This window comes from Cloacibacterium normanense (assembly GCF_002943105.1).
Lineage (GTDB): Bacteria > Bacteroidota > Bacteroidia > Flavobacteriales > Weeksellaceae > Cloacibacterium.
The window spans coordinates 57,492-115,162 of sequence record NZ_PTPZ01000003.1 but is presented as its reverse complement, the minus strand read 5'-3'; the positions used below and the strand labels follow the sequence as shown (position 1 = coordinate 115,162).

Genomic DNA, 57,671 nt, shown 5'->3' with positions numbered 1-57,671 from the left:
GGAATAGACGATGTTCTAGACGAGATGAGACATATTCTCATTCACGAACTAGATTACAACAGAGAAGCTCAAAATCTGATTGCTCTGGGCAAAAATTTAGAAAAATTTGAGCATATTGTGATTCCTCAACCTGTTTTAGACTACTCTAGTTCTAAAATTTTGACAATGGATTTCGTGGAAGGTCAAAAAATTACTTCTGTACATGGAATTCAAAAAACAGAAATCGATTTTTCGGTGCTCATTGATGAATTGGTAGAATCTTATCTTCAACAAATTATTTTTGATGGTTTTGCACATGCAGATCCACATCCAGGAAATGTACACCTGACCAAAGACCGAAAAATTGCCTTAATGGATTTAGGAATGGTGGCGAAATTCAGTCCAAATTTGCAGGAACAAATTTTGAAATTGCTCATTGCCATCAGCAAATACAATGGCGAAGAAGTTTCTAAAGTGCTTATAGAAATCAGTCAAGATGATAAAAACGCAGATATTATTGGTTTCAAAAAAGAAATCAACCGAATTGTGCTGGATTCTCAGAACAGAAATGCCGCAGAAATGCAAACGGGAAAAATGCTCATCAGAATGAATAAAATTGCCGCAGAAAAAGGAATAAGAATTGCGGTAGAACTAAATATTCTTGGAAAAATTTTATTGAATTTAGACCAAATTGTAGCGGTTCTCGCTCCTCAATATGATTTGGCTGAAAATATGAAGCAGATTTTGGAGAAAATGATGGTCAAAAAAATGGCTCACGAAGCCAAACCCGAAAATTTCTTTGCTCAATTGATAGAAACCAAAAAATTAGCCGAAAATCTTCCGGAAAGACTCAATAAAATCACCGAAAACTTAGCTCAGAATCAGTTTGAGCTCAAAATAGATGCACTTGACGAAGAACGATTTACAGATGCCTTCCAAAAAGTAGCCAATAGAATTTCCATCGCACTTATTATTGCTGCATTAATCATTGGCTCATCTCTATTGATGAGAGTTCCTAATTTTCAAATTTTTGGAATTTCGATAGCGATGTTTTTCTTCATCATTGCTTCGGTTTTCGGATTATGGCTCGCTTATAAAATGGTCATAAAAGACGAAGATTTTAAAAGGAAAAAATAATCACCAAAAAAACAAGTCGCAAAATAAAAAGTTTTCCGCTGTCATAAAAAATGACCGCGGTTTTTGTTTGTTATCAAATAATTAACAGGAATTTTAAGGATAAATCAAGAAATTTCAGTAAATTTGATAGAAGCTTAAATGTTTATTATGAAAGTTTTTTATCAAATAGTACAATCTTTAAAAAACTTCATCGTAGAGATAGGCGAAATGAGCTATTTCAGCATAAGATTTTTAAAAGAATTTTATAAAAAACCTTATGAATTTCAAGAATTCCTGAAACAATGTTACAGCATTGGTAACCGCTCACTTTTTCTAGTTTCTGTTACGGGATTTATCATCGGTTTGGTTTTCACTTTACAAACCCGCCCTACTTTAATGGAATTTGGTGCTGTTTCTTGGATGCCTTCCATGGTGAGTATTTCCATTATTAGAGAAATCGGGCCCATTATTACTGGGCTGATTTGTGCAGGAAAAATAGGCTCTGGAATAGGTGCGGAAATAGGTTCTATGCGTGTAACCGAACAAATAGACGCTATGGAAGTTTCGGGAACCAATCCTTTTAAATATTTGGTAGTGACTAGAATTCTTGCGACGACTGCTATGTTGCCGATTTTGGTTTTTTACAGTGATTTCATCGCAATTTTCGGGTCTTATTTGGTAGAAAATTTAAAAGGTGATGTTTCTTTTTTACAATATTTTAATCAAGTTTTTGACAATATAGAATTTAGTGATTTGCTTCCTGCAACCATCAAGACTTTTTTCTTTGGTTTTGCCATAGGAATGGTAGGTTGTTTCAAAGGATACCAATGTAAATCAGGAACACGAGGTGTAGGAATTGCCGCCAATTCTGCGGTAGTTTACTCCTCAATGTTATTGTTTGTTATCGATTTTATCGCTGTATTGATTACCAATATTTTTATAGAATAAAATGAATCCTAATGCTGCACATGAACCGATAATCAAAATTGAAAATCTCTATAAAAAATATGGAGACAATGTAGTTTTGGACGGATTTAACCTAAATCTTTATCAAGGAGAAAATTTGGTGATTATGGGAAAATCTGGCTCCGGTAAATCGGTAATGATAAAATGTTTAATTGGTTTAGAAATTCCAGACAGTGGAACGATAGAAATTATGAGCCAAAAATTAGAGCATCTTTCTCTAAAAGCTTTAGATGAAATAAGAGCAGACATTGGATTTTTATTTCAAGGAAGTGCGCTTTATGATTCTATGACGGTGAGAGAAAATCTAGAATTTCCGCTCAGAAGACATATTTCAAAGTTTGGAAATGTAAAAGACACTTTGCCTTTGGTAGAAGAAGCGCTGCAAAATGTGGGACTCAAAAATGTAATTGATTTAATGCCGAATGAACTTTCTGGTGGTATGAAAAGAAGAGTTGCATTGGCAAGAACGCTTATTCTGAAACCAAAAATCATCATTTATGATGAACCAACCACTGGTTTAGACCCGATTACTTCTAAAGAAATTATCTTGCTCATGAAATCGGTGCAAGAAAAATATAGAACCTCGTCTATCATCATCACGCATGATGTAGACTGTGCTAGAGTTATTGCTAATAGAATGATTTTACTGATTGACGGAAAAAATTATGCAGAAGGAACATTTGCCGAACTTTCCACTTCACAAGACCCAAAAGTAAAAGCATTTTTTAAATAAGTTTTTAAAAAACATGGAAAAATCAGTTGCTCAAAAATTAAGACTCGGAATATTTGTTATCCTCGGAACCATTATTTTTATTATGGCTGTTTATTTTATTGGAAACAGACAGCAATTTTTTGGAAAAACCGAAACCTTAAAAGCACATTTCGAAAATGTAAATGGCTTACAAGAAGGAAACAATGTCCGTTTTTCTGGAATTAATGTGGGCTATGTTAAGAGGATAGAAATCATCAACGATACGCTCATTAATGTAGAAATGAATATCGACAAAAGTGCGATGAAATTCATCAAAAAAAATGCAGTGGCAAGTATTGCTTCTGATGGTTTGGTAGGAAATATGATTGTCAACATCACACCGAATTCTGAAAAAGCGGCACTTGCAAAATCTGGTGACATTTTAAAAGCAGAAAAAAGACTGACTACTGAAGATTTACTCAAAACACTTAACAAAACCAATAACAATGCTGAACAAATTACGGCTAATATTCTAGAAGTTTCTGAAAAAATCAATAACGGAACAGGAACGCTCAGTATGTTGCTGAATGACAAAACGCTAAGTCAAGATGTGAAATATGGAGTTTCTGACCTTAAAAACAGCATTGCCAACATTAAGAAAACCAGCTACGAAACCACGAGAACCATTAATGAAGTGAATAAAATTCTTGCAGGAATTAATGACAAAGAAAACATTGTTGCGGTGCTTAAAGATTCTGCTGTGGCCAATAAAATGCGAAGAGCGCTTACTCACCTAGATGAATCTTCTCAAAATATCAATCAAACCGTAGAAAATCTAAACGAAACCATCAGCAATGCTAAAAATGGAAAAGGCGCCATTAATTACCTTTCTAACGATGCCAATTTGGTGAAAAATATAGATTCTACGATGAATAATCTGAACCAGGCAAGTGTTTTACTGAACCAAAATCTGGAAGCGCTGAAACATAATATTTTCTTCAGAGGTTATTTTAAAAAATTGGAAAACGAGAAACAAAAAGCTCAGAAAAACCAAAAATAATCACTCGCTGAAAACTTCTTTTAAAATTTTAGAAACTTCCTTGGCTTTAGTCACTGGGAAAAGGTGCGTTCCGCCTTTTATGACATAATTGGGTTTAGAATTTTTTACTGGAAAAACAATGTCTTTATCTGCTAAAATTTGGATAACGTTTTTATCCTCTTCATGTTTCCATTCTAAGATTTTATTGATACTCCATTTCAGATAAGTAGGATTTTGCACCTTGAAATATTGCCAAAGTTTAGGATTATTCGGGTCAAATAATTTTCTGAAAAAGGCATAAGATTTTATCGTTTTTTCGGAGAAATAACTTTCGGGAAGTTTCGCAAAAATTCTAGAGCTTTTTGCCAAATGAAAGGTGATAGACATTTCTTTATCAGACTTTATACTTCCCAGAATCACTACTTTTTCTGCAGGTTTCAATTTGTGAATTTCTTGCACCATAATTCCTCCAAAAGAATAACCCAATAGACAGAATTTTTCTCTCACATCTACTTTTTCGGCCATTCTATTGACATAGTTTTCAAAACTTTCGTTGTAATTAGGAATTAACCAATCTATGTAGATAATTTCGGTAAACTTTTTAGGAAACTGAATGTACTCAAAAATACTTCCATCTGCTCCCAATCCACTGATGACATATAATTTCATACGATTATTAGGTTAGTAATTCTGTATAAATTTACAGATTAAAAACAAAAAATCCTAAAGAAATTTTCTTTAGGATTCTCTAAAAACACAATTGAAAAAAACTATTTCGCTGTTAATTTAACAACCAAATCTATATCGTCTTTTACTACTACATCTTGCATAGTAGATTTATAAGCTATGTCCCATTTTTGTCTATCGATAGTAAATTTATCAGATTCTAAAGTTACTACACCGTTTTTCACAGAAATTTTAGCAGGGAAAGAAACTGCGTTTGTTTTTCCTTTAGCTGTAAGATTTCCTGTAACGATGCTTTTACCATTAGCTCCTTTTTTCACAGAAGTGATTTTGAAAGTAGCAGTAGGATATTTATCAACCTCGAAGAAGTCGCCATTTTTAAGGTGACCGTTTAATTTTTGTTGATATTCACCTTGTAAATCAGTAGCGTTAATAGAAGTCATATCTAATACAAAAGTACCACCAACTAGAGCGTTTTTCTTTAAAACTACAGTTCCGTTTTTCACGTTTACAGTTCCATCGTGAGAAGAAGCTTCAGTTTTAGCGATTTTATAACCCCACCAGTGAACGTCAGAAGAAACTACTTTTTTAGCTTGTCCAAAAGCTAGTCCTGATACTAGTACTAATGATAATGCAATTTTTTTAATCATAATCTTTTTATTTTTTTAATGAGACAAAAGTAGTCTTATTTCTGATACGAAGTCATTGATGTATGTTAAGAAATTTCAATTTCTATATTTAATTTCTTCTATCAATAAAAAACTTCGCTTGAATGGCTCAAGCGAAGTCTAACATAAAAACTTAAAAATTATGAAAATAGTTATAAAATTGAGGCTTTAAAGAAAGCCGTCTACATTTTATAAGTTATTATCTTTCATTTCATAAAGTTACAGTTTTTATCTGAAATATTCAAATAATAAACATCTGAGTTTTATCACTAAAAAACTCCCGAAAGTTAAAATAACATCTCGAGAGCTAAAAAATTAAATAATTGAGAAAACTGATTTATGTTGAAACTATAGTGTTATAGCGTAGATTTTACTTGCGGTTTAGATTTCTTGTTCAGAAATTTATTCATCAAATAATTAATCGCAATCGGAGCTACATAAGCTAAAATCGCAGTGAATATTTTTGATCTTACATTTTTCATAATTTTGTTTTTATATTTTGTGATTGTTGCTTTTTGTTGATACAAAGATTCTACAAATCCTTGAAAAATATTTTATAGAATTTCCATAAATATTTACAGAATTTCAAAAAAAAACCGACTTTATAAAAAGTCGGTTTGTTATTTTATATGTCAAAAGACTAGCTTAATCCAGTAATAACGCCATCTTTGTCTATATTCATTCCTTCTGCTGCTGGAATACTTGGCAAACCAGGCATTCTCATCATATCTCCTAAAATTGGGATAATGAATCCTGCTCCTGCTGCAAATTCAAATTCACGAACAGTCACTTTGAAACCAGTTGGCCTTCCTATTTTTTTCTCATCATCCGATAAAGATTTTTGAGTTTTTGCCATACAAATCGGTAACTTATCCAGTCCAAGTTCATAAATGGATTTTAGTTGATTTTTAGCTTTCTGAGAAAATACAGCGCTGTCTGCTCCATAAACTTCTTTGGCAATTGTTTCGATTTTGTGTTCCACAGAATCTTCTACACTGTATAAAGGTTTAAAATTATTACCGCAGTTAAAAGCACAACTCTCTACTTCTTCTGCAAGTGCTTTCATGCCTTCTCCACCCATCGTAAATTCATCTGCGAGAATAGCTTTCACTCCTAGTTTTTCGCATTCTGCTTTTACAAAATTGATTTCTTCTTCGGAATCTGTAGCAAAATGATTAATCGCTACAATTGGTTTTAATTGCCATTTAAAGCCGTTTTCAATATGTTTTTTAAGGTTTTCAATGCCTTTTTCTACTGCTGCAAGATTCGGTTTTTCGTATTCGCCCTTTTTAGCACCACCGTGATATCTTAAAGCTCTGATGGTAGCCACTAAAACATAAGCATCTGGTTTTAAATTTCCATAATATCCTTTGATGTGCATAAATTTTTCTGCGCCCAAATCTGCTCCGAAACCTGCTTCTGTTACCACAAAATCTGCTAAAGAAAGTCCCATTTTAGTTGCGATAATCGTATTGGTTCCTTGCGCAATATTCGCGAAAGGACCACCATGAAGAATCGCTGGATTTCCTTCTAAAGTTTGTACTAAATTCGGACGAATAGCGTCTTTTAATAAAATCGCCATTGCTCCTTGAGCATTTAAATCTCTGGCGTAAATTGGTTTTTTATCAAAAGTATAGCCTACGAAAATATTTCCTAATCTGTTTTTTAAATCTTCGAAATCTTTAGAAAGACAAAGAATCGCCATTACTTCTGAAGCCGGCGTAATATTGAAACCTTCTTCACGCGTAATTCCGTTATTAGAACCGCCCAAACCTACTACAATATGACGAAGACTTCGGTCATTCATATCCATTACACGCTTCCAAACGATGGTTCTAGGGTCTATATTTAGGCTTCTTTTTTTATCTTGAAGATTATTATCAATGAGCGCAGAAAGTAAATTATTGGCTTTTTCTACCGCCGAAAAATCTCCTGTAAAATGCAGATTAATATCTACCATCGGAATAACTTGTGCGTAACCACCACCTGCTGCTCCACCTTTTATTCCGAAAACCGGGCCTAAACTTGGCTCACGTAAAACTGCGATGGCTTTTTTCCCGATTTTATTCAATCCGTCACACAAACCAACAGAAACAGTGGTTTTACCTTCACCAGCTGGAGTAGGATTAATGGCGGAAACCAAAATCAGTTTAGATTTCTTGATATTTTCTTCGTTGATGTATTTCAAAGGGATTTTCGCTTTGTATTTCCCGTAATACTCTAAATCTTCTCGGTCTATACCGATTTTATCTGCAATTTCTCTAATATGTTTAATATCTGCCGATTGCGCTATTTCTAAGTCTGTAGGAAAGCTCATATTTTTTAATTTGTTTATTCTCAAAAATACAAGAATTTGACTAAACCATGAAAATTTTACGCTTGAGATTTATCAGCCACCAAAAAATGAGAATATTTTTTAGGTTTTGAGAGATTTAACTAAATAATATCAATACAATCTAAATAAAAATGACAATCTATGAATACACTCCGAAAAATATTTTTAGATTTTTCTAAAAAATTCCTCAAAAAATCATACAAAAGTGTAATTGAATCACAAAAAGGATACCCCTATTTTTGAACATCTAAAAAGTAAAAACATGAGAACTATAAAACTACGATTTAAAAAATTTCTCCATAGACTTTTAGAATATTATAGCGTGAAGGAGACGTGAGAAAGCCACCATTTTTTGGAGGTTTATTCTTCATAATTTTTATATGCAATCCTTAGTTTATGAATTATTTTCCTCTTTAACTTAGTGGGTTGAATAATTTTAATAGATTCTCCAAACCCTAATATTACTCTTTCTAATTCAAAATTAATTTGAACAGAAATTTTAAAAACCGTTCCATCTTCTAACTCTTCAATTATTTCTTGAGAATGATGAAAAGGTTTTGTTTTTACATATGGAGCATTATTTTTATCAATCCAAAAAATCACATTCATGGGTCTATTCCTTTGAGAAACAGTAACACCAATTACTTCCTTAAAGAAATGGTCTCCATCAATATTTTTATCAATATACTCAGCATTAATTTTCTCAATACTAATAACTCTATCTAAAGCTAAAGTAAGATAAGTCATTTCGTCCCATGTAATTAAAAACCATCTGTTATTATATTCTTTCAAAAGTTGAGGATGAATGATATAGTAATTTGTCTCTCTAGCTTTGAAAGATTTATATTCGATTTTTAAAACATTTTTATTGAGGATAGCATCGTATAAAGTATCTATAAATTCCAAGCCTTTTAATCTCTCATTTTTGTCTAAATGAATAATGGCTTTTTGTTTTGATGCATAAACAGAATCTTCTAATTTTTGAATTACACCATTCATTTCCTTAAAAATAGAGAAATCTTTAAATTGTTTTAAAATTTGTACCGCATCATTCATTACTTTAATATCATTCTCATTTACTGGAATATTCTTTATGCTAAAATCAGGCTCAGAATAACGATAAAATTTTTTTTGAAAAACTTCAATAGGTGCATTATAACCCAGCTTTTCACTACGCATGTTCTGAATATCTAACTGAACTGTTCTTTTACTCACTAAGTCATATTTCCCCTCGTATTCATATAAAGCATCAGAACAAGCGTCAATTAAATCTTCTAAAGTCCAGAGTTTAGTTCTATTTCTTAAGCAATTATCAATGGTTTTGTAACGAATTAAAGCGTTTTTGTTTGATGACATTTTAAAATTTTGAATAAAATTAAAAAATATTTTCAACTACGCAAATAGAATGCGCAATTGTATTTTTACTTTGCATCATCAAATTAGAAAAACAAATGAAAATTACAGGACAATATTTAATTGATTTAGGTTACAGACCAGCAAAATGGTTTTCTGAAGCATTGCAATATATCAATGATAAAGATTTATCCGAAGTTGAAATTTCTGAATATTTAGAGCAGTTTCAATCACCAGAACCTATTCCTCTTAAAGAAACACCAGCCGAATTCATCATCAATATAAAAGCAGAAAATGATGACGAAATAGAAAATGTAGGAAAAGTAATAGAAACAATGTCTGAAATGCTGAAAACTCCCACCATGATTGGCGGAGCTTTAATGCCAGATGCTTGTCCTACCGGTGAAAAAGGAATTATTCCTGTAGGTGGGGTTGCAATTGCTAAAAATGCGATTCATCCAGGAATGCACAGTGCAGATATTTGTTGTTCTGTAATGTTGACAGATTTTGGAAAAATAGATCCAAAATTAGTTTTAGATGCAGGACATAAACACACTCATTTTGGTATAGGTGGAAGAGCAAGAGGAAATCAATTTTCTATGCCAATGGAATTGGTAGAAGAATTTAGAAATAATGCTTTTTTAAATGACGAAAAATTAATCAGTACAGCAAGAGAACATCTAGGAACTCAAGGTGATGGCAATCATTTTATGTTTGTAGGAATTTCAAAAAATACTGGAAATACAATGCTTATTACGCATCACGGTTCTAGAGCACCTGGAGCATTTTTGTACGACAAAGGAATGAAGACTGCTGAAAGATTTAGAAGAGAATTATCTCCCGAAACCTTGAAAGTAAATGCTTGGATTCCTTTCGAAACAGAAGAAGGACAAAGTTATTGGGAAGCACTCCAAATTATTAGAAAATGGACAAAATGCAACCACGAAAGTATTCACGAAGCCATTTTAAAAGAATTAAAAATCGAAAAAAAAGATAGATTTTGGAATGAACACAACTTTGTATTCAGAGATGGTGATTTATTTTACCATGCTAAAGGCGCAACTCCATTAGACGAAAAATTTTTGCCGGATATTACAGGTCCTAGATTAATCCCTCTGAATATGGCAGAACCTGTATTGATTGTTTCTGGAGCGACTAACGACAGAAATTTAGGATTTGCGCCTCATGGAGCAGGGAGAAATTTCAGCAGAAGTGCCCATAAAAGAACTTTGGAGCATAAAACAAATGAAGAAGTTTTTGCTGAAGAAACCAAAGGTTTAGACGTAAGATTTTTCTCCAATGAAATCGACATTTCTGAATTACCAAGTGCTTACAAAAATGCACAGAATGTAAGGAAACAAATGGAAGAATTTGGCTTGGGAGAAGTCATTGATGAAGTTTTACCTTATGGCTGTATCATGGCAGGAGATTGGAAGAAAAATGCACCTTGGAAAAAGAAGAAAATTAGAAAATAAAATTTTTTAAAAAAATTAAGATTAATATTGGCGCAGTAGCTCAGATGGTAGAGCAACGAATCACTTTTCGCTTTTGGCAAAAAAAGTTCCTAAATAAGTGTGTCACAGGTTCGAGTCCTGTCTGCGTCTTTTTAAACTGATAAAAAAGTTCCTATATTTGTAACTGTTAAATACTATACTTTTCATCAGTTTAAAAAATAAATAAAGGCAAAAGGAGTTCCTATTTGACTTTCCACATTTACTCCCCGCTTTTTTATAAATATAGGTAAAAGGAGTTCCTATACATTTTAAAATTTACTCCTCACTTATTTTAAATATTTAAACAATGAAAACATTAAAATTATTTTATACAGTTCTCGCAAAAGAATCCGGTGAAAAACCTTTTATTTCTGATGATGGTTTTGTAATTGACTCAAATGCAATCTGGGCAAAAAAAGAAATCATAAAGTACTTTTCTAAAGAAAAATTAAGCGGAAAAGATCTAAATGCTACCTTTCATAAATCTTGGAAAATCATAAAATACAGCACTAGAAACCAATTGTTTGTTGAGCAAGTTTTGCATTATATTTCTACATATGGAAGTAATTTTCAAGATGAAATTTATATTCCAAATGAAATTTTGAATATTCCTGATGCAAAGCTTTCTTTCAAAGTAATCAAAGGTATTTCTAAAGAAGAAATGATTGAAAAATGCTTGAATTTACTCAATTCAGGAATCGCACTACAAGAAGAAACAATAGATGATGTATTTTCAATTTTAATAGACGAACTTGATTATAAATTCACTGGAAACGAGAACATTAAGAATAAGGAAGCCATTGCAAAAATTGCAGATTTATTCCATATCTATCCTGAAAATCCAGTAGAATTTTTCAGATATATCATTTATAAAAGTGCGCAAACTACTTTATTAATTAAAAATGATGAAGTGATTTCGGCAATAAAAGAAAGCAAATTCAATCCTTCTCAAGCATTTAAAGATTTTGGATTAGAAAAAATGGCTGAAATTTTCAACCGATTCAAACCACTTTTTTTGGCTTTCAAAAATAAATGTCCAAAAACCATTAATGCGATTTCAAAATTATCAAAAAAACATCATAAACCTTTGGTTTCTAATCCATTGAACGATGCTACCAATCAAATTCTTACCGAAAATGATTTGCATTGGTTAGAAAACGCAACTCCATTTGCTTTGTTCAAGGCTTTATCTGCTTGTTATAATAGAATGAACGGTCAAGATACATTTGCCTACAGAATTAGAAACGGAAAATCTTGGGTACAAAAAGATGTGGTGAAAAATGTAAATAAAAAAAATTACGATTTTATTCTACAATTTCTAAAATCTAAATTCGATTTTACAAATCTGAAAATTTACATTCCAGAAGAGGTGAAATATGCATTGCCTACTTCCGAAAAAATGTTTGTAGGAAATATCCCAACAGGAAGCAGATTTTATGGCAAAAAATTAGCAATTGGTATTTATTGGGAAGATTCTTGGGGAGCACATGATTTGGATTTATCGGGTCTAAATATTGGTGGGAAAATTGGCTGGAATTCATCCTACAAGCAAGATGAAGGAAACTTAATGTATTCTGGTGATATGACTTCGGCTCCAAATGGTGCAGTAGAATATTTGTATGCAAATAAAGGTTTGAACTACCCGACTTTAATTTTAAATAGTATTTACAGTGGAGATTCAAACTGTGATTACAAAATTATTGTAGGTAAAGGCGAAAAAATTTCTAAAGAATATATGATGAATCCTAATGCAGTTTTTGCTGAAATAAAATGCAAATCCGTGCAAAGACAAACCGTTCTTGGAATGCTTTTGCCAAAAAACGACAAACAATGTTTTGTTTTGTTGAATTTCGGAGCAGGACAATCCCGAGTTTCTGGAACCAGCAAACTTTCTACTTTGGCTACCACTGCTTTGTATCAACAGTGGAACAGACCTCTCACTTTTAATAAATTAGTAAGTGAATTGGGAGCTCATTTGGTTTACTATAAAGATGGAGTAGATTATGATTTTTCTTTAGAAAATTTAGAAAAAGATAGTTTTATAAAGCTGTTCCAAAGAAACTAATAAAAACACGAAAAACATCTACAACAAAGGCAAACTCAGAGGTTTTGAATATGGGAAAATAACGCCATATTTGAAGAAATTGGGCAATAAAAAACTCCCGAATTAATTCGGGAGTTTCTATTTTTATGCTTGTTCTGTTGGTTGTTCTCCTTCTGGTTTTGGAGCCTCTCCTTCAGTTCTAGGCTTTTGTTCTGGTCTTGGTGGTCTTGGTAAAAGAACTTTTCTAGAAAGTCTCATTTTTTTACGATCATCATAACCCATAAATTTCACTTCTACTTCATCTCCTTCAGCATAAGGAACTTTATCTAATCTCTTCCATTCGATTTCTGAGATGTGTAGTAAACCTTCGGTTCCTTTAGCAATCGCTACGAAAGCACCAAAATCCATTACTTTTACTACTTTACCTTTATAAACAGTACCTACAACTGGCACGAAAGTAATTTCATTAATTCTAGCAATTGCAGCATTGATTTTCTCACGGTCAGTTCCAGAGATTTCAATTCTACCAATTTCGCCCATTTCTTCAATAGAGATTACAGTATCTGTATCTTTTTGAAGCTGTTGGATAATTTTACCACCAGGTCCAATTACCGCACCGATGAAATCTTTAGAAATTTCTAAAATTTCCATTTTCGGAGCGTGAGGTTTCACATCTGCTCTTGGTTTATCGATGGTTTTAAGGATTTCTCCTAGAATATGCAATCTACCTTCTCTTGCTTGATTCAATGCAGTTTCCATGATATCCATGGTTAAACCTTGGATTTTGATATCCATTTGACAAGCGGTAATTCCGTCTGCAGAACCTGTTACTTTGAAGTCCATATCACCCAAGTGATCTTCGTCTCCTAAAATATCAGAAAGTACAGTGAATTTACCAGATTTTGGGTCAGTAATTAATCCCATAGCAATACCAGAAACTGGTTTTGTAATTTGTACACCCGCATCCATTAACGCAAGAGTTCCTGCACAAACCGTAGCCATAGAAGAAGAACCGTTAGATTCTAAAATATCTGAAACTACTCTGATGGTATAAGGATTTTCGTGAGGAATCATTCCTGCTAAAGCTCTTTGAGCTAAGTTTCCGTGACCAACTTCTCTTCTTGAAGTTCCTCTTAGAGGTCTTGCTTCACCTGTTGAGAATGGTGGGAAATTATAATGTAAGAAGAATTTTTCATCATAATTGATGGCAACAGAATCTACCATGTTGGCATCTTTCACAGAACCTAAAGTTACCGCTGTAAGAGACTGAGTTTCACCTCTGGTAAAGATTGCAGAACCATGAGCTCCTGGTAAATAATCGATTTCTGACCAAATCGGACGGATAGTTTTAGGATCTCTACCGTCTAATCTGATTCCTTCGTTTAGAATCATTTGACGCATTGCTTCTTTTTCTACATCATGGTAGTAAATTTTAGCAAATGGTTCTACATCTGCTCTTTCTTCTTCTGAATATTGAGAAAGGAATTCTTCTAAAACTGCAGCAAATTTTTCGTGTCTTTCTTCTTTTGCAGAAGGAGTTTTTGCTACGTTGTAAACTTTATCATAACATTCTGCCCAAACTTTCTCACGAATTTCTTCGTTGTGCGTTTCGTGGCAGTATTCTCTTTTGGTTTGAGATGCAGGAATTCTGGCTGCTAATCTTTCTTGTGCTTCGATTTGAACTTTAATTTCTTCGTGAGCGTATTTAATCGCTTCTAGCATTTCTGCTTCAGAAATTTCTTTCATTTCACCTTCTACCATTACGATAGAATCTTTGGTAGCACCTACCATAATATCTAAATCTGCTTTTTTAAGATTTTCGATACTTGGGTTGATAGAAAGTTGCCCATCAATTCTTACTACTCTTACTTCAGACATTGGCCCGTTAAAAGGAATATCTGTAATCGCAATAGCAGCTGAAGCAGCTAAACCAGCTAAAGCTTCTGGCATTACTTCTTTGTCGTAAGAAATGAGGGAAATCATTACTTGAACTTCTGCGTGGAAATCTTCTGGGAAAAGCGGACGAAGAACTCTGTCTACTAATCTCATGGTAAGAACTTCATCATCAGAAGGTTTGGTTTCTCTTCTAAAGAAATTTCCTGGGATTTTACCACCCGCGTAGAATTTTTCTCTGTAATCTACTGTAAGAGGTAAGAAATCTACCCCTGGATTTGCGTCTTTATTGGCTACAACTGTTGCAAGGAGCATCGTTCCGCCACATTTTACTACTACAGAACCATTAGCTTGTTTTGCTAATCTTCCTGTTTCAATGGAGACTTCTCTCCCGTCTTTAAATTGAAATTTTTCAATAATTGCTTCTGGAGCATTCATAAAATTTACTGTCTTGTGCAATCCGTATTGATTGCGTTACTATTTAAACTTTTTAAATTTTCGATGGCAAAGATACGGAATTTTGTTTGATTAGGTTTTAAAAGGTTTTGAAATATTGAGTTCATTGCCATATACATTAAAGTAGAAAATTTCATTAAAATTAGTTAGATTTTTAGAATTTCAAGAATTGTTTATATCATTTTTATAAATAATTTTTTGAGGGAAATAATACTATACATTTGCCTTAATATTAACACTAAAAACAAAACATTATGGGAATTTTATGGACATTAATTATTGGAGCTATAGCAGGATGGCTTGGAGCACAAATTTTTAAAGGTGGAAGCCTTGGCTTAGTGGGAAACATGATTGTAGGTATCATTGGAGGTGCAATTGGCTATTGGCTTTTAGGAACTGTATTAGGGACTGCATTAATTGGTCAGATTCTTACAGGAGCAGTAGGTTCAATAGTTTTACTTGCTATAATCAATTTATTTACCAGAGGTAGAGCGTAAACTCACTCTAATTAACAAAAAAAGCAACTCAAAATTGAGTTGCTTCTAAAATTTTCTTGTATCTGATTATTTTCTGATTCCTAGTTCAGCAATAATTGCTCTATAACGAGAAATTTCAGTTTTCTTAAGATAATCTAACAATCTTTTTCTTTTACCTACTAATTTCACTAGAGATTTCTCAGTAGCATAATCTTTGTGGTTTTTCTTTAAGTGACCAGACAAATGGTTAATTCTGAATGTGAATAAAGCGATTTGTCCTTCTGCAGAACCTGTGTTTGCAGCGTTTCCTCCGTGTTTAGCGAAGATTTCTGATTTTTTTTCTGATGTTAAGTACATGCCAATATTATTTAATGATTATTATGTAACGAGGTGCAAAAGTACAACTTTATTTTTAAACCGAAAAATTTATTCTTAGATTCTAAAGACATTCCCGTAATAATGTTAACAAATTCTTAAATTTTATAAATAACTTACTGAAATTCTGCGTAAATTTGCATAATCTTTTTGATATGAAAAAAATTCTATTCTGTGGTTTAGCGGCAAGCCTTATCATCATAAGTTGCAAAAATTTAGGAAGCACCTTGGTGAAGCTTAACCATTCTATTAAGCTAAAGCATGTAGATAGAATTGTCTATTTCGACCCAGAAGTTTATCCTAATTTCGAAGAAATAAAAGAACCCACCAATAATGTTATTTACAGTGCTGTTTCTGACGAATTGAAAAATTACGGCAATTATAAAATCATGCACATCAATAATGCTAATATTAAATATGACAGCGTAGATGTGAATATGATTAAAGAATCTTGCATAAATAATGGAGCAGAAATAGCCATCGTTCCGAAGGTAAAATATTTTAAAGTTGGCCTTGGAAAATACGTTTTTTCTAATCAAGTCATTGTGAGCATGAAAATGTACAATAATGACGGCCAACTGGTGATAGAAAATTCTTTTGATACTTACAAAGGAAGCGGTAGATTACTCGGCAGTGCAGAAAATTCTATAAAAATAGGCACCGCAAATGTCATCAAAAACATGATTACTGAACTAAGAAGCAGGAATATGACTACTCCTGCTTCTGAATAATTTCTATTTATAGAATTTTATAAAATCTTTGCCAATTCCGCACATAACCATTCTAGCAATTCTCTATCCTCATCTGTAAAAGGGTCTTTTTTGTGAGAATCTATATCTATTTGACCAATATTTACACCATCTTTAATGATAGGAACTACAATTTCTGCTTTGGTTTCTAGCGAACAAGCCAAATAATTATCTTGTTCCCAAACATCTGGCACTACAAAAGTCTCGTTTGACACAGCAACTTGCCCACAAATTCCCTTTCCAAAAGGAATAACAGTATGATCTGTAACTGCACCAACATAAGGTCCTAAAACCAATTCTTCTTTATCGCCGTTTTTAAAATAAAAACCAGTCCAATTAAAATAATCAAACTCTTGGTCTAGAAGATGACAAATTTTTTCTAATTTTTCGGTAGTATTGTGACTTGGGCTTTCAATAATAGATGAAAGTCTTTTTTTAATTTCCATATTTTTTAAATTTTTAATATTCTTCGAATGTAATATCTTCTTTGAAACCGAACATTCCTCTTTCTTTAATCATTGCTGCTACTCCATCTGGCAATTGCTCTTCCCAACCTGATTCACTATTCGAAATTTTCTGCAAAATTTCTCTAGAATAAATTTCAGAATGCTCTGGATTATAATCCTTAATATCTACAATTCTTCTGTTATGTTTAAAATATTTATACAATTCTTTAAGATTGTCATTCACTTTTAAGTTTTCTGATGTGAGCAATTCGTGTGTTTTAGGATCTTTATAAGGATACAGATATACTCTCATATCTTTTTTGAAGAACTTACCGAATGCTTCTAAAATTCCACCAGAAAGATGCTTGTAATAATCTTCATCAAAAACCATCAATAAATTATTAACGCCCATCGCAATTCCGGTATACCTTACATTATAAGAAGTGAAATAATCTACTAATCTATAATATTCTGAGAAATTAGAAATCATCACGGTATAACCCAATTTCGCTAAAACATCTACTCTATCTAAGAAATCTCTTTCATCTAAGTTTCCGGAAGCTTTGAGATTAGAAACTGTAATTTCGAAAAGAATAACGGTACCTTCTGGTTTTCCTCCTGTTTCATTGAGGAACATTTTAAGGCCGTTTTCGAACATATCTACATTCACCAAAGTTACTGGTCTGAAACTTCCTCTTACCGCAAAAACATCTTTTCTATACAATAAATCCGCTGGAAGCATATTCTTCCCTTCAGAATTGAAGATTACCGCTTCAGTCATAGAATTTTTAATCAACTGAAGACTCATCAATCGATTATCAACATAAGGAAAAGCAGGCCCTTGAAAATCAATCATGTCAATTTCAATTTTATCCACCGAAATATCATCATACAAACTTTTGATTAATCTTCTAGGATTGTCATACAAATGAAATGCTCCATAAACTAAGTTTACCCCAAGATTTCCTAGCGTTTCTTGCTGAAGTGTAGCATCATTTTCTTTAAATTTTACATGCAATACAATTTCGCTGTACTCTTGACCAGGTTGCGCCTGAAACATGATTCCTACCCAACCGTGACCTAAAAAGGTTTTTTGATAATTAATGGTAGTAACCGTATTTGCAAAAGAGAAAAATTTACGATGAGCATTTTCTTCGTTATCTAAACGCTCTTGGATAAGACCTACTTCATGACGAAGCATTTTTTTCAGTCTATTTTGGGTTACATATCTATTTTTGTCTTCTTTACCATAAATAGCATCACTGTAATCCTTATCATAAGCAGACATTGCTTTTGCAATCGTTTGAGAAGCAGCTCCCGCTCTAAAGAAATGACGAACCGTCTCTTGTCCCGCACCAATTTCTGCAAAAGTACCATATATATTAGGATCTAAATTGATGGCTAAAGCCTTTTGCTTGGGAGTAAGATATTGCTTAATTACAGACATGAATAAAATTTTGCGTAAATTTACCAAAATCTCACAAAAACCCAAAAATGAAGTTGAAATTTCTAGGAACTGGTACTTCACAAGGCATTCCCGTGATTGGATCTACTCATCCTGTTTGTTTATCTACTAATCCTAAAGACAAAAGACTAAGGTCATCTGTCATGATTACGGATGATGAAGGGAAAAAGATTCTCATTGATTGTGGTCCAGATTTTCGTCAACAAATGCTCACTAATCAAGAAAGCAATGTAGACGCCTTATTAATTACACATGAACATAATGACCATATTATAGGATTGGATGATTTACGCCCCATTATTTTCCAAAAAAGAAAAGATATTTCTATTTACTGCTTATCCAGAGTAGGAAAAGAAATTCAAAATAGATTTAAGTATGCTTTTACAGAAGATAAATATCCAGGCGCTCCGAGTTTTGAAATCACAGAAATAGGAAATGAACCATTTATCATAGAAAATACCGAAATCACACCTATTCAAGTTACACATTATAAACTTCCGATTTTAGGTTATAAGTTCAAAAACCTCGCTTATATTACAGATGCAAGTTTCATTTCAGATGAAGAGCAAAAAAAATTGAAAAATCTAGACGTTCTTATTATTAACTGTTTAAGAAAAGACGAACCGCATGTTGCACATTATATATTACCAGAAATTCTAGAATTGGTAGAAAAACTACAACCAAAAACTACATATCTTACTCATATCAGTAATAGATTTGGTTTCCATGACGAGATAGAAGCGATGACACCAGAGAATGTGCATCCTGCGTATGACGGACTAGAAATAGAGTTTTAAGAAAATATTTTCTTAAAATTTTCTTTTTTTACATTAAAATTATTTTATATTTGCACCACCAATTTTTAATGCCCAGTTGGCGGAATTGGTAGACGCGCTAGACTCAAACTCTAGTATCGAAAGATGTGCCGGTTCGATTCCGGCACTGGGTACAAAAAGAGAACTCTTTAACAGAGTTCTCTTTTTTTTTGGCAATAATTCATTATTTATTGGTAATTTTCAAATAATCCTTAAGGGTCCTTTAGTTTCTTTATAAATTTAACATTCAACAATCCTTAATAGCATGACAACAATCAGTTTTACAGCTAATTTTATTATGAAATTCATAAGAATATCAGCTAATTGACAAATATCATGTAAATATTTTAGAAAATTTTAGGAATTATTTAAAATTTAAACATATCTTTGTATTGTTAAAATTCAATAATTCATAATAAAATTTTAAAAAAATAAAAATATGAAAAATTTAGCTAAAACAATTAATCGCGTTTTTATCTTACTTTCCCTTTTAGCAGTAGCTGTATTTTATGCACAAAGCGTTACTGGAAAATCTTTTAAAGTTGCAGTAAACGGAACTTCTCCAATGCACGATTGGACAATGACTTCTACATCTGCAGTATTCACTGGTACTGTAAATGGTAATGCTATTACTAATGTAAAATTTGTAATGGCTAGCAAAAACCTAAAAAGTGAAAAAGGTAAAATGATGGACAACAAAGCTTACAAAGCTTTAAAAGCAGATGCTAATCCTAACATTACTTTCACTGCTGCTTCTTTACCTGTAGGAAAAAGCAACGTAGCTGGTAAATTAACAATCGCAGGTGTTACTAAAAACGTTAACATTACTGTAAACGTAGAAAAAAATGGTAATTCTTATAAAATTACTGGGTCTGAAAGCTTAAAAATGTCTGAATACGGTATGGAAACTCCAGGTTTCTTAGGTGTAACTACAGGTGACGCTGTTACAGTAAACGTAAATATCGTAGCGAACTAATAATAAATATGAATAACAATTAAATAAAAAAAGTATGAAAACTTTATGGATTAAAGCCGCTGTTCTTTCAACTGTATTAACAAGCACAGCATTTTATGCGCAAGAATCTGATATGAGAGATTATCTTGCACCAGAAAAAACTACAAGAAACGTATTCGAAGACCCTAAAGTAGAAGCTCCTGAATACAATGGAGTAAAAGTAAGCATTGGTGGTGATTTCGCATTACAATTCCAATCTCTAGACCACAGCACAAAAGGAACTACCGCTGCTCCTCTTGTAACTATGGGATCTGACTTTAACTTACCAACTGCTAACTTAGACGTTAATGCTTATTTAGCTAAAGGTGTTAAAATGCACTTAAGAACTTATCTTTCTGCAAGACACCACAACGAAGCTTGGGTAAAAGGTGGTTACATTCAAATTGATAACTTAGATTTCATTTCTGAAGGATTCTTAAGTGGTCTTATGAAAAATACTAGAGTTAAAATCGGTATGGATGAATTAAACTACGGTGATTCTCACTTCAGAAGAACTGATAACGCTGAAGCGATTAACAACCCATTCGTAGAAAATAACATTATGGACTCTTTCACCACTCAAGCTTTCGGTGAAGTTTACTACTACTCTAATGGATTTATGGGTATGGTAGGTTTATCTAACGGTAAATTAAACCAAACTGCTGTAAAAGGAACTAACGATAACGCTCCTTCTATCTATGCAAAACTTGCTTATGACAAACAACTTAGCGAAGATTTAAGATTCAGACTTTCTGGTTCAGTAATCAAAACTAACGGTCTAAATACAAACGGTAAATTATTCGCAGACGACAGAGGTGGTTCTAGATACTACTACGTATTATTAACTACTGCTGATGCAATGGGAACTTCTAATCAATCAACTGGTAGATTTAACCCTGGTTTCCAAGAATTAACTGCTTTCCAAATTAACCCATTCGTTAAATATCAAGGTTTAGAATTCTTCGGTACTTACGAACATGTTTCTGGTAACAAAATTGTAAACGCGACTACTAAGAGAGATTCTGATGGTTCTTACAACCAAATAGTAGCTGAATTACTTTACAGATTCGGTGGAAAAGAACAATTCTATGTAGGTACAAAATATAACACTGTAAGTGGTAAAGATTATGACAGTGCTGCTGAAAGAAAAATCGATCGTTTCAACTTAGCTGGTGGTTGGTTCATGACTAAAAACATTATGGCTAAATTAGAATACGTAAACCAAACTTACGATAAGAGTGCAGCTTGGGGTACAACTTCAGCACTTTATGGAGGTAAATTCAATGGTGTAGTTTTCGAAGCTACAATTGGATTCTAATCTAAAATCGAAATATTGAAGAAAGAAAGGGGGCATCTATTGCCCCTTTTTTAATGATAAAAATCAAAAATTTCACACTATAATTTTTCGTAATTTTATAGTATAAAAACAACTTAAAAATTATAAAAATGAAAACGCTATCTACAGTGCTTAAAACAGCGGTTTTGTTATTATCTCTCAACGTATCAGCACAAGAAAAAACTTCTTTCGTAAGCATTAATGGCACTACCAATGTCAATACTTTTAAATGTGTAAATAACAGTTTCCATCAGCTTGTTCCATTATCACTTAACCATTCTAGTGATAACAAATTTGCAGAAACTTCTATCAATCTTATCGTAAAAGATTTCGATTGTAAAAACAGAATCATGACGAATGACTTCAGAGATATTATTCACGCAGAAAAATATCCTTTCCTAAACATCACTTTTTTATCTTTAGACAAAAAAGATCACAATACTTACAAAGCTTTTGTACAAGTAAAAATGATGAATAAAGTCAAAAAATATTTTGTAGACCTCACGCTTAAAGATTCTGTTTTGGTTGGAAACAAAACCCTTCGTTTTAGCGAGTTTGACATTGTTCCACCTAAGAAATTTGGCGGAATGGTAAGTGTAAAAGACGACTTAAACTTAGCGGTAAGTCTGAAAGTGAAACCCTAAATATTAATTTTTCTTAACATAAATGCATGAAAATGATTTATTTGTTAATTTTAGAATACACAAATCATTTTCATTATGCACAAAAAACAAACACCACAGAAAAAATTTAAAGTAAGAATTAAATTTCCGCCAAAAAGAATTCAGAAAAATTATAAGAATTGATTTTTTGACTGAGAAACGCTCTCTTCAAAAAATCAATTTTCTTTTATAAACGATTCTAAAATATTGGATTTAATGCTGATAATGCTGAAATATTCCTTTATCAGAAGCCGTCCAAAATGCTGCTTTTTGCCCCGAAATTTTCAGAGCTTCATTCGTCCAAGTATTGCAGGTAAATAAGAAACTATAACTGCCTTTTGCTTCATAAAAGGAATCATTTTTACCGTACACCGCTTTCGTTTTGATGTTGATGTAATTTCCTTCAGCATTTTTATCCATAGCATCATCTATAAACTTAATCAACCTTTGATATTGCGCTGAAGTCATCTCTAATTTCTTACAATCCTCTCCTAGTTTCATTTCTTTATAAAAAGTAGTATGAATCGCACTATTTCCCAACCAAAAAGCTGCTTTGAAAGCCGTAGAAAATTTTAAATCTGCCCAAGTTGGCGTATCCAGATAAAATCCTTTATCTCCCCAACCAATTGCGATGTATCTCAAAGTAGAATCTTTGGCAACCGTATCTTCGTAAGGAAATTTCTGACTCCAGTCTATTTCTTTTGACTTCACTGGGAAAACCAAATCGGTATGAACTCCATTGGTCAAAATATATGCTTCTACATTTTTGGGTTCATTGGTTTTTTCCGCAGGAATTTCTATAAAAGGCAATAAATAAGCACACAGTAAATATATAGCCACCAATCCAATAATAGAAACAACGGTTTTCAATAAAATTTTAAAGAATTTCTTCATGATCTTTTTTTCTCAAAGATAAAGGTAAGCGAAAAATTAAAATTGTAAATGCTCCGAAAAAGCTTTGTAAAATATCAATTCTAATTTTACAAAACTCACAAAGAATGATCATTCAATAAGTTAATATTACGCATCAATCCAGAAAACTTAGTTCTTTTGACCGCAGATTTTTTAAAAATTTCAGAAAAGAGTTCTTGAGTAAGTTCCTTCCATTCGTTTTTTCTAAAATTCAATTTCTGGAAATTAGGTGCAAATTTCTCTTGTAATGTAGGTGCAGAAAATCGGTTCCACGGACAAACGTCTTGGCAAACATCACAGCCAAACATCCAATCATCCATTTTTCCGTTAAAATAATCTGGAATTTCGTTTTTCAATTCAATCGTAGCATAAGAAATACACTTGCTTCCATCTACAATTCTATCCGAAACAATGGCTTGAGTGGGACAAGCATCTATACACGCTCTACAACTCCCACAATGATCTGTTACCGCCAAATCATACTCTAGCTCTAAATCACAAATAATTTCGGCTAAAAAATAGAAAGAACCGTGCTTTTTGGTAATGAGATTCGCATTTTTTCCTACCCAACCTAAACCAGATTTTCTAGCCCAAGCTTTTTCTAAAACAGGAGCAGAATCTACAAAAACCCTGAAACCAAACTCACCAATTTCTTCCTGCAGTTCAGTCACCATTTCTTTTAAAATATCTTTAATGACTTCATGATAATCTTCTCCGTAAGCATATTTAGAAATTTTGAAATTATTGATTTCATCTATTTTTACTTTAGGAAAATAATTATAAGAAAGCGAAATGACAGATTTTGCACCATCTACCAAAAGTGTAGGATTCAACCTTTTGTCGAAATGATTTTCCATGTATTTCATTTCGCCGTGATAGCCTTTATTAAGCCAAGTTTCAAGACGCGGCGCTTCTTCTTCTAGAAAATCTGCTTTAGAAATTCCACAAGATTGAAACCCGAATTTTTCGGCTTTTTGCTTAATCAGTTGAGAATAATTCATTAATTTTTAACGCAAAGGCGCAAATATATTTTTTTTATTTTTACGTTTTTTAAGACGCAAAGTTTTAACAAACTTCGTTTGTTTTATTTTGGAAAATCAATGATTTTCTAGTGACTTAAAAAGATTTTATTTTTATAAATTCTTCTATCGACTTTGCGATTTTATTCAATGATTTTGGTATAATTTTTAGTCTGTAACATAAATTACAGTGCGAAGTTAAGTTTTTTTCTATTTTTGCCCTGTAAAATGAATGAATAATAATTAAAAAAATAAAAATGACTTTTGAAGAAATTTTAAATTCAGGTGAATATCACTTAATCGACGTAAGACAACCAGAAGAATTACAGATGGACGGCGCAATAGAAGGCGCTGTAAATATACCTTTAGCAACTGTTCCTTTAAGATTAGACGAAATCAAGGAAATGAAAGGCCCAAAAATCATTTTCTGTAGAAGTGGAGGGAGAAGCGGACAAGCTTGCCAATTTCTAGCTCAGAATGGCTTAGAGAACATCTATAACGGCGGCGGTTTTATGCAATTACATGCTGCATTAGAGCATTATAAAAAATAATAAATCAGAGTTTTCATATTTTTTTGTACAACCAGCGCTCCCAAATTGGGAGCGCTGGTTTTGTTTTGACGAACGCTTTTAGGGTTTAAAACCCTGAAAGCGTTTTTTTTGTTTCTACCAAAATTTTAAAATTTAGAAAAATCCGCCTCCTCAAACTCTTTTAATAATTTTTGAAAAACTTGTTCTACCGTTAAAATCTCATCTATTAAAGCAGAAGATTGTCCAATTTCCAATTCGCCTTCTTCTAAATCTCCTTCGAACATTCCACGTTTTGCTCTTCGCTTCCCGAGTTTGTCCTGCAAAGCTTCAATATCTTTTCCTTCTTTGTAAATTTCTTCCAGTTCATAGAAAAATTTATTCTTTACGAGACGAACTGGCGCCAATTCTTTTAAAGTCAATTGCGTATCTCCTTCCTGAGTTTCTACAATTTTTTGCTTCCAATTTTCATGAGCGCTTGCTTCTACGGTTGCGGCAAATCTAGAACCAATTTGAACTCCATCAGCTCCCAAAATCATCGCAGCTTTCATTTGGCTTCCTACCGCAATTCCTCCTGCTGCAATCAGTGGAATTTCTATATTTCTACGAACATTCGGAATGAGAGAAAGTGTAGTAGTTTCTTCTCTTCCGTTATGTCCACCCGCTTCAAATCCTTCTGCTACAACTGCGTCTACTCCTGCTTCTTGGCATTTTTTTGCAAATTTTACAGAAGATACTACATGCGCAACTTTTCTTCCTTCTTTTTTTAGAATTTCAGTATACGTTTTCGGATTTCCAGCCGATGTAAAAACAATAGGGACTTTTTCTTCTAAAATTATCTGGATAATCTCTTCAATATTAGGATACAACATCGGAACATTTACGCCAAAAGGTTTATCAGTAGCGAGTTTACATTTCTGAATATGCTCTCTCAAAACATCTGGATACATGCTTCCTGCGCCAATTAAACCCAATCCACCAGCATTAGAAACCGCAGCAGCCAATTTGTAGCCAGAATGCCAAATCATACCTCCTTGAATGATGGGATATTTAATATTAAAAAGTTGAGTAATTCTGTTCATGAAATTTTTTGTTTAAAGATAAGATTTTTAAAAATTAATTATGTTCTTTTCCTTGATGAAAAGAACCCAAAATCAAGACTTCACTTTCTTCGGCTAAAATTAAAAATAAAATCCTAAAATCCCTGAAACTCTCTCGTCATACTGACGAGCTCAAACAGCAGGAATTTTTAACGGATTTTATTTTCAATTTCTTTACGCCTTCGAAACTGAGGTCATTTAAAAAAATCTTCGATTTTTATTGTTAAAATATAAATCCATTTAAAATAAAAAATCCCGAAAAGTTTCGGGATTTGTATTGTGGGAAATTTTTAAAATTATTTTACGATTGCCGCTTTGTTCCAGTCGGTTTTGAACTGACAATCTTTGTAACGGTTGTCTAATGAGATAAATGTATCTGCTAGATTTTCTTTTACCCATTTTTCTAAAACTTCATTTTTCTTTTTGTTTAGGGCAAAACTTTTAATTCTTTCGAAATCTGTAGCAATATCTAGAGAATGTTCAGGAATTATGTCATTCACTTTCATTAATACTACCGCTTTTTTCTGATTGAGTTCATCCATGAAAACTTCTGTTAAATCTCCTTTATTTACCCCTGCAATTTGATAAGCAACAGTTGCTGGAAGATTAATTTTTTCTTGTCTGTCTGAACCGTCTTCTGCTGGAATTACCCCTGCATTAAACTTGGTGTTTTTATCATCAGAATGTTTGTAAGCAGCATCTTTAAAAATAGTTTTTCCTTCAAGGATATCTTTTCTAATTTGTTCCATTTCTGCTTTTGCAGTGGCAATTTCTTCAGCATTTGGCTCTGCTTTTAAAAGAATATGTCTTGCATCGTACAATTTACCAGATTTTTTCACCAATTGAATGATATGGAAACCAAATTCAGATTCTACAGGATCAGAAATTTCTCCTTCTTGAAGATTAAGCGCAGTAGCTTCGAAAACCTTCACCATTTTCCCTCTTCCGATGTTGGTATACAAACCACCATTTGCAGCTGAACCTGGGTCATCAGAATAGATTCTCGCTTTATTTTCAAAAGTTTCTCCGTTTAAGATATCTTGTTTGATTTTTTTAAGTTTATCGATGATTTCTTGCTTGTGCGCATCTGTAAGTTTAGGAAACATTACAATTTTAGAAAGCACTACCTCATCTTTTACTTGCGGCAATTGGTATTTGAAAGCGTTATAAAAATCAGTTACTTCATTAGGCGTGATATTTACTTTATCGGTGATTAGCGCATATTTAGCTTGACCATAATAGTTATCAACATCCATTTTCTCAATCACGTTTTTCATTTCGTAAGAAGAACGGAATTTATAAGCATCTAACATGGCTCTTTCTGATGGGAACTGAGATAAAATCTGATTGTATTTATCCCCAGCTTGTGCTCTAATCGCAGCAGTTCTGTCCTGAATAAGAGTATCTTTTTTTGCTTTATAAATTAAAAGTTTATTGCTCAAAATCTGCTCCATAAATTCGCATTTATTGGTTTGTGCAGCACCTTGTTGAATAGCGTAATTTTGTTGTTCTAAAATATCAGATTCTAATACGATTTCGTCTCCTACCACTGCAGAAATTCCATCTACTAAATCTCCTTTTTTCACTTGTGCATTTGCATTAAAAGAAATGAGCGTTACCAAAAAACTCAATGCAAATAAATATTTCATGTTTTTAATCATTGTTAAATTTTTAACTGATTTGCAAAATTATGATTCTCTGCGAGATTTCCTATAATTTTTATTATAATTATTTCTTAAAATTCTTCTCAAGTTCAGCATTAAAACTTGGTTCTATTACAATTTTTGTTTTCTGGCGTTGTTCTGCAATCGTTTTTGCTAAAATATCTTCTCTTACATCTGCTCTTAATTCTTCCATGGCTTCTTCTTTGGTCATCGGTGAACTCGGTAAAATTCCATCAATAGCGATGATGAGCAATCTCTCTCCCAGTTTCACTTTTTGAATCCCTTTTTCGAAAGGAACTTTATTCACTTGGAAAACTTCTGCATTTTCAGACATTTCACCTTTTTCGAAATGCACCATGAGTTGCTGTTTATCATTCAGCTTTCCGTAATATTTTTTATTGAGAGCGTCCCAGTTTTTAGCATCTTTAATTTCTTTGGTGATGTCTTTTTCTATGCTTAAATCGGTTAAAATCGCCACTCTTGCATCGGCTCTTTTTTCCCAAATATACTTTTGTTGATTTTTTTTGAAATAATCATCCAATAATTCTGGCTTGTTGGTGAGTTCCTTTTCAATCCACTCACTAAAAAGAAAATCTGCCAATAAGTTTTGTTGAGTTTTTAACAATTGCTCTTTAATTTCAGGTTTCTTTACAAAATCTCTAGAATAAACGGCAAAAACATCATTTCCTCTTTTAGAATCTAGGAAAGCAGACCATTGTTCTTTCGTTAATTTATCTGCATTTTTAAAATTTTCAGACAACAGCGTTTTCAAATCACCAAAAGTGAAAACATCTTTATTGAATTGATACAAAACCGCTTTATCATTTTTAAAAGCTAAATAATCCTGATATGATATCTTAATTTTTTTGAAATCTGGGAATTCTTTGTAATCTGTAGATTTAACCAAAGATTCTATCAATTTATTGTACGCTACATCAGCAAAAGGCGAATCCATCATGTCTCTAATGAACATAGGATTGTATTTTTCTGAACTTTGATAAGGAATCACCGAATACAAATTGAACACAAAATATTTTTCGCCTATTAAAATAGGTTCGGTGTATTCTCCTTGTTTTTTATTTTTGAAAGCTTCATAAACTACATCTGGCAAAACCGGAGAACCCATTACTACACCTGCATTTTTCTTTTCGGTTTCGGTAGAGCCATATAATTGTGCTACTTCCTCGAATTTTTTTCCAGATTTCAGCGCTTCAAAAATTTGAGATTTCATTTTTTCTGATTCCTCATTTTTAGGATAAGAAATCATTCCAAAAATAATATAACCTAATGAAGGTCTTCTGTCTACCAACTTCGCAAAAGCCGCAACTGTAGCGCTATTCACCAATTGAGTAAACTGACCAGGCTGCAAAAGTTCTAGTTGCTTGTTCAGTTCTACATCTATATTGCCAGATTTTACAAAAAATGGCTCTGGTTTCTGTTTAGTGTAATCTATAATCGCTTTTTCTAAGGTAATTTTACCCGATTTTACGTCATTATAAATTTGGTTGTAATCATTTTTATCGTCAGCTGTTTTTTCTACATAGAAAACCTGAATTTTCTTTTCAATCAAGTTGGATGAAAAATACTGTTGAAGCGAAGACTGCATGATTTCTTTAGGATAAAAACGCTCTTCTCTAAGTTCTTGCTCTTTTTCGGCCATTGTTTTCTTGAAATAGCCTAAAGTATCTGCTCTTTTTTCTAAAGCAAAATTCTGGAGTAGCTTGAAATCTACATACGTTTTCACGGTATTTTCTATGCCAGAATTTTCTAAACCATATTTATTTTCGGTTTTGAATTTATCTACAGAAATACTATCTTTTCCTATAATAAGATACTGTGATTGATAGCTTACAAAAGCTAAAAAGAGGACTAAACTTAAAGTTTTTTTCATGTTTTCTTCAATTTTCATTTGCTTTTGGAAATCCTAACGTTCATCTTTCCAAAAATTCACAGCCTCAAAGCTAAAAAAAATCCCTTTCAAATAAAATTTAAAAGGGAGTTAATTATTTCTTAAAGTTTCACTTCGAAAGTGGTGAGTTCTTTAAATTGTTTTATTCTGCCAATCATTTCGGCTTCGGTAACTTCTTCTAAACGCTGAGTTCCGAATTTTTCTACCGTGAAACTTGCCATTGCAGAACCTACAATTAATGCAGATTTCATTTCTTCAAAAGTAAATTCTTGTTTTTTAGTCAAATACGCTGCAAAACCACCTGCGAAAGTATCTCCAGCTCCAGTTGGATCAAAAACTTCTTCTAATGGCAATGCTGGAATTGCGAAGATTTTACCATCATTAAATAACAATGCTCCGTGTTCTCCTTTTTTGATAATCACGAATTCTGGTCCCATATCGTGGATTTTTTGTGCAGCTTTTACCAGAGAATATTCTCCTGAAAGTTGACGCGCTTCTTCATCATTAATCGTAATAACGTCTGTTTTAGCAATTACCTCCAATAATAAATCCCAAGTAAGATCCATCCAGAAGTTCATGGTATCTAAAATCACCAATTGTGGACGTTTTTCCATTCTATCTAACACGGCTAATTGCACAGCAGGATGCAGATTTCCTAAAAGTAAAACTTCGGCATCTTTTGCAGATTCTGGAATTTTCGGGTCGAAATTTTCTAGAACATTCAGTTCTGTAGCTAAAGTATCTCTAGAATTAAGGTCATTATGGTATTTCCCACTCCAGAAAAATGTTTTCCCGTCCTTAATCATTTCTACTCCATCGATATTGATTCCTTTAGAAGTCATCATATCCAAGTAATGCTGTGGAAAATCTCCACCAATTACAGAAACCAAACTCACGTCTGTTTTCATTACAGAAGCGGCTAAACCTATGTAAGTAGCTGCTCCTCCTAAAATTTTATCAGTTTTACCAAAAGGCGTTTCTATGGCATCAAATGCTACAGTTCCTACTGCTAATAATTTCATATGTAGATATTATTTATTGTTTTTTATATATTATTTTTTTCTCTCCCATTCTCCAACTCTCCCACTCAAACTACTTCCACTGGAAAGTATCAATCATGTGCAGCAAGTCTTTTTTAATATAATCTACTGCTGGTGCGAGTGAATCTGGTTTTGGTCTTGTATTAAAATATAAATTTGCGGTTACAAAATGTCTGGTGCTATCTGTGATAAAAATCTGAATATTAGAAGCACTTTCTCCTTTTAATTCATACACATTTCCATAAACTTTTTTCTCTGGATAAGAAAAAGACTTGGTTTCGATAGCTGAAGCTTTAATGGTATGTCCATAAACCATTTTTTCTACTTCTTTTACGTGCGCATCAAAATCATTTTTCACCGGAAAATACGTAATGAAAACATTGGCTTTCATTTTGGGATAACGCAAATTATACCAACATGCTTGTTTAGCATCTGCTATTGCTGCAAAATCTGAATATTCAAAAGTATAAGCACATGGATTAGTAAACGCTTGATAATGAGGCTGTGGATATTCTAGACGCAATTCACCTTTGGGTTTAGGTTTTGCTTCTTCACTACAAGCCAATGCAGAAAACGCTAACAAAATGACTGCTAATTTTTTAAACATTCTGCAAAAGTAAGAATTTTTTGTGGAAGAATTTTCTCGAAAATCAAGTTTAAAGATTTAATTTTCAAACGTTTTCTTCAAATAATTTTCTAAAGGTTTCGGAAAAGACTTCTGATGAGAATTTTCGTAATCTGTAATCTGCAATTGATGCTTCTGAGCGTAGTTTTCAAAAACTTTTTCATCCTGCAAAATCACCTTAGAAATACTGATTTTAAGATTTTTGTGCGTAAGTTTATGATGCACTGTATTTTCCTCTACTATATCACCATACAATTCCTGAGAAATACTTTCGGGAAAATCATATAATTTCTTCCAAATAAAGGAATCATCTCGCTGTTTGATGAGGAATTTATCCTCATACATTATATAATAATAGTGTAATTTTAAATCTACCGCTTTTACTTTTTTAGATTTCACAGGGAAATCCAGCACTTTTCCTGTTTCGTAGGCCAAACAATTTTCCTGAATAGGACAGATTTCACATTGTGGATTTTTAGGCTTACAGATTTCTGAACCCAAATCCATAATCGCTTGGTTAAAGTTCCCCGGATTTTCTTCAGGCATAATGAGTAAAGCCAATTCATAGAAATAAGCATACGCTTTTGGCGAGGAAACATCAAAATCATCCGCAAAAACTCTGCTCAACACTCGGTAGAAATTTCCATCAATGGCAGGAACTTTTTCCTCAAAACAAATGCTAGAAACCGCAGCTGCAGTATATTTTCCCACGCCTTTTAGTTTTAAAATTTCAGAAAAGGAGTCTGGAAACGCTCCTCCTAAATCTTCCATCACTTGTTGAGCTGCTTTGTGCAGATTAATCGCTCGGGAATAGTAGCCTAAACCTTTCCAATAGAGTAAAACTTCGTCTATTTCTGCACTGGATAATGATTCTACCGTAGGAAATCTTTCTACAAAATTCAGGTAATGATTCTTGCCTTGCTCTACTCTGGTCTGCTGTAAAACGATTTCGCAGACCCAAATGTGATAAGGACTTTTCGTTTTTCGCCAAGGTAAATCTCTCGCATTCAAATCATACCATTTCAAGAGTTTTAAACCAATGTTTAGAAAATCAGTATATTTGTTCTTCTTTTTCAAAAAATATTTTTTATATTTGCACACCAAAAATAAAAACAAAAAAGGAAATGACAAAGGCAGAATTGGTAAACACCATCTCAAGCAAATTAGGAATAGAAAAAAATGATACACAAAAAGTTATCGAAGCTTTTATGCAGGAGATCAGAACTTCTATGTATAATGGAGATAACGTATATTTAAGAGGTTTCGGTTCTTTTGTAATCAAAACCAGAGCAGCAAAAACAGGTAGAAATATTTCTAAAAATACAGCTATCAACATTCCTGCTCACAACATCCCAGCTTTTAAACCTTCTAAAACTTTCGTAGAAAAAGTTAAAACTAAGGTTGCTGTAAAATAATTTATAAATTAGGTTCAAAAAAAATTCAAATATTAACTTTTAAAAATTTCTAACTATGCCAAGCGGAAAGAAAAGAAAAAGACACAAGGTGGCTACCCACAAAAGAAAGAAAAGAAGAAGAGCAAACAGACATAAGAAAAAATAATCTTTTCTGTTTAGATACAATATAATATAGTTGGTGTTTTTATCTTTATAATGAGCACTAACTATATTTTTGTTTTAATTAAAAACTTTAAAAAGAAATTTTAGAAAATGAAGAAAGAATTAATAATCTCTTATGAAGATGATGCTTCTAAAATTGCCCTTATTGAAGACGGTAGATTATTCGAGCTCCACGAGATAAAGCAGAATACAGATTTTGTAGTAGGCGATATTTTTGTGGGAAAAATTAAAAAATTAGCTCCTAATCTCAATGCTGCTTTCGTAAATATAGGTTACGAGAAAGATGCTTTTTTGCATTATCAGGATCTCGGTCCACAGTATCTTACCTATCGCAAGTTTTTACAGGATACGGTATCCAAAAGACAACAAACTTCTTCGCTTAAAAACTTCCAAATTCAGCCAGAAATAGACAAGCACGGCACTGTAGACAAAGTGATGGCTGCTCAAGACGAAGTTTTATTGCAAATTACCAAGGAACCTATTTCTACTAAAGGGCCCAGAATTTCTACCCAGATTTCTTTAACCGGTAGATTTCTAGTACTTATCCCTTTTGATAATAAGGTTTCTATCTCTAAAAAAGTTAAAAGCGCCGAAGAAAAAGCAAGGCTCAAAACGCTTATAGAAAGTATAAAGCCTGAAGGTTTCGGTGTAATCATCAGAACTGTAGCAGAAGGAAAAAAAGTTGCAGAACTCCATAATGACATGAACCAATTGGTTGATAAATGGAACGTTTGCTTCAAAAATATCCAAAAAAATAAAACGCCTGCCAAAGTTCTTAGTGAAGAAGACAAAGCTTCGGCTATTTTGAGAGACAATTTCAATCAAGATTTCGTTTCTATCATTTGTGACGATGAACAAATGGTAAACGATATGAAAAATTACCTTGAAGTCATTGCTCCAGAACGCAAAAACATTGTACAATTTTATGATTCTCACATTCCACTTCTGGAATATTACAATGTAGAAAAACAGCTGAAACAATCTTTTGGGAAACACGTAAACATCCCAAGCTCTAAAGGTGCTTACCTCGTGATAGAACACACAGAAGCGCTGCACGTAGTAGACGTGAACTCGGGGAACAACATTTCTTCTGGCACTGCCAATAAAGAACACGCCCTAAACGTGAACAAAATGGCTGCTACAGAAATTGCAAGACAACTCAGACTGCGAGATATGGGAGGAATTATTGTGGTAGATTTTATAGACATGCCCAATCCTGACCACAGAAAAGACCTCTACGAACACTTGCGCGAAGAAATGAAACGCGACAAAGCAAAGCACAAAATCCTACCGCCTAGTAAATTTGGTTTGATACAAATCACCAGACAACGTGTAAGACCAGAAAAACAAATAGACACCAAAGAAGAAAACCCGAACAAAGACGGCGAAATCTTGGCTCCTATTTTTGTGGTAGAACGCATGGAAGAAACCATCAAAGATTTCTTTACCAAAAACAAGGGCAAATTATACCTACACACGCATCCGTTTGTAGAAGCATATCTTACAAAAGGATTGATGAGCCAACAAATGAAATGGTTTATCAAGTACAAAAAATGGGTAACCATTATCCCAAGAGATTCTTTTAAATATCTGGAGTACAGACTCTATGATGCAGACAAAAAAGAACTCATCAGCTACTCTAATTAATGAGTAATCACAAATGAAATTTTCGGTGCTCTCCTTTAGGAGAGTTAGAGAGGAAGAAAATTTCTAAAAAATTATAAAATCGTTGCAGTAATGCAGCGATTTTTTTGTTTATAAACTGCTCACCATTAAAACATACGCAGGTTGCCCTCTTTTAGAGGGGTGTTTTAAATAGTTTACATGATTTTTAGCAAATTACGGTTTTCCGTAATTGCTATATTGAAATATTTTTTAATTTAGTGGGAAATTAATACCATGAAACATAATTGCACAAATTAAATGTTTTTCTACTTGATTTTATTTAGTAAACTATTACAATCAATTATTTGTAAAAATATTATTACGTGTATTTATGAGTTGGCGCTAATTTAATCTAAATCAGTCTAATTTAAAAATGATAAATTATAATGGAACAAAGTACTCTTAAATTTTTAAGGTTATTAATACCTGGAATCATAATAGTTATTATTAGTTATTGTTTTATTCAAATCATTACTGATAAAAAATTTGGTGATTTAGATTTCTCTGAATATTCAATTCCTCTTTTTGTAGCTTTGGTGTTTGGTGCACTTTATCAAACTTTCAATATTAGATTTTTAATAACAAACTATACACATAAACAAATTGACTTAAATATTAAAAGAAATATAATGAATTTATATGTTGGAAATTTAAGTGCTACTCAAACTCAATATTTATTTAAAAAAGATAGATTGAAAAATGTTTTCTATAAAATAATTGATAGCGATCCATCATTAAGCGCAAAAGGTAAAAATGTGTATTTCAATGGACTTTTATGGACTTCTTTTGCAGATACTTTTATAATTAGCATTTTAAGCTCTATTTTTATTCTAATTTTTACATTATTTAATTCAACAAATACAGATGATTTACGCACACTTTCTTTTTTCTTACTTTTAATTGCTCTTGCTTCAATTTGTTTTCATTTTGTTGCATTCTTAAATCATATCAAAATTTCTAATTCTCAAATTGAGTTTATCGAAACTAACCATATAATGGATGTAAAAAATATAATCGATAAAATTCTTTCTGAAAATAATGTATTGTAAAGAACTTAATTCAAATGTCATTGATAAAATAAAAGAAGAGTATTTGAAAGATAATACTCCTTGGTATATTGGCTATAGTGGAGGAAAAGATTCTTCTGCCGTTTTAAAGTTAACATTCAACGCAATGTTACAAGTTGAAAACCATCACAAAAAAATATATGTTTTATATTGTGATACTGGTATAGAAAACCCAATTGTAACAAATTATGTATATGAAACTTATGATAAGTTAAGAATTGAAAATGAATTAAAAAATTTGCCTTTCATATTTAAAATAATTAAACCAAAAATTGAAGATAGATTTTTTGTAAAAGTAATTGGAAGAGGTTATCCAACACCCACTAATATTTTTAGATGGTGCACAGATAAATTACGAATTAATCCAGTTAATGAATTTATAAAGGAAAAAGGAAAATCTACAATTCTATTAGGCATTAGAAAGACCGAAAGTGAACAAAGAGACAGAACCATATCAAAACACAATACAGAAAACGAATATTTTTTAAAGCAAAATAAAACTAAAAACAGATTAATATTTTCTCCTATTATAAACCATAGTTTGGAGGATGTTTGGATAACTATATTAAATTTAGACAGCCCTAAAAGCATAGATTTTAAAAAAATACGAGAAATTTACCAAGATGCTGAATCCGAATGTACTGCAATAAAATCAGAGAAAGACAAATCTTGTGGAAGTTCAAGATTTGGTTGTTGGACATGTACAGTAGTTCGGAAAGATAAATCCGTAAAAAATATGATATCAAATGGCTACAATGAATTAATTGAATTATATAATTTCAGAAATTGGATTTATGAATTTAGAGACAATCCAAATTTTAGATGTCAAAAGAGAAGAAATGGAATTGTAGGTTTAGGACCATTTACACTTGAAGCTCGAAAATTAATTCTTAAAAAATTAAAGAAAGTAGAAAAAAAATCAGGTTTTAAATTAATTGATAAAGAAGAACTAAATAAAATTTATGAATTATGGGATTTAGATATAAATAATCCGAAATATTTTGAAAAATAATCCCCAAACTCCCAGATTTTTAACCCGATCTCGCGGATTTATAATCCGTGAGTTTCACTTAACCAATACAAATAAGCATTTTTAAAGCATTCTTAATCAAAAAAACAGGTCAAAAATAACTTTTTTGAAAAAAAAATGAATACTATAAATCACTATTCAATATCTGAAGCCATAAAAGAGTTAAATAAAGTTGGCAATATAAATCTTGTCAAAAAACTGGAAAGAATATTGAAATATAACGAAATAAAAAAACCTGAGTTACATAACAAAAAAGACGACAAAACAACTAGCCATTATAAAGTAAATCTAACCTATGATGAATTAGAAACAATCAAAGATTTGTTTCTTGATTTAGAAGTTGCTAGTTTAACAATTGATGGAGAAGCTGGTGCCTATACAGAAAAATACGTTACTCTTTTAGATAATTGGTCTATCATATCTGATGATTCAGATTTATAATCCGTAAGTTTCAATAAAAAACCAAAACCTCTGCTTTCGCAGAGGTTTTTTCTTTATAAGAACTTCTACTCTAATTCGGGTTAAAGAGCAGTCAAGTTTGAGGTTTGTTCGTGGTTCCTTCGTGTTTCCTTCGAATCAGCCTCGAAAAAGTACCCTAAATCACGAACAAACCACGAACAAATGTAAAAGGAAACTCAACTCAGACCCTAACTTGACTCGAGCAAAATCTTATCAACATTTAACAATCCTTTAAAACAAGCTCTGCTAAAAATTCCCTATTTTTGAGCAATGCAAAATTCTTTAGAAATACTATTACAGCAGTTGCAAGACGCAGAGTTGGGCGGTTTTGATGCGCAAAAAGATTATGCGCCACCTTATCGTTCTTTGCTCACGCAAGAAGAAATTTTGGCCAAAAACCCTAAATACGCCGCCGTCAATATTTTACTCTATCCCAAAAACGGAGAATGGCACTTTCCGCTCATCCACAGAACGCACAATGAGAATGATAGACATTCTGGGCAGATTTCGCTTCCTGGTGGTAAAAAAGATGACACCGATGCAGACTTTGCAGAAACTGCCATCCGTGAAACCTGGGAAGAAATTGGCGTAACGATGTCTCAAATCAAAATCGTGAGAGAACTCTCTCCTATTTATATTCCGCCAAGTAATTTTTTCGTGTATGCTTTTCTGTCTTACACCGAAAATTGGCCAGATTTTAATCACCAACAAACAGAAGTTCAAGAAATTTTAGAAGTTCCGCTTTCCGTGATTCGAGATTTGCCAAAACCACCTCTAACCATGGAATTGCCACGAACCAATGGATATAAAGTTCCTTATTTTGATTTCCAAAACCACAAAATTTGGGGCGCCACTTCTATGATTTTGAGTGAATTGAACGAGTTGCTAAAAAATGTTTAAATTTGCAATCTGCATTTTGATGTTTAATTCATTATCAAAAAATTTTTAAACCACAAAAGCCACAAAAGAAAAGCTTGAAAATAAGTCTTTCAAAAGAAGAAAAAGTATTGTTTAATCTTTTTCATTTTAGGAAACTTTAAAACAAATATAGCTTTTGTCACTTTTTCGGTTAAAAATTAATAGCGCAGAAAAATCATTTGTGTTTAATAAAAATCGAGCTTAATAGCTGCTTGAAAATGGCGAAGAAAAGCATTTTTACAGATTCTTTCGGGAATATTTACTTTTTAAAGAGATTTATCATCTTCATCTTGGGAATGATTTCCTACAGAAGATTTAATGGGTTCAACAAGTTGAAAATTACAGGAACCGAGCATTTGGTAAACCTCCCGAAAAACAATGTGCTATTTGTATCTAATCACCAAACGTATTTTGCTGATGTAGCAGCAATGTACCACGTTTTCTGTGCCGTGAATAACGGATATATGAACACCATCAAAAATCCTGTTTACCTGCTGAATCCAAAAGTAGATTTCTACTACGTAGCTGCAGAAGAAACCATGAATAAAGGGATTTTGGCAAGAATTTTTAAATTGGCAGGAGCTGTTACCGTAAAAAGAACTTGGCGCGCCGAAGGAAAAAATGTAAACAGAATGGTAGATTTAAAAGAAGTAGAAAATATTCTGAAAGCGCTAGATAATGGTTGGGTAATTTCTTTTCCGCAAGGAACTACTTCTGCTTTTGCACAAGGTAGAAAAGGAACAGCTAAACTCGTTCAGCAACAACGTTCTATCGTTATTCCTATCAAAATCAATGGTTTCCGTAGAGCTTTTGACAAAAAAGGATTGAGAGTAAAAGTGACAGGTGTAGAACCTACCATGCAATTTAAAGCTCCATTAGATATAGATTACGACAACGAAAAGGCGGAAGATATTCTTTACAAAATTATGCACGCCATCGAGCAAACTCCTGAACATAACGTGCTTCACGATTATGACAAAGAATATCAGGAGCGCAAAAAACAAGAGAAAAAAGACGAGTAAAATTATTTTATTAAATTTTACTTGGCTCTTTTCACCTGGCTCTTTTTAATTTTAATTAAAACATGAACATTCATTTCATTGCGATTGGCGGTGCTGCAATGCACAATCTTGCCATAGCACTCAAAAATAAAGGTTACCAAATCACAGGTTCAGATGATGCTATTTTTGAACCTTCTCTTTCTCAATTGCAAAAAAACGGACTTCTTCCTGAAAGTTTAGGTTGGTTTCCTGAGAAAATTTCTGAAAATCTAGACGCAGTCATTCTAGGCATGCATGCCAAAAAAGAGAATCCAGAACTCTTGAAAGCTCAAGAACTGGGCATCAAAATCTATTCTTATCCAGAATTTCTATACGAACAGAGCAAAGAAAAAACCAGAGTGGTGATTGCAGGTTCTCACGGGAAAACTACCATTACTTCGATGGTTCTTCATGCGTTGCAATACCATCATTTCGACACAGATTTTATGGTAGGAGCACCGCTAGAAGGTTTTGATTGCATGGTAAACCTTTCTTCAGAGAATGATTTCATTATCTTAGAAGGAGATGAATATCTTTCTTCCCCGATAGATTCTCGTCCGAAATTCTTACATTATCACCCGAATATTGCTTTGATTTCTGGGATTTCTTGGGATCATATCAATGTTTTCAAAACGGAGAAAGAATATGTAGACGCTTTCAGAAATTTCATTAAAAATATTACTTCTGGTGGAATTCTAGTGTACAATGAAGAAGACGAAAACTTAGCAAAATTGGTAGATGAAGCGGAGAATTATTTCAGAAAAATGCCTTACAAAACGCCCAACTACGAAACCAAAAACGGAAAAACTTCCGTAGAGACAGAAATGGGGCAAATTCCGCTTAAAATTTTCGGAAAGCACAATTTACTGAATTTAGAAGGAGCAAGGCTTATTTGTAATCAATTGGGCATTCTAGACGAAGATTTCTACGAAGCCATGATGAGTTTCTCTGGCGCATCAAAACGTTTAGAAAAGGTAAAAAGAAATGATGATGTGATTTTGTACAGAGATTTTGCACACGCACCAAGCAAAGTAAAAGCATCTGTAGAAGCCTTTGCAGAACAATTTCCTGCCATGAAGAAAATAGGCGTTCTAGAACTTCACACCTACTCTTCTCTCAATCCAGCGTTTTTGCCTCAATACAAAAATACTTTAGCCCAACTTGATGAAGCGGTAGTTTTCTATGATTTGGAAGCTTTGAAAATTAAAAATATGACTCCCATTTCGCCTGAATTGATTAAAGAATCTTTCGGGAAGGAAAATTTACAGGTTTTTACCAATGCGGATGATTTGAAAAATTTTTGGCAAAATCTAGAAAAATCAAATGCTGCTTTCCTGATGATGAGCAGCGGAAATCTTGGCGGAATTTCCTTGACTTAAATAAAAATCAATCGTTCATCCTTTTGAAACGCAAAGGTTTTAAAACTTTAAAGTAAAAAAATAATCAAACAAAGATAAAATTCGCTAGCGAATTGGATTAAACCTACGTTTAAAAAACGAATTGATTCGTCAACCTTGCTCACTTAAACTTGCCAGAAAATCATTAAAAATTCTTTGCGTTTTACAAAAAGATTACACAAACTATGTACATCGCAATAGCAGATAAGTTTTCATCATTTTAAGTACTTTCTAGCAAAATATTTTCTCAAAAATTTCAGATTTTTTTTTCGCTAACTATTTCATATTCAAAATATTTTATTAATTTTAGAAACACACTAAAACCACATGAATATGAGAACTATAAAACACATTCTTGATAGAAAATCAAGAGAACTCGCCATCATCGAACCTGAAAAAACCGTTTTCGAAGCTTTAAAATTAATGGCAGACAAAAACATAGGCTCTGTTATTGTAATGGATGGAATACGATATCTCGGCATTCTTTCGGAGAGAAATTACGCACGCCAAGTTGTGCTCCTCAACAAAAGTTCTAAGGAACTTGCGGTAAGAGAAATTATGAGAACAGACCTCCCAAAACTTTCTAAAAATGACCCCATCGAAAAATGTATGGAAATCATGACTCAACTCAATGTGAGATATTTGCCTGTGGTAGAAAACGAAACACTCATCGGTCTCATTTCTGTAAAAGACCTTCTAGACGAAGTTTTATTGCACCAAAAAGACGTCATCGAAAATCTTACCCACTATATCAACACTTAAATTTTTCGACTGAACTAATACCATTTCTCCTCCCGAAATCCATCGGGAGTTTTTTATGGAGTGAGATTTCTAAATTTTATTATATTTGGGAAAATCAGAAAACCAGTAGAAATGAGATACACCACATTAGGAAAAATTCCGCAAAAAAGGCATACCATTTTTAAATCCGAGGAAGGGAATTTCTATTACGAACAGCTTTTTGGGACTGAAGGTTTTCACGGAATCTCTTCGTTACTGTATCATATTCACAGACCTACACAGATTAAATCTATTGGAACGCCAAAAGATGTTACTCCCAAAATTGCAGTAGACCGAAACATCACGCCGAGAATGTTTAAAGGTGTACAAGTCACTCCCGAAAATGATTATTTAGAAAGTAGAAAAGTTTTGTTGTTAAACAACGATTTAAAAATGGGCTTGGCAAAGCCAAAAAAATCTACTGATTATTTTTACAAAAATGCAGAATGTGACGAACTGCTTTTCGTACATGAAGGAAAAGGCACACTGAAAACCTTTGTAGGAAATTTAGATTTCGAAAAAGGAGATTACCTTATCATTCCAAGAGGAACGATTTATCAAGTAGAGTTAGAAACTACAGAAAATGTATTGTTCTTTTTAGAAGCACACTCCCCGATTTATACGCCAAAAAGATACAGAAATGAGTTCGGGCAATTACTGGAACATTCCCCTTTTTGCGAAAGAGATATTATCGCTCCCACTTTTGTAGAACCCAAAGACGAAAAAGGAGAATTTCTCATTAAAGTAAAAAAAGAAAACCTGATTTGGGATTTTTTTTACGCTACACATCCTTTTGATGTGGTAGGTTGGGACGGTTATTTCTATCCTTATAAATTTAACATCAAAAATTTTGAACCGATTACTGGAAGAGTGCATTTACCACCACCGATTCATCAGAATTTTGAAGCGCATAATTTTGTGATTTGTTCTTTTGTGGCGAGAATGTACGATTATCATCCTCAAGCGATTCCTGCACCTTATAACCACTCGAATATAGATTCAGACGAGGTTCTTTTCTATACTGAAGGAGATTTTATGAGCAGAAATCATATTGACTTAATGGATTTTACGCTTCATCCTGGCGGAATTGTCCACGGACCTCATCCTGGCGCAATGGAAAGAAGCATTGGCAAAAAATTCACCGAAGAATATGCGGTAATGGTAGATCCTTTCAGACCACTGAAAATTACAGAAGAAGCGATGAAAGTGGAAGATAAATCCTACGCTACCAGTTGGTTAGACACCGAAGAAAATTATTTACACGACAGAAGTCAAGAGTAAAATCCCGAATAAACATTTAAAAATTTTATGGGTTAAAAATTCCTATTTTTATGCACTTTAGCACAAAAACAGGTCAATATTATCAAAAAACCAGAACTTTATTTGATAAATCTCATCTTGTACATTCTTCATAATAATGTAACTTTGGGAAACAGAGAAAATTGAAAAGTTTAGAAACATAAAAACGATTATATTATGTATAATTACGTCACGGCAGAAGAAGCCTTATCACTTGTCCAGAGCAACCAAAGAATATTTTTTCACGGGAGTGCTTGTACTCCTAATTATTTGATTTCGGAATTAGCAAAACAAGCCCATAGATTAAGAGATGTAGAGGTGGTTTCCATCACCGTTCAAGGTGAAGTAGAAATCGCAAAACCAGAATATAGAGACAGTTTTTACATCAACTCTCTTTTTGTTTCGGCACCAGTAAGAGAAGCGGTAAACAGTGACAGAGGAGATTTTGTTCCCGTTTTTTTGAGTGAAATTCCTATTTTATTTAAAAACAATATTCTTCCGTTAGATGTAGCTATTATTCAGGTTTCACCACCAGATCAGCACGGCTATTGTTCCCTGGGAACTTCTGTAGACGTAGCGAGAAGTGCCGTAGATTCTGCAAAATATGTGATTGCACAAGTAAATCCTAAAATGCCAAGAACGCTAGGAGATTCTATGCTTCATGTAAAAAGAATTGATAAAATGGTGTGGCATGAAACCGATTTATTAACGGTAGATTACGCTGCGAAAGTTTCTGATGATGAAAGAACCATCGGAAAATACATTGCCGAAATGGTAGAAGATAAATCTACGCTTCAAATGGGAATTGGTACCATTCCAGATGCGGTTCTAAGTTCACTTCACAATCACAAAGATTTAGGCGTACACACGGAAATGATTAGTGATGGAATTATAGATTTAGTTGCGAATGACGTAGTAAACAATAAATATAAAGGAACGCATCTCAACAAAACCATTACTGCATTTTGTTTTGGAACAAAAAAATTATACGATTTTATCGACAATAATCCTTCTTTTCAGTTTATGGATGTAACTCATGTAAACAATCCATCTATCATTAGAAGAAACAAAAAATTAGTAGCCATCAATTCTGCTATAGAAGTAGATTTAACAGGTCAAGTTTGTGCAGATTCTATTGGCACTTATCAATATTCAGGAATTGGCGGACAAATGGATTTTATTCGTGGGGCTGCACTTTCTGAAGGTGGAAAACCTATTATTGCCCTTACTTCTAGAACCAAAAAAGGAGTTCCTAGAATTGTTCCTTACTTAAAAGAAGGAGCTGGTGTAGTAACAACTAGAGGTCATATTCACTATGTGGTAACAGAATATGGAGTAGCTTATCTTTACGGAAAAAACATGAGACAGCGCGCAAAACTTCTCATAGACATTGCCCATCCTGATGACAGAGAAATGCTAGACAAATTCTGCTTCGAACGATTTAAATCACACGCATTGTAAACTATTAAAACCTATCAAAAAGATAGGTTTTGTTGATTTTTTTTGTCCGCATCACACAATATTTGTAATTTGGCACATAACAAACTCCAAATAAAAAGAGAAAAATGAGCACACTTACTTTTGCCGAAAAAATAGCGCAGGCAGAGAATTTTCTTCCAATAAATGGAACAGATTATATAGAATTTTATGTAGGAAACGCTAAACAAGCAGCCCATTATTACAAAACTGCTTTCGGTTTTCAGAGCGTAGCTTATGCAGGACCAGAAACTGGCGTAAGAGACAGAGCTTCTTATGTAGTGCAACAAGGTAAAATAAGATTGGTACTTACCTCAGGTTTATCTTCAGATTCACCAATTTGTGAGCACCAAAGAAAACATGGTGATGGAGTGAAAATTCTTGCACTTTGGGTAGATGATGCCTACAAAGCATTCGAAGAAACCACAAATCGTGGCGCAAAACCTTACATGGAACCCAAAACGCTAAAAGATGAATTCGGGGAAGTAAAAATGTCTGGAATTTATACTTACGGCGAAACCGTTCACATGTTCATCGAAAGAAAAAATTACAACGGCCCATTTATGCCAGGATACGAAAAATGGGAATCAGATTATAATCCTTCAGATTGTGGATTGCTTTATGTAGACCATTGCGTAGGAAATGTAGGTTGGGACAGAATGATTCCTGTAGTAAAATGGTACGAAGAAGTAATGGGATTTGTAAATATTTTAAGTTTTGACGATAAGCAAATTAACACCGAATATTCTGCACTCATGTCAAAAGTAATGAGCAACGGAAACGGATTTGCTAAATTCCCTATTAATGAACCAGCAGAAGGAAAGAAAAAATCTCAGGTAGAAGAATATCTAGATTTCTACGAAGGAGAAGGAGTTCAGCACATTGCAGTAGCGACTAAAGACATCATAAAAACGGTAACAGAATTGAAAGCGAGAGGAGTAGAATTCCTTTCAGCACCACCAGAAGCTTACTACGAAATGGTTCCAGAAAGAGTGGGAACAATAGACGAAGACATTAAAAAACTTCAAGATTTAGGAATTCTAATCGACTGTGACGAAGAAGGTTATCTTTTACAAATTTTTACAAAACCTGTAGAAGACCGCCCTACTCTTTTCTACGAAATTATAGAAAGACATGGTGCGCAAAGCTTCGGAGCTGGTAATTTCAAAGCATTATTTGAAGCCTTAGAAAGAGAACAAGCCAGAAGAGGCAACCTTTAAAAAAATATACTTTTAAAACTTTTTGAATTTATTTCAAATCATAAATATTGCCCGAAATTCTTTTATTTTCGGGCTTTTTTATATCTTTAAAACAAATTTTAAGACATGAAATCTTTTATAAATTATCCACAAAATTCAGATTTTTCTATTCATAATATTCCTTTTGGTGTAGCGGTTTTTAACAGAGAATACATCGCTTGTTGTACCAGAATTGGCGATTTGGTGATAGACCTCGCTACTTTATACGATTACGGATTTTTTGACGAAATAGAAGGGTTAAATGAAAACGTTTTCGAAGCGTATACGCTCAATGAATTTATAGAACTCGGAAAACCGGTAACCAATGCTGTTCGTTTAAAAATTCAAGAACTTTTATTAGAAAGTTCATCGCTGTCTCATGACGAAAAAACCATAGAAGAATGTTTCTATGATTTAGATAAAGTACAAATGATGATGCCACTTCACGTACAGAATTACACTGATTTTTACAGCAGTATAGAACACGCTACCAATGTGGGAAAAATGTTTCGTGACCCTGCAAATGCATTGCTCCCGAATTGGAAACATTTACCGGTAGGTTATCACGGTCGCGCTTCTTCTATCGTGGTTTCGGGAATTAATTTTCACAGACCAAAAGGTCAAATGAAACCTGCAGATGCAGAAAAACCAATTTTCGGTGCTTCAAAACAATTAGATTTTGAGTTAGAAATGGCTTTTGTATTGAATAAAAATACAGAAATTGGCGAAAGCATTTCTACCCAAAAAGCCGAAGATGCGATTTTCGGAATGGTGATTTTCAACGACTGGAGTGCAAGAGACATTCAGAGTTGGGAATATGTTCCTCTTGGTCCGTTTTTAGGGAAAAATTTCTGTTCTTCTATTTCACCTTGGGTGGTGACTTTAGAAGCATTAGAACCCTTTAGAACTGCATCACCAAAACAAGAACCTGAAGTTTTAGATTATCTGAAATTTGAAGGAGATAAAAATTTCGACATCAACTTAGAAGTGTATTTACAGCCAGAAAACGGCGAAGAAAACTTGATTTGCCAAAGCAATTACAAATACATGTACTGGAATATGACTCAACAATTGGCACATCACACCATCAATGGTTGTAATGTGGAAGTTGGCGATTTATATGCTTCAGGAACGATTTCTGGAAGTGAACCGAATAGTTTTGGTTCAATGCTAGAATTGACTTGGCGCGGACAAAATCCGCTGAAACTTTCAGATGGAACTGAAAGAAAATTTATAGAAGACCACGACACCATCATTATGAGAGGTTTCTCTGAAAAAAACGGAATAAGAGTAGGTTTCGGAGAAGTGAGAGGAAAAGTTTTGCCAGCAAAATAAAAAATTTAACACATAAGTCACATCAGATTAAGAAAAATGATTGAAAATAATTAGAACACATGAGGCTTCGAAAAAGATATTTTCAAAGTGAAAAAATAAATGATTTACATTTAATGTCATTAACAAAGTGAAAAATTTAACACATAAGTCACATCAGATTAAGAAAAATGATTGAAAATAATTAGAACACATGAGGCTTTGAAAACGATATTTTCAAAATAAAAAAAAATAATTTTTCAATTAAATTTAACACGAAAAGTAAAATTTTAACACATAAGTCACATCAGATATACATAAATAATTGAGAATATGTAGAACACATGAGGATTTGAAAACGATATTTTCAAAGTGAAAAAAAATAAAAAAAACTAAAATGCTAATAACCCAAAAAATAATAAATGAACTCACCTATAACATTATTGGTGCTTGTATAGAAGTTCACAAATTAGTAGGCCCCGGTTTGTATGAAGCAGTATATCATAAATGCCTTGAAAAAGAATTTATTTTAAGAAATATCAGTTTCAAATCAGAGTTAGAAATTCCTTTTAATTATAAAGGAGAACAAATTGATTGCAAATTAAAATGTGATTTTTTAATTGAAAATTTAATCGTATTAGAATTAAAATCCGTGAATGACATTCATAATATTCATAAGGCACAAACCATGAATTATATGAACTTATTACAAGTTCCTAAAGCTATATTAGTTAATTTTAATGTTTACAATTTATATAACGAAGGAACGGAAACTTTTGTTAGTAGAAATTTTGAAAATTTACCTAGATGAAAATCTTTGATTTTCAACTCATGTGCTCTAAATATTTTCAAAAAAACTAAACTCTAATATGACTAATGTGTTAAAATAGAAATTAATAGAAATGAAAACAATCCATCCATCAGAATTGTCGCCTATGCAAGTGCAAATGATTTTGCAAACGGCTGTTGCTCCAAGACCTATTGCATTGGCTTCTACCATAGACAAAAACGGAAATGTGAATCTTTCGCCGTTTAGTTTTTTTAATTTATTCAGTTCTAATCCTCCGATTCTGATTTTTTCTCCAGCGAGAAGAGTTCGAGATAATTCTACAAAAGACACGCTTCATAATGTGCTAGAAGTTCCAGAAGTGGTGATCGGAAATGTGAATTTTGACATGGTTCAGCAAGTTTCACTTTCATCTACAGAATATGAAACGGGTGTAGATGAATTTATTAAATCTGGATTAACTAAAAAACCAGCAGAATTGGTAAAACCACCACTCATTGCAGAATCACCAGTGAATTTTGAATGCAAAGTCATCGAAGTAAAACCACTTGGAAACGAAGGTGGCGCTGGAAATTTAGTCATCTGCGAAGTTTTAAAAATTCATATTAAAGAAGAGTTTTTAAATGAAGAAGGAAACCTAGATCAGAAAAAACTAGATTTGGTTTCTAGATTGGGCGGAAATTGGTACGGAAGAACAACTGCAGAAACACTGTTCGAAGTTCCAAAACCATTGGTTACCAAAGGAATTGGCTTTGATCAATTGCCTTCAGAAATTAAACATTCAAGCATTTTTACAGGAAATGATTTAGGAATGTTGGCGAATGTAGAACAACTCCCAGAAGGAAATTTCTCCGCAGATGAAAATTTACATCTAGAAGCGCAAAAACTGCTTTTAGAAGGCAAAATAGAGGAAGCTTGGAAAGTTTTAACTCAATAAAAATTATGAAAAAAATAATAGCACTACTTACGATTTTATTATTACAAAGTTGTATTGTAAATATTAAACAAGATTATAATGGATATAGCAGAAATTTAGTTTTTGAACAAAATAAAAAATGGCTCATCAATAATATCTATACAGATTTAAATTCTTATGATAGAGATGAACTGAATAAGAAAATTTTTGAAAAATTCAATGAATTATCAAAAGGAAACTCATACACTTTAGAAAAGGCAAGAAGCGAAAATTTAATAGCTGGTAAAATATCTTTTTCTCCTGAAATAGAAGAAATTGAACAACTCAAAAACGCTACAGATTTTGATTATTTAGTAAACATTTATACTAAAAAAGTGAGGAATAATCTTTCATTAATAGAGCCTACTGAACAAACAAGATATGCAAGTAATGAAGCTTTTGCAATCATAGAAGTTTATGACATCAAAAAAATGAAAAAGATTTATTTGCAAAAAGCAAGTTCTTTACAAACTCGCGAAGAAAAAACAAAAGGGCCAAGTTTTCATTATACTTCAGAGACTTTATCTAAAAAGAATTTGAAGAAAATAATTAAAGACATTGAAAAAAATGCCATTTTAAAAAATTAATTGACTCTAACTTCGCCAAAGTTTTAAACTTTGGCGAAGTTTTTTATTTCAAAAATTTAATACAATCATTCACTACAGCATTCAGCAAAGTAGGTAATTTAAAATCTAACCAAGGTTCTTTGGCTCCGAAAGTATGATTGCCTTTTTCCACCAGAATTAATTCTGAGTTTCCTGCCCAAGAATGTAAATTTTTGGCAGCAGAAAACGGAACTGCTTCATCTTCTGAACCGTGAATAATTAAGAAATTTCCTTTAAAATTTTTAGCAGCATTTTCTACAGAAAATCTATCTTCGTTTGCTAAGTAATCTTCTAAAAACTTAATATGATGAGGCATTTGTTGCTTGGTTCGGCTGTTGTAATTGTAATAAACGCCTTGATTTTTCCATTCTTCTAATTTTTCACCAACGGGAAATCTATTCAGCGTGTTTACACTTGCTAATGTGATGAGGTTTTTGATTTTATAATTTTCAGAGGCAGAAACAATGGAAATACCGCCACCTCTAGAATGTCCGATTAAGGTTATATTTTCTGCATCTACTCGATTATCTTGGCTAAAATATTCTATTACGAAATTTAAATCGCTCAATTCCTTAGAATAATTATTTTGTGCGAAACTTTCTAAATCTGCAAAATCACTTGGATGCTCAAGCGAAGTTCCATTGTGCGAGAAATTAAATTTTACGAAATAAAATCCGTTTTTAGCAAACTTTTCCGCCATCAAATTCCAAGCGCCCCAATCTTTATAACCTTTGTAACCATGAGCAAAAATTACGAGTGGTAATTTCCCTTCTTTTTCTGAAACAAAAGCATCTACCAAAAAAGATTTGGTTGCAGGATTTTCTAAAACGATATTTTTTTCTACGGTAAATTTCATAGTTGTAAATTTATAAAAATAAGAAGCAACACCTCGTCAAAATTTTGTCAAATTTTGCCACCCCTCTAAAAGAGGGGAACAAAAAACCACCGAAAATTCGGTGGTTTCTGATTATTCTAATCTTTTATTTTTTATGATTTCTAGATTTTTGACGGTTCCAACTGGCGCTATTTTTATGTTTTTATTCCCTTTTGAAAAATAAAAATAATAGACACTATTGTTATCGACCAAGTGAACTACTTCTGATTCTCCAGAGTTATAATTGAGTTTATAATTATATTTTAAATCACCTTCCATGGCATTATTTGCTTCGAATCTACCTTCTGCAAAACCTATTCCCACAAAAAAGGAAGCCATTGTAAAAATCATAATACTTGCTACTTTTTGGTAAAAATCATGGATGGTAAAATCTTCTTTGCGCTTATTTTTACCCATGAAATTTTGGAATAATTTTTCATTTTTTGAATTGTAAACATACTTTAGAAAACCGTAATAGCTTCCAATAAACACAATGAATAATACAAAAATCAGTGGATGAGACATTAAATCTGCAATGGGACTCAAAAGAACGTCCATCAAGGTGGAATATTTCAAAATATTAATCCCCAATTGAAAAAAATGAATACTCTCTTTAATAATTCCAAGAATGACTAAATATAAATACCCTAAAGGCAAATACGTTTGAAGATTTTCAAGATTTTTCATGAGAGAATTCTTTTTTTTAATATTTCAAATATAATTTTTTTCGTCAGAATAAAAAAACCGCCGAAATTTCGGTGGTTTTATAGCCCTGATTGAGAGGTATGTTTGAGCTCTTTTTGCGGCGGCTTCGCCGCCGCAGAAAAAAGCGAGTAGCGAAAGCAGGATGAAGCTTCTCAATCCCTACTTTATACTTTTACCAGATTTTAATTCTGTCTTCTGGTTTTTTGTAATGTTTGTCTCCTTCTTTTACTCCAAATGCTTTATACCAAGCTTCTGTGTTTACCAGCGGACCAAATGCTCTGTACATTCCTGGAGAATGCGAATCTGTTTTCACTTGGTTGATGTAGAATTTCTCAGTTCCTTTGGTTCTCCAAACAGTTGCCCAACTTAAGAAAAATCTTTGATTTTGGTCAAATCCACTGATTTTACCTGGATTTCCTTTGTCTTTAAGATACATTTGAAGTGCATCAAAAGCAATATTTACACCACCTAAATCTGCAATATTTTCGCCCATGGTAAATTTACCGTTTACGAAACTTCCTTTTACCGGTTCGTAAGCAGAATATTGAGCATCTAACTTCGCAGTAGCGGCTTCAAATTTCTTTCTGTCTTCGTCTGTCCACCAATTGTTAAGATTTCCATCTCCGTCAAATCTAGAACCACCATCGTCAAATCCGTGAGAAATTTCGTGACCGATTACCGCTCCAATTCCTCCAAAATTTACTGCAGGATCTGCTTTGAAATCAAAGAAAGGCGCTTGTAAAATTCCAGCAGGGAAAACGATTTCGTTATTAGAAGCACTGTAATATGCGTTTACGGTTTGAGGAGTCATTCCCCATTTAGTTTTATCTACTTTTTTACCAATTTTTTCTAAATTTTTCTCATAATTCCAAGTCGTGATGTTTTGTCTGTTTTGGAAATATGAATCTGGACTTACCGTTAATTTAGAATAATCTTCCCACTTATCTGGATAAGCGATTTTCACTTTGAATTTTGATAATTTATCCAATGCTTTCACTTTAGTCTCATCACTCATCCAATCAAGGTTTGAAATATGGTCATGGTAAGCTTTTTTAAGATAATCTACCATGGTTACCATTTCTTCTTTTGCTTCTGCAGGAAAATATTTTTCTACATATAATTTACCAAAAGCTTCACCCAAAATACCATTTACTACTTCTAGTCCACGCTTGTTCATAGCACGTTGTTCTTTTTGACCTTGAAGGAATTTTCCGTAGAAATCAAAACGCATATCGTCTAGTTTTTTGTCTAAAACTCCTGCGTTTCCAGAAAGCATGTGGTATTTCATGTAATCTTTTAACAATGGAAGATTCGCTTCGTTTACGAAAGCATCAAAGTTTTTAAAATATCCTAGTTCACCAAGAATTACTCTATCGGTTTTTACGCCAACTTGATTTAAATATCCTGCTAAATCTACATTTTTAACCAAACCAGAAAGTTCTGAAACAGTTTTAGGATTGTAACGCTTATTGGCATCTCTTCCTTCTTCGTTGGTTAATAAAGTTTTAGCCAATCTCTTTTCTAAATCTACAATTTTAGCTGCAGTTTCATTTGCATTTTGATACCCCAAAACAGTCAACATGCTCGAAACATATTTGGTGTATTCTGCAAGAGTTTTGGTATTGGCTTCGTTTTCTTTTTGATAGTAATCTTTTCCTAAACCTAAAGCTGGACCGCCAAGATAAATTGCATTATCATTAGACGCTTTAAGGTCTGCTCCTACTCTCCACATGTAGAAAATATTATCTCCATTTGGTGTAGCTTCTACTAAATATTTTTGTAAATCTGCTACCGTTTTTATCGCGTCAATTTTTGCTAAATCTGCTTTAATTGGGTTAATTCCGTTTGCATTTCTCTTGTCCCAATTCATGAAAGAAGAGTATAAATCTTGAATTTTTTTGCCTTCAGTTCCTTCTGCATATTTCTCTGTCAAAATATTATTCAAAATGGCTAAAGAGTTTTCGTCTGTTTTCTCACGAAGTTCATTAAAACTTCCCCAACTTGCTTTGTCCGAAGGAATTTCTACTGTTTTTACCCAGTTTCCGTTTACATAAGTGAAGAAATCATCTTGTGGACGAACTGAAGTATCCATAAATTGAAGAGCAATTCCGTTTTCTGGTAATTGTTTTTGTGATGCACATGAACTTACTGTAAGCACAGCAGCTGCAGCCATCACTAGAAAAGGTTCCTTTTTCATATGAAGTTATTTATTATTTTTTTTAAAGGTCATATGCAATCGCTGAACATTCTTTGATGTTTGTATTTTTCAGCACGGCGATTACTTATATAGTTCATTATTAATTGTTCAAATTTAATAAAATCATCAGTTTTATTATGATTAGTTGATAAAAATTTGAATTTGTTTCAATAGACTTCATAAATAATAAAAAACCACAGAAAATTCTGTGGTTTTGAGGTTTTTATGTTGAGAAAAATTTGGTTTCTTACCAGATTTTAATTCTTTCTTCTGGTTTTTTATAATGTTGGTCACCTTCTTTCACTTCGAATGCGTTGTAGAATGCTTCTACATTTACCAACGGACCAAAAGCTCTGTATAAACCTGGTGAATGCGGATCTGTTTTCACCTGATTAATCATGTATTTTTCTGTAGATTTAGTTCTCCAAATGGTTCCCCAACTTAAGAAAAATCTTTGATCTTGGTTGTAACCACTGATTAATCCTGGATTTCCTTTGTCTTTAAGGTACATTTGTAGTGCGTCATAAGCAATAGCAACTCCACCTAAATCTGCAATATTTTCGCCATTGGTAAATAAACCATTTACGAAAGTTCCTTTTACTGGCTCATATTTGCTGTATTGTTCTGCTAATTTTTTAGTCGCTTCTTCGAAGTTCTTTTTATCAGCATCAGTCCACCAATTTTTAAGGTTTCCATCTCCATCGAACATCGCACCAGAATCATCAAAACCGTGAGAAATTTCGTGACCAATTACCGCTCCGATTCCTCCAAAATTCACGGCAGGATCTGCTTTGAAATCAAAGAAAGGCGCTTGTAAAATCGCAGCTGGAAAAACGATTTCGTTATTTACTGGGTTGTAGTAAGCATTTACCGTTTGAGGAGTCATTCCCCACTCTTTTTTGTCGACTTTCTTTCCTACTTTATCTAATTCTTTTTGATAAGCCCAATCTGCTACGTTTTTAAGATTTCCGTATAATGTTCCACCTTCGTTTTTAGAAAGCACTTGTAATTTAGAATAGTCTTTCCACTCATCTGGATAACCTACTTTTACCGTGAATTTTGATAATTTATCTAAAGCTTTCGTTTTGGTTTCATCACTCATCCAAGAAAGATTAGAAATATGCTGAACGTAAGATTTTTTAAGATAATCAATTAAAGTTATCATTTCTGCTTTTGCTTCGGCAGTAAAATATTTATCTACATATAATTTCCCGAAAGCTTCACCAAGAACACCATTAATGGTAGAAAGTGCACGTTTGTTCATCGCGCGTTGTTCTTTTTGTCCACTCAAAGTTCTTCCGTAGAAATCAAACTGTAAATCGTCTAATTTTTGGTCTAAAACAGAAGCGCTTCCGTTCAATAATTTCACTTTTAAGAAATCTTTGATGAATGGTAAATTTTTAGCATTCAAAAATTTATCTAAATTTTTATAATACTCTAATTCACCGATGATTACTCTGTCTGTATTTACACCAGCGTTTTTAAGATAAGATGGTAAATCTACATTTTTCACTAAAGATTTTAACTCTGACAACGTCTTCGGATTGTATTGAAGATTAGAATCTCTAATTTTTTCATTAGGGATTAAAGTTTGAGCGGCAGTTTTTTCAAAGTCAACTACTTTTTGGGCAGCAACTTCAGGATTTTTATAACCTAAAACTGTATATAATTTGGTTAAATAATCTTTGTATTGACCGATGGTTTTAGTGTTTTCTTCATTATCTTTTTGATAATAATCTCTTCCTAAACCAAGGTTTACATCTCCCATGTAAACTGCATTATCCGTAGAATTTTTAAGGTCTGCATAAACTCCCCATCCATAAAATGGATTATCTCCAGTTTTGGTAGCTTCTACTAAATATTTTTGTAAATCTGCCATGGTTTTAATGGCATCAATTTTCGCTAAATCACCTTTAATAGGAGCAATTCCGTCTGCATTACGCTTATCCATATCCATGTAAGTAGCATAAATATCCTGAATTTTTTGACCTTCAGTTCCTTTAGCATAAGTTTCTTTCAATAAATTGTCTAAAATTTTAAGAGAATTAAGGTCAGTTTTCTCTCTTAATTCATTGAAACTTCCCCAGCTTGCTTTATCCGCAGGAATCTGAGCCGTTTTCATCCAAGTTCCGTTTACATAGTTGTAAAAATCGTCTTGCGGACGAACAGATTTGTCCATCAGTTCAATGGCAATTCCGTTTTCTGGAAGTTCTGCTGGTTTTAATTCTTCGATTGGAGCAGATGTAGGTTCTGTAGTTGCTTGTTTCTGAGTGCCACAAGAATCTAAAATGAGCATTCCTGAAAAAGCCAACACAGCGATTGATATTTTTTTCATGTATATATGATTAATTAATGATGAATAAGTACAAATTTATAAGAAATTGTTACGTTTTAAAATCAAAAAAGCCAAAGTTTAAAACTCTGGCTTCGATTTATTTATTTGAAAGTGATCTTTCCGCCTAAAACATTTTTGGTATTTCTGTCTTTTGGAGAACCATAGACGTCTATATTTCCGCCTGCTCTAGTTGTGGCATTAAGGATTTTAGAGGCATTTACTTCTGCAAATCCACCTGCATTTGCAGTGATGGTAACGGTTTCAGAATCTAAATCTCTCCCGTAAAATTGTGCGCCAGAATTCACCAAAACATCTTGAATTTCGGCAGTTCCAGACACATTAATAATTCCACCAGAATTGGCTTTAGAGTTTAATAAATTCACGTCCACCTGTAAATTTAGCGTAGAACCTTCGTTGGAAGTAATGCTGAGCATTTTGCTATCAATAGTTACATCAGAAGTGATTTTAGAACCTTGACTAGCTTGAATTTCGTTTATATCTTCATAAAAAACAGTCACTTCAGCTTTGTCGCCTTGCATAAGCTTAGTAGGAATCATTCTGATTTTGAGTTCCCCATTTTTATTGACAATTTCCACATCTGGATCATCACCTTTTACCTGAATTTTATTTTCGCTGGATTTTACAAGGGTTACACTAATTCTATCATAAACCTTTACTGCGCTGAAATCTCCAAAATTTTTGGAAGTTTGCGAATAAGCTACCTGAACCAAAAGAACTAGGAAACTAAAAATTATTTTTTTCATAAATAGATATTTATTTTTTTAAGGTCTTATGGAATCGCTGAACATTCATTGATGTTTGATTTTTTTTTTCATCATGGCGATTTCATTCTATATTATTTTAAAGATATAACAATTGTTTGCGCCATTTTATTACATGAGAAAGGCGATTTTTAAAGATTTTCTTGAATTAAAATTTGAATTAAATCCTGCAAAACTTTCTGCGAAACAAAATTCATAAAATCTTTACGCTCTAAATGAGGAAGATACAATCTGAAAGTCTTTTCAAAATCTTTTACTCTTATCGAATAAAAAACAGTGCCGATTTCTGAATTAAATTCATCTGAATTAGGTCCTGCAACTCCAGTGGTAGAAAGTGCAACATCCGTTTTAAATAATTGCTGGCAACCCAAACTCATCGCTTCAGCAACTTCTGCAGAAACCACCCTTTTTTCTTGAATTAAATCTTGTGAAACACCTAAAATTTCCGTTTTTTTCTGCGTTTGATACGTGCAAATTCCACCTAAAAAGTAATTAGAACTTCCAGAAACACTTGTAATTAAGTGTGATAATTCTCCACCAGTACTACTTTCGGCGGTAGAAATCGTCAAGTTTCTAGAAATTAAAAAATCGTGTAAGATTTCTTCTATTTTATCACCATTTTCAGAAATAATATGTGCTTTCAGCAATGGTCTTATTTTAGAAATCTCTTCTTCTAATTGATTTTCTAAAACGTCTAAATCCTTTCCTGAAGCCGTTAATTTCAACTTCACTCTATTGGCGATTGGCAAATACGAAAGTGAAAAATTTTCAGGCAAATTCAGCTCCCATTCTTCTAAAGCATCAGACAATAAACTTTCTGGATAATTCACCACAGAAACGGTTCTAATTTTCAAAAAATTAGATTCAAATTCTTTTTGTAAGTAAGGAATAATTTGGTCTTTCACTAGAGGTTTCACTTCATAAGGAACACCGGGAAGACAAATCGCTATTTTGCCGTTATCTTCTACCATCAAACTCGGTGCAGTTCCGTTGTGATTTTGGAAAACTTTAGCTTTTGAAAGAATCATGGCTTGTTCTCTGTTTCTTTCGATGATTTCTAACCTTCCAATGCGTTCTAATCTGGTTTTCAGATGCTGAAAAGTTTCTTCATCATAAACGATTTCATCATTGAAAAATTCACAAAAAGCTTTCTTGGTTTTATCATCTTTAGTCGGGCCAAGTCCGCCTGTTGTAATCACCAAATCAGTCAATTGAAAGGCAGATTGTAATGTATTTTTAATAATTTCTATTTCATCTGAAATGGTAAAAATCTGCGAAACAGAAATCCCAATTTTTGATAATTCTTTTGCAATAAAATTAGAGTTAGTATCTACTGTAGTTCCAGACAGAACCTCGTTTCCTATCGTAATAAGGACAGCGTTTTTCATAAAAATTTCGAGTTTCGAGTTCCGAGTTCCGAGTTACCAAATGCGAATCTCATAACTCGAATCCCGTAACTCAATTAATGAATATGTTTTTCTGCATGATAAGAACTTCTCACCAAAGGTGAACTTTCTACATGACGGAAACCTAACTGTTCTGCGAAAATTCTGTATTCTTCGAATTCTTCTAGCTCTACGAAACGTTTTACTGGCAAATGTTTTTTAGTTGGCTGAAGATATTGCCCAATCGTAATTACATCTACATTCGCATTTCTCACATCCTGAATGGTTTCAAAAACTTCTTCTTTCGTTTCGCCCAAACCGAGCATAATTCCTGTTTTGGTACGGTTTTGTCCCGCTTCTTTTAAATATCTTAAAACTTCTAAAGAACGCTCGTACTTCGCCTGAATTCTCACTTCTCTGGTTAATCTTTTTACGGTTTCCATATTGTGAGAAATCACTTCTGGCGCTACTTCTACCAATCTATCAATGTGTTTATGAATTCCTTGAAAATCTGGAATCAACGTTTCCATAGTCGTTCCCGGAGAAATTCTGCGCACTGCATTTACTGTTTCTGCCCAAATTATAGAACCCATGTCTTTCAAATCGTCTCTATCAACCGAAGTCAAAACGGCGTGTTTTATTTTCATTAATTTGATTGAACGTGCTACTTTTTCGGGTTCATCCCAATTTACATCAAGCGGTTTTCCTGTTTTTACACCACAGAATCCACAACTTCTGGTACAGATATTTCCCAAAATCATAAAAGTGGCGGTTCCTTCTCCCCAACATTCTCCCATGTTAGGACAAGAACCACTTTGACAAATGGTGTTCAGTTTATATTTATCAACCAATGTTCTGAGTTCTCTGTAATTTTTTCCTGTAGGAAGTTTTACTCGAATCCATTTTGGTTTATTGGTAGTGGTATCTTGAATTTGATTTTCCATAAATATCTAAAATT

The 57,671-nt window shown here is 32.9% G+C and carries 53 protein-coding genes and 2 tRNA genes (1 of these 55 only partly in view); 31 read left to right on the top strand and 24 right to left on the bottom strand.

Features of this window, described 5'->3' with window-relative positions:
* From C3729_RS06005 to C3729_RS05990, 4 genes are all read left to right on the top strand, one after another.
* On the top strand, positions 1-1,116 hold the 3' portion of the coding sequence (locus tag C3729_RS06005) for an ABC1 kinase family protein (protein ID WP_104793326.1). The gene continues 555 nt to the left of window position 1, outside the view; only the last 1,116 of its 1,671 coding nucleotides appear in the window; its start codon lies off the left edge, out of view; it ends in the stop codon at positions 1,114-1,116.
* Positions 1,117-1,263: 147 nt separating this feature from the next.
* Positions 1,264-2,043 (top strand): MlaE family ABC transporter permease, encoded by a 780-nt coding sequence (locus C3729_RS06000; protein ID WP_069797115.1) that lies wholly within the window; start codon positions 1,264-1,266, stop codon positions 2,041-2,043.
* Between the two features lies 1 nt (position 2,044).
* Complete coding sequence (locus C3729_RS05995; protein WP_104793325.1) at positions 2,045-2,794, top strand: ABC transporter ATP-binding protein; 750 nt, start codon at positions 2,045-2,047, stop codon at positions 2,792-2,794.
* Between the two features lie 13 nt (positions 2,795-2,807).
* Positions 2,808-3,812: an MlaD family protein gene (locus tag C3729_RS05990; protein ID WP_104793324.1), complete on the top strand. Its 1,005-nt coding sequence runs from the start codon at positions 2,808-2,810 to the stop codon at positions 3,810-3,812.
* Here C3729_RS05990 and C3729_RS05985 read toward each other — a convergent pair whose 3' ends face one another.
* From C3729_RS05985 to C3729_RS05970, 5 genes are all read right to left on the bottom strand, one after another.
* A complete protein-coding gene (locus C3729_RS05985) occupies positions 3,813-4,460 on the bottom strand; it encodes a hypothetical protein (protein ID WP_104793323.1) in 648 nt (215 codons plus the stop codon).
* 101 nt (positions 4,461-4,561) lie between these two features.
* Positions 4,562-5,122, bottom strand: a complete 561-nt coding sequence (locus C3729_RS05980; RefSeq protein WP_069797214.1) for a YceI family protein — start codon at positions 5,120-5,122, stop codon at positions 4,562-4,564.
* 377 nt (positions 5,123-5,499) lie between these two features.
* Entirely contained in the window at positions 5,500-5,625 is a 126-nt protein-coding gene (locus C3729_RS13365) for a hypothetical protein (RefSeq protein WP_260204481.1), read from the bottom strand.
* 158 nt (positions 5,626-5,783) lie between these two features.
* On the bottom strand, positions 5,784-7,460 hold the full coding sequence (locus tag C3729_RS05975; RefSeq protein WP_104793322.1) for a formate--tetrahydrofolate ligase: 1,677 nt from the start codon (positions 7,458-7,460) through the stop codon (positions 5,784-5,786).
* 378 nt (positions 7,461-7,838) lie between these two features.
* Positions 7,839-8,834, bottom strand: a complete 996-nt coding sequence (locus C3729_RS05970; protein WP_104793321.1) for a helix-turn-helix transcriptional regulator — start codon at positions 8,832-8,834, stop codon at positions 7,839-7,841.
* Between the two features lie 95 nt (positions 8,835-8,929).
* Between C3729_RS05970 and C3729_RS05965 the strand changes: the two genes are divergently transcribed.
* The 3 genes from C3729_RS05965 to C3729_RS05955 all read left to right on the top strand — a co-directional run bounded on the left by C3729_RS05965 (position 8,930) and on the right by C3729_RS05955 (position 12,389).
* Positions 8,930-10,306: an RtcB family protein gene (locus C3729_RS05965; protein WP_104793320.1), complete on the top strand. Its 1,377-nt coding sequence runs from the start codon at positions 8,930-8,932 to the stop codon at positions 10,304-10,306.
* 29 nt (positions 10,307-10,335) lie between these two features.
* Positions 10,336-10,435: transfer RNA gene (locus C3729_RS05960), tRNA-OTHER, on the top strand.
* A 196-nt stretch (positions 10,436-10,631) separates the two neighbouring features.
* Positions 10,632-12,389 (top strand): hypothetical protein, encoded by a 1,758-nt coding sequence (locus tag C3729_RS05955; RefSeq protein ID WP_104793319.1) that lies wholly within the window; start codon positions 10,632-10,634, stop codon positions 12,387-12,389.
* A 123-nt stretch (positions 12,390-12,512) separates the two neighbouring features.
* On the opposite strand, the gene C3729_RS05950 is transcribed toward C3729_RS05955, so the two are convergent.
* A complete protein-coding gene (locus C3729_RS05950; RefSeq protein WP_104793318.1) occupies positions 12,513-14,699 on the bottom strand; it encodes a polyribonucleotide nucleotidyltransferase in 2,187 nt (728 codons plus the stop codon).
* A gap of 272 nt (positions 14,700-14,971) precedes the next feature.
* Between C3729_RS05950 and C3729_RS05945 the strand changes: the two genes are divergently transcribed.
* Positions 14,972-15,214, top strand: coding sequence for a GlsB/YeaQ/YmgE family stress response membrane protein (locus C3729_RS05945; RefSeq protein WP_104793317.1), 243 nt, complete (start codon positions 14,972-14,974; stop codon positions 15,212-15,214).
* A gap of 66 nt (positions 15,215-15,280) precedes the next feature.
* On the opposite strand, the gene rpsO is transcribed toward C3729_RS05945, so the two are convergent.
* Complete coding sequence (rpsO, locus tag C3729_RS05940; protein WP_069797122.1) at positions 15,281-15,550, bottom strand: 30S ribosomal protein S15; 270 nt, start codon at positions 15,548-15,550, stop codon at positions 15,281-15,283.
* 173 nt (positions 15,551-15,723) lie between these two features.
* Here rpsO and C3729_RS05935 point away from each other — a divergent pair, with 173 nt between their 5' ends.
* The gene (locus C3729_RS05935; protein ID WP_104793316.1) at positions 15,724-16,299 is read left to right on the top strand and encodes a pyruvate decarboxylase; all 576 of its coding nucleotides are present in this window, start codon (positions 15,724-15,726) and stop codon (positions 16,297-16,299) included.
* A 17-nt stretch (positions 16,300-16,316) separates the two neighbouring features.
* Here the strand turns inward: C3729_RS05935 and C3729_RS05930 are convergent, their stop codons facing one another.
* Together C3729_RS05930 and C3729_RS05925 are read right to left on the bottom strand one after the other, a co-directional pair.
* Entirely contained in the window at positions 16,317-16,763 is a 447-nt protein-coding gene (locus C3729_RS05930) for a GAF domain-containing protein (RefSeq protein WP_069797124.1), read from the bottom strand.
* Positions 16,764-16,776: 13 nt separating this feature from the next.
* Complete coding sequence (locus C3729_RS05925; RefSeq protein WP_104793315.1) at positions 16,777-18,210, bottom strand: nicotinate-nucleotide adenylyltransferase; 1,434 nt, start codon at positions 18,208-18,210, stop codon at positions 16,777-16,779.
* Between the two features lie 47 nt (positions 18,211-18,257).
* Here C3729_RS05925 and C3729_RS05920 point away from each other — a divergent pair, with 47 nt between their 5' ends.
* The 5 genes from C3729_RS05920 to C3729_RS05900 all read left to right on the top strand — a co-directional run bounded on the left by C3729_RS05920 (position 18,258) and on the right by C3729_RS05900 (position 22,017).
* Positions 18,258-19,025, top strand: coding sequence for an MBL fold metallo-hydrolase (locus tag C3729_RS05920; RefSeq protein WP_104793314.1), 768 nt, complete (start codon positions 18,258-18,260; stop codon positions 19,023-19,025).
* Positions 19,026-19,095: 70 nt separating this feature from the next.
* Positions 19,096-19,177, top strand: a tRNA-Leu gene (locus tag C3729_RS05915).
* A gap of 305 nt (positions 19,178-19,482) precedes the next feature.
* Positions 19,483-20,019 carry a YceI family protein gene (locus C3729_RS05910; protein ID WP_069797127.1) on the top strand — a complete coding sequence of 179 codons (537 nt, stop codon included), beginning with the start codon at positions 19,483-19,485 and terminating at the stop codon, positions 20,017-20,019.
* Positions 20,020-20,053: 34 nt separating this feature from the next.
* Positions 20,054-21,355: a hypothetical protein gene (locus tag C3729_RS05905; RefSeq protein WP_104793313.1), complete on the top strand. Its 1,302-nt coding sequence runs from the start codon at positions 20,054-20,056 to the stop codon at positions 21,353-21,355.
* Positions 21,356-21,483: 128 nt separating this feature from the next.
* Positions 21,484-22,017 (top strand): hypothetical protein, encoded by a 534-nt coding sequence (locus C3729_RS05900; RefSeq protein ID WP_104793312.1) that lies wholly within the window; start codon positions 21,484-21,486, stop codon positions 22,015-22,017.
* A gap of 231 nt (positions 22,018-22,248) precedes the next feature.
* Here C3729_RS05900 and C3729_RS05895 read toward each other — a convergent pair whose 3' ends face one another.
* Positions 22,249-22,929 carry a TIGR02117 family protein gene (locus C3729_RS05895; protein WP_104793311.1) on the bottom strand — a complete coding sequence of 227 codons (681 nt, stop codon included), beginning with the start codon at positions 22,927-22,929 and terminating at the stop codon, positions 22,249-22,251.
* 95 nt (positions 22,930-23,024) lie between these two features.
* Positions 23,025-23,948 (bottom strand): tRNA epoxyqueuosine(34) reductase QueG, encoded by a 924-nt coding sequence (queG, locus tag C3729_RS05890; protein WP_104793310.1) that lies wholly within the window; start codon positions 23,946-23,948, stop codon positions 23,025-23,027.
* Between the two features lie 275 nt (positions 23,949-24,223).
* Here queG and C3729_RS05885 point away from each other — a divergent pair, with 275 nt between their 5' ends.
* A complete protein-coding gene (locus C3729_RS05885; protein WP_104793309.1) occupies positions 24,224-24,517 on the top strand; it encodes a rhodanese-like domain-containing protein in 294 nt (97 codons plus the stop codon).
* A gap of 125 nt (positions 24,518-24,642) precedes the next feature.
* Here C3729_RS05885 and C3729_RS05880 read toward each other — a convergent pair whose 3' ends face one another.
* The 6 genes from C3729_RS05880 to mutY form a co-directional block, all read right to left on the bottom strand.
* Positions 24,643-25,575, bottom strand: coding sequence for an NAD(P)H-dependent flavin oxidoreductase (locus C3729_RS05880; RefSeq protein WP_069797133.1), 933 nt, complete (start codon positions 25,573-25,575; stop codon positions 24,643-24,645).
* Positions 25,576-25,889: 314 nt separating this feature from the next.
* The gene (locus C3729_RS05875) at positions 25,890-27,242 is read right to left on the bottom strand and encodes a peptidylprolyl isomerase (RefSeq protein WP_260204480.1); all 1,353 of its coding nucleotides are present in this window, start codon (positions 27,240-27,242) and stop codon (positions 25,890-25,892) included.
* A gap of 79 nt (positions 27,243-27,321) precedes the next feature.
* Positions 27,322-29,166: a peptidylprolyl isomerase gene (locus C3729_RS05870; RefSeq protein WP_104793307.1), complete on the bottom strand. Its 1,845-nt coding sequence runs from the start codon at positions 29,164-29,166 to the stop codon at positions 27,322-27,324.
* Between the two features lie 101 nt (positions 29,167-29,267).
* Entirely contained in the window at positions 29,268-30,188 is a 921-nt protein-coding gene (locus tag C3729_RS05865) for a PfkB family carbohydrate kinase (protein WP_104793306.1), read from the bottom strand.
* Between the two features lie 70 nt (positions 30,189-30,258).
* Positions 30,259-30,813 carry a gliding motility lipoprotein GldD gene (gene gldD, locus C3729_RS05860; protein ID WP_104793305.1) on the bottom strand — a complete coding sequence of 185 codons (555 nt, stop codon included), beginning with the start codon at positions 30,811-30,813 and terminating at the stop codon, positions 30,259-30,261.
* Between the two features lie 57 nt (positions 30,814-30,870).
* Complete coding sequence (gene mutY / locus C3729_RS05855) at positions 30,871-31,908, bottom strand: A/G-specific adenine glycosylase (RefSeq protein ID WP_104793615.1); 1,038 nt, start codon at positions 31,906-31,908, stop codon at positions 30,871-30,873.
* A 47-nt stretch (positions 31,909-31,955) separates the two neighbouring features.
* Here mutY and C3729_RS05850 point away from each other — a divergent pair, with 47 nt between their 5' ends.
* The 16 genes from C3729_RS05850 (at position 31,956) to C3729_RS05775 (ending at position 48,417) form a co-directional block, all read left to right on the top strand.
* A complete protein-coding gene (locus C3729_RS05850; RefSeq protein ID WP_069797137.1) occupies positions 31,956-32,246 on the top strand; it encodes an HU family DNA-binding protein in 291 nt (96 codons plus the stop codon).
* A 252-nt stretch (positions 32,247-32,498) separates the two neighbouring features.
* A complete protein-coding gene (locus C3729_RS05845) occupies positions 32,499-34,055 on the top strand; it encodes a ribonuclease E/G (protein WP_104793304.1) in 1,557 nt (518 codons plus the stop codon).
* A gap of 404 nt (positions 34,056-34,459) precedes the next feature.
* Complete coding sequence (locus C3729_RS05840) at positions 34,460-35,122, top strand: hypothetical protein (RefSeq protein WP_104793303.1); 663 nt, start codon at positions 34,460-34,462, stop codon at positions 35,120-35,122.
* Positions 35,112-36,152 carry a DNA phosphorothioation system sulfurtransferase DndC gene (gene dndC / locus C3729_RS05835; protein WP_104793302.1) on the top strand — a complete coding sequence of 347 codons (1,041 nt, stop codon included), beginning with the start codon at positions 35,112-35,114 and terminating at the stop codon, positions 36,150-36,152. The genes C3729_RS05840 and dndC overlap by 11 nt, the downstream gene beginning before the upstream one ends.
* 135 nt (positions 36,153-36,287) lie before the next feature.
* A complete protein-coding gene (locus tag C3729_RS05830) occupies positions 36,288-36,611 on the top strand; it encodes a hypothetical protein (RefSeq protein ID WP_104793301.1) in 324 nt (107 codons plus the stop codon).
* A 288-nt stretch (positions 36,612-36,899) separates the two neighbouring features.
* Positions 36,900-37,529 carry an NUDIX hydrolase gene (locus tag C3729_RS05825; RefSeq protein WP_104793300.1) on the top strand — a complete coding sequence of 210 codons (630 nt, stop codon included), beginning with the start codon at positions 36,900-36,902 and terminating at the stop codon, positions 37,527-37,529.
* Between the two features lie 236 nt (positions 37,530-37,765).
* On the top strand, positions 37,766-38,569 hold the full coding sequence (locus C3729_RS05820) for a lysophospholipid acyltransferase family protein (RefSeq protein WP_104793299.1): 804 nt from the start codon (positions 37,766-37,768) through the stop codon (positions 38,567-38,569).
* Positions 38,570-38,631: 62 nt separating this feature from the next.
* Positions 38,632-39,966, top strand: coding sequence for a UDP-N-acetylmuramate--L-alanine ligase (locus tag C3729_RS05815; RefSeq protein WP_104793298.1), 1,335 nt, complete (start codon positions 38,632-38,634; stop codon positions 39,964-39,966).
* A 351-nt stretch (positions 39,967-40,317) separates the two neighbouring features.
* Positions 40,318-40,746, top strand: a complete 429-nt coding sequence (locus tag C3729_RS05810; protein ID WP_165785730.1) for a CBS domain-containing protein — start codon at positions 40,318-40,320, stop codon at positions 40,744-40,746.
* 111 nt (positions 40,747-40,857) lie between these two features.
* Positions 40,858-42,045 carry a homogentisate 1,2-dioxygenase gene (locus tag C3729_RS05805; protein WP_104793614.1) on the top strand — a complete coding sequence of 396 codons (1,188 nt, stop codon included), beginning with the start codon at positions 40,858-40,860 and terminating at the stop codon, positions 42,043-42,045.
* Between the two features lie 195 nt (positions 42,046-42,240).
* Complete coding sequence (locus C3729_RS05800) at positions 42,241-43,524, top strand: acetyl-CoA hydrolase/transferase family protein (protein WP_104793296.1); 1,284 nt, start codon at positions 42,241-42,243, stop codon at positions 43,522-43,524.
* A 104-nt stretch (positions 43,525-43,628) separates the two neighbouring features.
* Positions 43,629-44,759 (top strand): 4-hydroxyphenylpyruvate dioxygenase, encoded by a 1,131-nt coding sequence (gene hppD, locus C3729_RS05795; protein ID WP_104793295.1) that lies wholly within the window; start codon positions 43,629-43,631, stop codon positions 44,757-44,759.
* Positions 44,760-44,864: 105 nt separating this feature from the next.
* On the top strand, positions 44,865-46,112 hold the full coding sequence (gene fahA, locus C3729_RS05790) for a fumarylacetoacetase (RefSeq protein WP_104793294.1): 1,248 nt from the start codon (positions 44,865-44,867) through the stop codon (positions 46,110-46,112).
* 373 nt (positions 46,113-46,485) lie between these two features.
* A complete protein-coding gene (locus tag C3729_RS05785) occupies positions 46,486-46,899 on the top strand; it encodes a GxxExxY protein (protein WP_104793293.1) in 414 nt (137 codons plus the stop codon).
* A gap of 91 nt (positions 46,900-46,990) precedes the next feature.
* Complete coding sequence (locus C3729_RS05780; RefSeq protein ID WP_104793292.1) at positions 46,991-47,812, top strand: flavin reductase family protein; 822 nt, start codon at positions 46,991-46,993, stop codon at positions 47,810-47,812.
* A gap of 5 nt (positions 47,813-47,817) precedes the next feature.
* Positions 47,818-48,417, top strand: a complete 600-nt coding sequence (locus C3729_RS05775; protein WP_104793291.1) for a hypothetical protein — start codon at positions 47,818-47,820, stop codon at positions 48,415-48,417.
* Between the two features lie 43 nt (positions 48,418-48,460).
* On the opposite strand, the gene C3729_RS05770 is transcribed toward C3729_RS05775, so the two are convergent.
* The 7 genes from C3729_RS05770 to lipA all read right to left on the bottom strand — a co-directional run bounded on the left by C3729_RS05770 (position 48,461) and on the right by lipA (position 57,657).
* The gene (locus tag C3729_RS05770; protein ID WP_104793290.1) at positions 48,461-49,291 is read right to left on the bottom strand and encodes an alpha/beta hydrolase family protein; all 831 of its coding nucleotides are present in this window, start codon (positions 49,289-49,291) and stop codon (positions 48,461-48,463) included.
* A 111-nt stretch (positions 49,292-49,402) separates the two neighbouring features.
* Positions 49,403-49,996: a hypothetical protein gene (locus tag C3729_RS05765; protein ID WP_104793289.1), complete on the bottom strand. Its 594-nt coding sequence runs from the start codon at positions 49,994-49,996 to the stop codon at positions 49,403-49,405.
* 190 nt (positions 49,997-50,186) lie between these two features.
* Positions 50,187-52,187 (bottom strand): M13 family metallopeptidase, encoded by a 2,001-nt coding sequence (locus C3729_RS05760; protein WP_260204492.1) that lies wholly within the window; start codon positions 52,185-52,187, stop codon positions 50,187-50,189.
* 271 nt (positions 52,188-52,458) lie between these two features.
* Positions 52,459-54,546 (bottom strand): M13 family metallopeptidase, encoded by a 2,088-nt coding sequence (locus C3729_RS05755; RefSeq protein WP_104793287.1) that lies wholly within the window; start codon positions 54,544-54,546, stop codon positions 52,459-52,461.
* A 101-nt stretch (positions 54,547-54,647) separates the two neighbouring features.
* Positions 54,648-55,310, bottom strand: a complete 663-nt coding sequence (locus C3729_RS05750; protein ID WP_104793286.1) for a head GIN domain-containing protein — start codon at positions 55,308-55,310, stop codon at positions 54,648-54,650.
* A 149-nt stretch (positions 55,311-55,459) separates the two neighbouring features.
* The gene (locus C3729_RS05745; RefSeq protein ID WP_104793285.1) at positions 55,460-56,716 is read right to left on the bottom strand and encodes a CinA family nicotinamide mononucleotide deamidase-related protein; all 1,257 of its coding nucleotides are present in this window, start codon (positions 56,714-56,716) and stop codon (positions 55,460-55,462) included.
* A 74-nt stretch (positions 56,717-56,790) separates the two neighbouring features.
* Positions 56,791-57,657 carry a lipoyl synthase gene (lipA, locus tag C3729_RS05740; RefSeq protein WP_069797157.1) on the bottom strand — a complete coding sequence of 289 codons (867 nt, stop codon included), beginning with the start codon at positions 57,655-57,657 and terminating at the stop codon, positions 56,791-56,793.
* Positions 57,658-57,671 lie beyond the last annotated feature (14 nt).

What these genes read in the sequence shown, in the direction of transcription:
- C3729_RS05930 (WP_069797124.1), bottom strand. Translation starts at nt 16,763, where the DNA reads ATGGAAATTAAAAAAAGACTTTCATCTATTATTGAAAGCCCAAGTCAC.
- C3729_RS05985 (WP_104793323.1), bottom strand. Translation starts at nt 4,460, where the DNA reads ATGAAATTATATGTCATCAGTGGATTGGGAGCAGATGGAAGTATTTTT.
- C3729_RS05830 (WP_104793301.1), top strand. Translation starts at nt 36,288, where the DNA reads ATGAATACTATAAATCACTATTCAATATCTGAAGCCATAAAAGAGTTA.
- C3729_RS05880 (WP_069797133.1), bottom strand. Translation starts at nt 25,575, where the DNA reads ATGAACAGAATTACTCAACTTTTTAATATTAAATATCCCATCATTCAA.
- C3729_RS05975 (WP_104793322.1), bottom strand. Translation starts at nt 7,460, where the DNA reads ATGAGCTTTCCTACAGACTTAGAAATAGCGCAATCGGCAGATATTAAA.
- C3729_RS05765 (WP_104793289.1), bottom strand. Translation starts at nt 49,996, where the DNA reads ATGAAAAATCTTGAAAATCTTCAAACGTATTTGCCTTTAGGGTATTTA.
- C3729_RS05825 (WP_104793300.1), top strand. Translation starts at nt 36,900, where the DNA reads ATGCAAAATTCTTTAGAAATACTATTACAGCAGTTGCAAGACGCAGAG.
- C3729_RS05900 (WP_104793312.1), top strand. Translation starts at nt 21,484, where the DNA reads ATGAAAACGCTATCTACAGTGCTTAAAACAGCGGTTTTGTTATTATCT.
- C3729_RS05805 (WP_104793614.1), top strand. Translation starts at nt 40,858, where the DNA reads ATGAGATACACCACATTAGGAAAAATTCCGCAAAAAAGGCATACCATT.
- C3729_RS05800 (WP_104793296.1), top strand. Translation starts at nt 42,241, where the DNA reads ATGTATAATTACGTCACGGCAGAAGAAGCCTTATCACTTGTCCAGAGC.
- C3729_RS05760 (WP_260204492.1), bottom strand. Translation starts at nt 52,187, where the DNA reads ATGGCTGCAGCTGCTGTGCTTACAGTAAGTTCATGTGCATCACAAAAA.
- C3729_RS05815 (WP_104793298.1), top strand. Translation starts at nt 38,632, where the DNA reads ATGAACATTCATTTCATTGCGATTGGCGGTGCTGCAATGCACAATCTT.
- fahA (WP_104793294.1), top strand. Translation starts at nt 44,865, where the DNA reads ATGAAATCTTTTATAAATTATCCACAAAATTCAGATTTTTCTATTCAT.
- C3729_RS05995 (WP_104793325.1), top strand. Translation starts at nt 2,045, where the DNA reads ATGAATCCTAATGCTGCACATGAACCGATAATCAAAATTGAAAATCTC.
- C3729_RS05885 (WP_104793309.1), top strand. Translation starts at nt 24,224, where the DNA reads ATGACTTTTGAAGAAATTTTAAATTCAGGTGAATATCACTTAATCGAC.
- C3729_RS05745 (WP_104793285.1), bottom strand. Translation starts at nt 56,716, where the DNA reads ATGAAAAACGCTGTCCTTATTACGATAGGAAACGAGGTTCTGTCTGGA.
- C3729_RS05840 (WP_104793303.1), top strand. Translation starts at nt 34,460, where the DNA reads ATGGAACAAAGTACTCTTAAATTTTTAAGGTTATTAATACCTGGAATC.
- C3729_RS06000 (WP_069797115.1), top strand. Translation starts at nt 1,264, where the DNA reads ATGAAAGTTTTTTATCAAATAGTACAATCTTTAAAAAACTTCATCGTA.
- C3729_RS05920 (WP_104793314.1), top strand. Translation starts at nt 18,258, where the DNA reads ATGAAGTTGAAATTTCTAGGAACTGGTACTTCACAAGGCATTCCCGTG.
- C3729_RS05755 (WP_104793287.1), bottom strand. Translation starts at nt 54,546, where the DNA reads ATGAAAAAAATATCAATCGCTGTGTTGGCTTTTTCAGGAATGCTCATT.
- C3729_RS05875 (WP_260204480.1), bottom strand. Translation starts at nt 27,242, where the DNA reads ATGAAATATTTATTTGCATTGAGTTTTTTGGTAACGCTCATTTCTTTT.
- C3729_RS13365 (WP_260204481.1), bottom strand. Translation starts at nt 5,625, where the DNA reads ATGAAAAATGTAAGATCAAAAATATTCACTGCGATTTTAGCTTATGTA.
- C3729_RS05945 (WP_104793317.1), top strand. Translation starts at nt 14,972, where the DNA reads ATGGGAATTTTATGGACATTAATTATTGGAGCTATAGCAGGATGGCTT.
- C3729_RS05750 (WP_104793286.1), bottom strand. Translation starts at nt 55,310, where the DNA reads ATGAAAAAAATAATTTTTAGTTTCCTAGTTCTTTTGGTTCAGGTAGCT.
- C3729_RS05810 (WP_165785730.1), top strand. Translation starts at nt 40,318, where the DNA reads ATGAGAACTATAAAACACATTCTTGATAGAAAATCAAGAGAACTCGCC.
- C3729_RS05785 (WP_104793293.1), top strand. Translation starts at nt 46,486, where the DNA reads ATGCTAATAACCCAAAAAATAATAAATGAACTCACCTATAACATTATT.
- C3729_RS05770 (WP_104793290.1), bottom strand. Translation starts at nt 49,291, where the DNA reads ATGAAATTTACCGTAGAAAAAAATATCGTTTTAGAAAATCCTGCAACC.
- C3729_RS05935 (WP_104793316.1), top strand. Translation starts at nt 15,724, where the DNA reads ATGAAAAAAATTCTATTCTGTGGTTTAGCGGCAAGCCTTATCATCATA.
- hppD (WP_104793295.1), top strand. Translation starts at nt 43,629, where the DNA reads ATGAGCACACTTACTTTTGCCGAAAAAATAGCGCAGGCAGAGAATTTT.
- C3729_RS05870 (WP_104793307.1), bottom strand. Translation starts at nt 29,166, where the DNA reads ATGAAAATTGAAGAAAACATGAAAAAAACTTTAAGTTTAGTCCTCTTT.
- C3729_RS05925 (WP_104793315.1), bottom strand. Translation starts at nt 18,210, where the DNA reads ATGTCTGTAATTAAGCAATATCTTACTCCCAAGCAAAAGGCTTTAGCC.
- C3729_RS05970 (WP_104793321.1), bottom strand. Translation starts at nt 8,834, where the DNA reads ATGTCATCAAACAAAAACGCTTTAATTCGTTACAAAACCATTGATAAT.
- C3729_RS05955 (WP_104793319.1), top strand. Translation starts at nt 10,632, where the DNA reads ATGAAAACATTAAAATTATTTTATACAGTTCTCGCAAAAGAATCCGGT.
- lipA (WP_069797157.1), bottom strand. Translation starts at nt 57,657, where the DNA reads ATGGAAAATCAAATTCAAGATACCACTACCAATAAACCAAAATGGATT.
- C3729_RS05950 (WP_104793318.1), bottom strand. Translation starts at nt 14,699, where the DNA reads ATGAATGCTCCAGAAGCAATTATTGAAAAATTTCAATTTAAAGACGGG.
- C3729_RS05865 (WP_104793306.1), bottom strand. Translation starts at nt 30,188, where the DNA reads ATGAAATTATTAGCAGTAGGAACTGTAGCATTTGATGCCATAGAAACG.
- C3729_RS05775 (WP_104793291.1), top strand. Translation starts at nt 47,818, where the DNA reads ATGAAAAAAATAATAGCACTACTTACGATTTTATTATTACAAAGTTGT.
- C3729_RS05780 (WP_104793292.1), top strand. Translation starts at nt 46,991, where the DNA reads ATGAAAACAATCCATCCATCAGAATTGTCGCCTATGCAAGTGCAAATG.
- C3729_RS05965 (WP_104793320.1), top strand. Translation starts at nt 8,930, where the DNA reads ATGAAAATTACAGGACAATATTTAATTGATTTAGGTTACAGACCAGCA.
- C3729_RS05910 (WP_069797127.1), top strand. Translation starts at nt 19,483, where the DNA reads ATGAAAAATTTAGCTAAAACAATTAATCGCGTTTTTATCTTACTTTCC.
- dndC (WP_104793302.1), top strand. Translation starts at nt 35,112, where the DNA reads ATGTATTGTAAAGAACTTAATTCAAATGTCATTGATAAAATAAAAGAA.
- C3729_RS05990 (WP_104793324.1), top strand. Translation starts at nt 2,808, where the DNA reads ATGGAAAAATCAGTTGCTCAAAAATTAAGACTCGGAATATTTGTTATC.
- C3729_RS05895 (WP_104793311.1), bottom strand. Translation starts at nt 22,929, where the DNA reads ATGAAGAAATTCTTTAAAATTTTATTGAAAACCGTTGTTTCTATTATT.
- C3729_RS05905 (WP_104793313.1), top strand. Translation starts at nt 20,054, where the DNA reads ATGAAAACTTTATGGATTAAAGCCGCTGTTCTTTCAACTGTATTAACA.
- C3729_RS05845 (WP_104793304.1), top strand. Translation starts at nt 32,499, where the DNA reads ATGAAGAAAGAATTAATAATCTCTTATGAAGATGATGCTTCTAAAATT.
- gldD (WP_104793305.1), bottom strand. Translation starts at nt 30,813, where the DNA reads ATGTTTAAAAAATTAGCAGTCATTTTGTTAGCGTTTTCTGCATTGGCT.
- C3729_RS05820 (WP_104793299.1), top strand. Translation starts at nt 37,766, where the DNA reads ATGGCGAAGAAAAGCATTTTTACAGATTCTTTCGGGAATATTTACTTT.
- rpsO (WP_069797122.1), bottom strand. Translation starts at nt 15,550, where the DNA reads ATGTACTTAACATCAGAAAAAAAATCAGAAATCTTCGCTAAACACGGA.
- C3729_RS05850 (WP_069797137.1), top strand. Translation starts at nt 31,956, where the DNA reads ATGACAAAGGCAGAATTGGTAAACACCATCTCAAGCAAATTAGGAATA.
- queG (WP_104793310.1), bottom strand. Translation starts at nt 23,948, where the DNA reads ATGAATTATTCTCAACTGATTAAGCAAAAAGCCGAAAAATTCGGGTTT.